The sequence below is a fragment of the Scytonema hofmannii PCC 7110 genome, assembly GCF_000346485.2.
Lineage (GTDB): Bacteria > Cyanobacteriota > Cyanobacteriia > Cyanobacteriales > Nostocaceae > Scytonema > Scytonema hofmannii.
Window position 1 is genome coordinate 2,121,116 of sequence record NZ_KQ976354.1, and the last position, 54,848, is coordinate 2,175,963.

Here is a 54,848-nt window from a genome sequence, read left to right on the forward strand (position 1 = left end):
ATAAAGAGATTTGAGCCTGACGAAGTGCTTCAGCTTTGCTAATTCCAGCTTTGTTTAACTCTGAGTAGAACTTGCTCATAAGTTCAGCAGTAGACTCATCTCGTACCGCCCAAAGCGTCGCCAACGTACTGCGTGCTCCCGATTGCACCGCTACCCCTGCTAGTCCCAAAACCGCTCGCTTGTCACCAGCTGCTGTTTGACAGGCGCTCAAAATTAACAACTCAAGGGGGCTTCGGTTTGGTTGAGAGCGTCCTTGCAGTAATTTATCTAACTCTTTAACGTTAATGCGATCGTCCCAGGTTAGCAAAAAGGTATTTTCCGCTTGGGAAGAAAACTGACCGTGGGTTGCCAAGTGAATGATGGGGAAAGGTACAGCGTTGATTTGAACTTGAAGACGATCGCGGGTAAATTCTTTGTTCAACAGGACTTGAGATGGAACCACCTCAGCTATCTCCTGGACTTCTCGCTCTACTCCTGGCAAAGCCGAAAACCCCTGACGCGCCTCAGCTAAACCTCCCGCCAAAGTTCTCAATTTATCTGGAGAAAGCGATCGCGAATACAAAAGCTGCAACCCAGGAGTCAGCGCAACGCTATACTTTTCAATCAGATACTCCCGCTTTTTGCTGTCATAAAGCGCCGCTACAGGCACTCCGCGCAGCACTCCATCTAGGACAAACACCAAAGTCTTGACCTTTTCCTTCTCCAGTTCCGCCTCCACCGGACGGATGAGCCAATCGTAAAGAATCTGTCGCGGACGAAAGGGATCGGCGCTAGAAATGAACGGGTTTAGGGTGGCAAACAGATCGTCGAAAACGCGCTCGACCGCCTCTCCTTCCCCTTGGTTTGTACTGGGAGGAAGTGGCGTGGCGTAATATCGTAGCTCCTGTTCGGGTCGGGACAAAATCACAGCGAGGCGATTTGGCAAAATTATCGAATAAAGGACAGCAGCATTGGGGTCAAACTTATCTATTTCTTCAGGTCGGGTCGTCAAACAAGCTTCTTGAAAAAAGTTGTTAAGTTCTGCCAGTTGGAGTGCTTCTATAACATCACGAGCTAGCTTGAGATTCTCCTGACTAATCTTTGCTTTTTCTTCCCCTTGATCGGGAAGGGGTTGCAAAAGCAAATCGGCTAACTCTCGATAAACGGGTTCTACAGTGTCGCGAAAGGTAAACTGAATTTCCGGATTAATAGCAACCAGGTCTTTGCGTAAGGACTGAAGGGTTTCATAAGCTAAGGTATAGGCTTTGAGTGCGCTCTTTTGGTCTTCCTGATTTTGGTAAAGCCGTCCTAACTGCCACTGCCAAAGATAAGCAGTGCTCGAAGCTTCAATTGTAGAAATCTGCTGCAAGGCTTGTTCTGTTAACTGTCGAGCCAGAGCCAATTTCCCCATTTGTTGGTATGCTCCTCCCAAATAACCGCGAGCATTGGCTTCTGCTTCCTTGTCTCCTAAAAGTTGAGCTTGCTTTACAGCCGCTTTCAAAATTTGACTAATGTTGTCCCATGAAGGAGCATCTTCGGAGTCAAGGGAAAGAGTGCTAGTGCTTTTAGCTGTGTTCTTAACAAAACTACATTGCTGTAAAACAGGGGATGAAAATTTTGATTGGTTTTGGTTCAGTCCCGAACGCAAGCACATTAAACTTTGAGCAAATTTAATTTGACCATAGACAGCCGAACGACTTGCTGTTAGGTTATTAAAGTTTGATTGGATTTGAGGCAGCAAAGTTGGCACTTCCAGCCATTGCTGAGTTTGTATCAATAAACTCAGTCGATTCAATTGTGCTTGTAGCTTTATACTAGGCAAAGCAGATGATTCAGCTTGTTCATAACAGCTAGCCGCCTGTTGATAAAATTCAACAGCTTTTGTTTTGCTGACTTCTTGGATGCAGTTTCCAGACTGTGTAAATGTTATCGAATGCTGACTTTGTGTCTCCAACTGCATTCTTCTATTACCCAAGGCTCGCGTTGTATTGCCCAAACTTAGGTAGATAGCAGCCATATTTTGGGAATCGCCCAATTGTTGCGCTAACTGCCAACTCGCTGACAAAACCATTTGGGATTGTTCGAGTTGACCAACTACTCGCAGGACGTTACCAAGGCTACGTAAGCCCAGGACTTGTAAAGATGCCGTGTTTTGCATCTTTACAGATTGTTGCTTGAGGGTTTGCAGATCCTTGAGTGCGATCGCGCAGTTTTGATTGTTCAGCTTTAAGGCATGCAATAAGGTCTTGCATGCCCTCGGATAAAGCCCCAAATCTTGCATAGCTTGGGCTTGGTTAATCTGGCTCCTAGTTTCATCGTCGCGATCGCCAATACTTCGATAAATGTCAGCCGCTTTTTGCCAGGTTGCTAGGGCTGCAGAGGATTCTCCCACTGCTAGTTGCAGCTGTCCTTGGATATCCAGGGTAGAGCCAAGGATTCGTAACTGAGTTGGTGTCTTTTCGTGTGTTTGCAAGAGATTGAAGCTAAGGGCGATCGCTTCTTTGGCTTGATCCCATTGTCCTAGTTGTTGAAACGTGAGGGAGGTATTACTCAACGCCATCGCCCGGTTTAAGCTATCCCCAAGAGCTGCAAAAGCCTTTTCTACCTGTTGCCAAACAGTAACCGCTTCCTCAAACGAACCAGCTTTATAAAGCGCTTTGCCTTTTTCTACCAGTTGTAAGGTATCGGCTTGGGTTTGAACAAGAGAGGTTGATGCAGAAACTTTCTCAGCAACCAGAGTTCCTCCCAGTGACAAAAAAAATAACAGAACTGCCAAAATGAGCGATCGCACTCCGCGTATGTGACTCCTTAAGAAGGGCTTCAACCGGCGCGCTACTCAAAACTTAGGCAAACTTAAGGATTTATGCCCTTAAGGCTTAAGAGAACCCATAGCGCGGTGGTTTTTACGGATATGAGGGGTCACTAAGACCTGTACAGTATCACGCCCACAACGAGCTTTTGTTTGCCGTAGCCTGCTGTACAAAACCCTGTTAGGGTTTGCCTTTTTGATACCAAGTGAATACCATCTGTGACGATTAAAACCGCCACAGATGTTAATCCGCTTAGCTACCTTCTTCCAAGCTCCCGACTTCAATTTGTCCTCTGGCGAATTGAAGTAAGAATCAAGGTGTCTGGGTAATCTTTCAGTCCGATTCTGAGCACGACGCGCAATTACCAAAGCCGCGGCGCAGCCAGAATTTAAACCATAAGCCGCCATATATTTCGTAACACCAATAACACTGGTATAGGCGGCATCAACTTTGATTAATTCCACCCCAGATTTAATGCAACGAGACTCAATCATCTGGGTGAATTGGGAATAAGCCATATTTGAAAGCATCCGCGCATACTTTGCGCCAATCTCAGTCATGGATGCTTTCTTTTGAGTAAAATCTAAATCCTCACTAGCTATAGGTACGTTGTACTTTAATGCAACACTGACGACTTCAGCTACAGCTTTACCTATGATGTCTTTTGTTTGGTGGGAACGTTTATCTTGGACGTTAATCTTGATGGTTCCGTGGCGTTTTAAGTTGCCGTGGCGGTCAATTAAAGTCCAATCAATACTACCAGGATTAAAGTCAATTCCTACCGCACCATTTTCTAGAGATGTCTGGACTGCTGGGTCTACAGTTTCAAGCGTTGCATTAACATAAAACTTGCCATCTCTGTTAACTATTTCGTAGGTAACTGGCTGTTTGCTGCCATTCCTGGACGTTTCTTTCTTCTCCCCATTATTACCTTTACGAGTAGAGGTGTGCCGGACTGGTTCTATAGCCGCCTCTAACCACTGCTGAGCATAAGAGAAACCAATATCAAAAAGGGTAACGGTATCACCATACTTCGCTCTTAAACTGGGAGTGCAAGTGATTGTCAAAGTATGCAGTAATAGATTGTACCTAACAAGCTGATTACCACTCTGATAGTTCTTTGACCCTATAAAGAATGAACGAGCAGAACGTTCTCTGCGCCAATCTTCCAGCCATTCCCACTTGCTTTGGTAGCCGTTCTCTTCTAGTCTGTACTGCTTTTCAAATAACTTGGACGAACCAAAGGTTACTTTAAACTGTCCTGTCGCTTTTGACTCAAATAGTCGTGAGATTTTAGCCTCAAGCTTGTTAATTTTCTGCCGCTTGAAATGAATCTTCTTTCTTAACTTTTTGGCAGTTGATTCTTGCCCAGACTTAACAGCTTTATCTAGCTTAAATTCTAGTTTCTTGATTGTTCTACGAACTGCTTTGATGCGGTCGTAGTTGTCATCAATATATAGGTCTACTAGCTCAGACTGAGAACTGTAGGTGGCAACGGCTTTGTTGTAAGCGTTCTTGGCTTCTGTATTGGATAAACCAAAACGCCTTTCTAACTCCTTGCAGATGAGCTTTTCTAGCTCGGATTCTAGGGAGTGTGTCTTGCCAATTCGATTACGCAAAGCAAAGGCAGTGCGAACAGCTTGTCCAAAAATAACTCCATATTCTTCTAGATAATCTAACGCTGTTTGGTTTTGAATATTTTTAGCTGCTGTTGTTTGAATGGTTACAATGGACAAGCTGACTCACCTCCTTCTCTTAATACTTTCTCTGCCTAATTATACACGCAGACTTCTGCAATTTCCGAAAGTTTCTCAAACTTTTTTGAAGATTGCAACTTCTGTCGAAATGTCCGGATTTCCTTAGGATTGCCTAAGTTTTACTGGTTCAGCACGCACCCGATCGCAATTTGTAAAGTTTTTTCAGAAAATTCTGACCTAGTCCAGGCTGTTCTTTAACCACTTTTTACCTCTAATGTCAAGATAAATCAGAAAACCTTCTCTTTTCATCGCGCAGGACAGCCACCATGATTTTTAGGCAAGCGTTGAGGTCCGGTGACAGTGGAGTTGTAGGCAGTGAGAACTATGTCACCTTTATCATTGAATACCCATCCTTGGGCAGGGACAACGGGACTTGAGATTTGAGATGTTGAGTTTTGGATTGAGGAAGCGCCTGAGAAAGCTTTCTGTTCTTGTCTTTGAGTACCCACGATTGGTGCCGATTCGACCAAACCCACCTGAGTTGCTTCTTGACTTTGGTCTTCGTTGGGGCTTGGGGGCAAACCACCACGTCCGGTGATAGTGAATTCGCTGCCAACACCTTGAATACAGGGATTTTGGGCAATTTGGTCATTAGGGTCTACAACATTGACTGGTAAATCAACCAAATTCTGGCTGGGGTTAAAGGGCTGATTGATTTCTACCACTCCTACTTCCCCAAAAGTTGAACTCACTGTGATATCGTTAAAAGGAGTCAGCCCTTCTCGAAATTCAATGCCGAAGATGCCAGTTGCGGTAAGATTGACACGACCACCGTCACCATAAGTAGCATTGGCAGTTATGTCACTACCTCCGAGTCTTGAGGGCAGCGCAACTAAAAATCGGGTGTCAATGTTGATATTCCCACCATCTCCAACCGCCCCCGCCTGACTTTCGGTACCTGCGTTGGTGGTGACTCGGCTGTCGCGACGCAATAACAATAAGTCTGATACTCTCAAGGTAATATTACCGCCTCTTTCCCTAGCGGTTTCAGCTGAAATCGTTCCCCGATCCAAAGTCAAAGAGTTAGCTTGCAAAGATATATCGCCCCCAGTTCCTGTTCCTCTGCTATTTACAGAGAGTTCTGCACCATCTCGAATCGTGACAGTTTGGGGGGAGCCAGTAATAAAAATGTTACCTCCTTTACCAGTAGAGCCAGCGTCCGTGCTAGCGAATATACCGATGTTCTCCCCAGCCAGAGTAAGACTGTTTTGAACTTGTAGAACGATATCACCCGCGGCTCCGTTGCCTCTAGTGGTAGAGAGCAACCGCCCACCTTCAATAATTTCAAATGTGTTGGCGGTAACAGTAATACTACCAGCATCATTTTGTCCCAAAGTACTAGTAGCCAAGAAAGCTCCATTTCTGAGAGTGAGGAAGGCTGTGCCGATCTTAATCTCACCTGCTTCTCCTGTGGCTCCTGATTCCACTATGCTAGATACACCACCGACACTGCGACCAAGATTTCCCTGGATAAATTCCCCTTCAAATACCACTGACTCGCTAGCATGAATCTTGACCCTACCAGCGTTTCCCTCTCCTAAAGTACTGGTAGTCAGGAAAGCTCCATTTCTGAGATTGAGGGAAGCTGTGTCGATCTCAATCTCGCCTGCATCCCCTGAAGCCCCTTTTGCCACTACACTTTCTACGCCACTCAAGAAACCACTGGGAGATTTTCCTTTTAACACCACTGACTCACTAGCATCAATAGTCACTTTTCCACCCCTACCGCCTCCAAAAGTGCTGGCAGCTAGTCTCGCCCCATCTTTTAAGGTAAGAGAGGCAGTCTGAATTTCAATCTTGCCCGCATCCTCCGAACCTTCTGTTACACTTAATACACTACTTAAGAAACCTGTGGGAGATTCTCCCTCAAGCACTACCGACTTACTGGCACGAATAGCTATCGTGCCTCCCTTGCCATCTCCCTGAGTACTGGCAGACAGCCTTGCCCCATCTTTCAGGCTGACAGAGGCAGTCTCAATTTTAATCCCACCTGCATTTCCTATGGCTCTAGGTTCCACAACGCTGAATACACCACTTTGGAAACCTGTGGGAGATTCTCCCTCAAGCACTACCGACTTACTGGCACGAATAGTTACCGTGCCTCCCTTACCATTTCCTTGAGCGCTGGCATACACTCTTGCCCCGTTTTTCAGGCTGACAGCAGTCGTCTCAATTTCAATCTCACCTGCATCTCCTGTGGCTCCAGGTTCCACAAAGCTGAATACACCACTTTGGAAACCTGTGGGAGATTCTCCCTCAAGCACTACTGACTCACTGGCACGAATAGTTACCGTGCCTCCCTTGCCATTTCCTTGAGTGCTAGCATACACTCTTGCTCCATCTTTCAGGCTGACAGAGGTCGTCTCAATTTTAATCCCACCTGCATCTCCTGTGGCTCCAGGTTCCACAACGCTGAATACACCACTTTGGAAACCTGTGGGAGATTCTCCCTCAAGCACTACCGACTCACTGGCACGAATAGTTACCGTGCCTCCCTTGCCATTTCCCTGAGTGCTGGCAGATAGTCTTGCTCCATCCTGACCTAACAATTGCCTAGTCTCTATCGTTACATTCCCTCCCTGCCCTAAGCCAAATACATTCGCTCTCACCAAGGAGTTTAAGAGCGTTAACTGCTCTGCTCGAATAAAGATGCCGCTTCCGTCTTGACTCCCCAGGGTATCGGCAAACATTCCAGATTCGTTGCTAAGCGTCACGTTTCTACCTTGCACCTGGATACTGCCGCCGCCATTGCCACTGGTACTAATAAAAGCTCCCTGCGAAAGTTGAATATCCTGGAAATCTTTGACACCCTCATAGCCCAAAACATAACCAGTTTTGGTTGACGTCAGCCTAACCAGACTGTTATCAGCAAAGCTTCCCATCTCAATCCGTCCATCGACTGCCGTTAAGTAACCAGCTTCGATGTTAACTACAGAACCGATCAGCCCTAATGTTTGACTATTTGGCACTTGAAGACCGACGATTTTACTAGTATTATCCCTGGCTCTGGATCGATTGATAATGCTCCCCAAGTTTTCTCTCATTCGCAAACCAACCGGAATATTCACTGTTAACAGTGGTGGCGCTTGCGGATTCGTAGCGCCAAACTCAAACCCATTATCAAACACTAGGCTCTCTGCCGTAGACGCCAAAAACGACCCCCCCACATCCAAACGGGCATTCGATCCAAAGACAATTCCATTAGGATTAATGAAAAATAGGTTTGCATTACCCAAAACACCCAATGTTCCTAGAATATTCGAGGCATTACTCCCAGTCACCCGACCCAAAATATTCCTAATTCCTCCAGGATTAGTAAAATAGGCTCCATTACTTTCACTAACATTGAATTGGCTGAAACTGTGGAACAGGTTTGCTCCCCGAATTGCTCCCCCATTAATCCGGTCAATAGGAATACCATTAAGATTATCTGGTACTATTATCGAACTTTCAGCGCCTAGAGTTCCATCTGGAACAATTTGCGCTTTCGCCGATTTGAGCGGAGCAAGAAAAGATAACAGAGCCAACACGAGATTCACCCCTAGGGCAAGGGGTAAGGTGTAACATAGGAGTAAGCGCTTGGGATATTGCATAATTAGGTACTTTTTTAGAAATCTTTTTAGAAAGGGTTAGCAATTACCGAGAAATAAAGACCATCTTCTTGCAACGTCCTGCCTCTATCTTCAATATCCGTCAATGGAATACCATAGTCAAGGCGAGCAGTCAGGCGATCGCCCATCTGCCACTGTAAACCCAATCCCAACCCCAGCAAGGTATTGGGGTCTGGATCGGAGTTACCAGAACTATTCCAACCGATACCAAAATCAACAAACGGCACCACCTGCAAAACCCCTTCCACGCTTTTTACCCGCAGTACTGGTAATTGCACTTCAGCAGAACCATAAAAGCCATTATCTGTCAAGAGTACATCCTGCCGATAACCTCGAACGCTACGCAAACCCCCCAACCCAAATTGCTCTAGAGGCACGAGAGCACGATTTGTCAGCTGGATATCAGAACGCACTACCAGCAAAGTTTGCGGTGCTAAAAGCCGCACATACTGTCCTTGTCCCCGCCAAGAGAAAAAACGAGTATCGGGAGGGTCATCGTTAACAGTAGCATTAAAGACATTTAAACCGAGACTAAATTGAGAACGAAAGACGAAAGCTTCTTGAGGGCTTCTCTGCCTGTATTCTTGAAAAAATCGCAAGGTTGATATACGAGTTTCTCCCTCTTCATTAGCACCAGCAGAGAGCGGAAAACCCACACCTAGCAGTTCAGATTTACTTTCCTGTCGTGATGCTGATAAACCCAAGGCAAATTCTCTGGTAGAAGATAGGATTAAAGGTTGGCGAAAGCCTAACTCGAAATAGCGTGAATTACCGATGATATCGATACGGTCAAAGGGCGGTTCAATAACTTCAGTATCCGTCAGTCCTGCCCCTAGGATAATTGTGCCATTGCGAGGATTCACAGGTATGGTGTAGCTGAAGTCAAAGGCGTTGCTACCATTAGTATTGACGTACTCTAAACCCAAGGCATCTCCAAAACCAAATAAGTTGGCTTGGTTAATGCGGACGCCGCGTCGTAAGCTACCAACACTAGGAGCACGACCATTATCTATAAAGAATTCTGTATTAAAGGAGTCTGCTTCTATGACCTTGACTGTCAGTAAACTCAATTCAGACCGCGACCCTGCAGACAATTCGGCAGATATATTTTGAATCAGGGGATCGAGTTGCAACAGTTGCAAGGCTTCCAACAGGCGTTTCTGATTTAAAGGTTTAGAGCTCAAGAGTGCCAATCGGCGACGCACGTAGTTCGAGTTCAGCCGTCGAGTACCTGTCACTTCAATTTTTTCTACCCCACCTTCAATAATCCGGATTTTAACGACAGATCCCTTTTTAGACAAAGTTTGACCTGCTGGAATAACTGCACCAGAATTAATATACCCCGCATCAGTATAGAGTTTAGTTACAGCCGTCTCAACTTCTAGCAGTTCGGCAAAGGTAAGCGATCGCTTGATGAATTTATCGGTAAATTTAGTTAACTCTTCATCACTAAATGCCGTATTCCCCTCAAACTCAAATTTAGTAACAGTAATATTTTTAGGAAGGTCAGAGCCTTCTGAAGACGAGGGCAATGTTCGAGATGGAAGCTCAAGGGAAGGTTTTGGTAATGGCTGCGGATTAGGATGATTCGTTGGCAAGTTAGTTCCTCGAACGGCAACGTTGTCAATTTTGTTAACAGGCTGTTCCTTGCTCTTGAAGTTAACAGTTAAGTGTAAACTGTCAGTGCTTTGGGAGCGATCGGGCGATATCTGAGCCAAGGCACTATCTTTGTGGAAGGTAATTAACACCCCCAAGATTCCCGAAATTTTTAGAGTTAGCATTAAACACCAGAAAGACCGACTCCAGACTTTCGCCATTTTTAATCATGTTAGGCAACCGCCCTAAATAATCAACAAAATAAATATTGTTTAGTTCTTATGAAAGTTGTTTGACAAACAACTTTACTAAGCAATTTTACTTATAACGTTTTTTTTAATTATCCTATAGCAATTTTTGGAAAATTATCGCTTTTTTCAGCCTAATTAGTCAAAAAATGCACTTCGTCAAGTGCAGAGTATACCATACTAAGGGGTTCTGTATACTGGATTTTCTATCATTGTCTACTGGACAGTATAGTGGAAAGTACCTAATAGTATGATGGACAACTTTACCAAGTTGCTGTGAAATCGATGTCCACCGGATGTACGCTCTGCAACAATTTTGCCCTCCTCTTCCCAACGTCTTAACGTATCTGCATGGATACCTAAAAGGTTACTTGCTTCCTATATAGAAATCTTAGGCATAGTTCATCTGTACTTAACTATGCCTAGAATAACCTAAGTTTTATTGATGCAGCGCACCTGATCGCGATTAACTGGTCACTGGTCACTGTTAAACAAAGCGCGTGCTTGACTGCTTGCGTCGAATGCCTATCACTCCCGGACGTGGGGGTCCTTCAAAAATTTGGGCTTGGTCTTCTGGCTCAATCCCAACTCCTGTATCGGCGACTGCGATCGCCCATCGATTATCTCTAAGGATTTCACACTTTATTTTGATAGTTCCGCGATCGGTATAGCGAATTGCATTACTTATAAGATTTATTAATATTTGTTGTAATCGTAACGGATCTGTAAAGACTTGTTCGGGTGCTTCATGAAGATCGACGAGCATTTGTAACTCTTTATTAGCTGCTAAAGACTCCAACATTTCACTAACGCGTTCGACCGATTCACGTGGATTAATTAATTCAGGGTGCAATTTCATCTCCCCTGCATCATAACGAGAAATTTCTAATGCGTCATTAATAATCCGGAGTAATTGTCTTCCACTGCGTAGAACTCTCTCTATGTGTTCTAAATTTGTAACAGTATCCTTTTCCTCTTTTTCATCAGAGTGCTTTCGTTGCTGACGCAAAAATAAATCCGAGTAACCAATGATTGAAGTTAAAGGGCTTTTAAGTTCGTGTGCTAAATAAGATAAATTATCTTGATTTGACCTGAGCAAGCGTGTGAGTTCTTGATTGTTAAAACTTAACTGATTTTGTAGCTGTTGTAGTTCTGTCAATCGCTGTTCTGTGTAGCTTTGAAAACAGGATGCGATCGCTTCATCTAAAACCATATTAATTAATCGTATAGCTCGGAGCACTTCCCGTACTGAAGCCTGTAAAAATTTTGGTTCAATTGTTTTAAATATAATATCTCTTAGGATACGGTATTCTCGTGCAATTTCTGCTGCATCATAACCTTGCTCAGCCCTAAGAGTCCCATGATGCAAACTTTCTTGAACGATCTGTTTCATTTCATCATCTTGTGGGCTTTTAGCAAGTACATCTGCTAGTGCTCTGAGGATATCAGCGAGATGATTTTTGATAGCTGAGCGTGAGAGATTTTTCGTGATGGAAATTTTTTTGTCCTTCCGAACAGCTTCCACCCACTCTTCTAAAATTGTTTGAATTTTACTCTGTAGTAATTGACTAAAATCTTTCATTTCTTGTAGTTGAGCAATATTTAACTATAGCAATTCTATTGGTGAAATATGTGGATGTAGGGCTAAAGCCCACCCTACGGGATTTAAAATTTTTCATAAATAGCCTAAAATTTATCTATATTATTAGTAGGAATCAAAATAGCTTTTAATATTATGATTCTCTAGAGCGGGCGATATGTAAATTATACTTATTACATAATTCTTCTCAAAGATTTACAACTTGAGATAGACAACGAGCTTAAAATAAAGAACGTATAGATTGTAAAATGAAAATCGTCTATCTTTCGATACCTTGACGGTATTGTTTACCAGTGTTACATTTATCCTAAAATTAATAGAGTAAGTCAGCCTAATCCTTCTAATTGCGAGCTTGCATTAGTTGGAGCGGAGGAACCATTCAAAGGGGCGTATTCTGAGAAAGGGTAAAGCTAAAGTATGAAGGATAAAAAAGGGGGCAGTAGTAACTTCATCCTTCACACTTCATAGCTCATCCTTCTCAGGGAGAGTATCTCTCAACTCTAGCCCGTCAGCTAACTTCGTAGGCACTGAGAGGAGACTGAAGAGACAATAATTTTTATTGAATCTCATCAGTATTCCTGGCTGGTACTGCTCGGTTTTTTGTACCCGCACTTAAATCTGGTGAGGTAAAGCAGAGTGTTGCAATTAAACATAGCTGCAATTATTGCAGTTGCTGGACAAGCAGCCTGGAAAAAAACAAAACCCTTGCTGGTGAAAGAAACCTTTATATTACCAGTACTGGGGTTTTTAGGAATTATTCTAATGTGGTGGGTTATTGCTCTTGCCAATCATGAATTGATGCCTACCCCGCCTGAAGCGTTGGTTGCCAACTTGGACTACATTCTGAACCCGTTTTATCAAAGAGGACCGGGGAATTTAGGAATTGGATGGTTGTTGCTCGCAAGCTTGCGACGGGTATTGCTGGGTTTTTTATTGGGTGCTGCGGTCGCAATTCCCCTGGGATTTTTGATTGGAATGTCTAGGACGGCAATGCTTTCTCTCAATCCAGTCATTCAAATTTTTAAACCTGTATCTCCTTTGGCTTGGCTGCCAATTGCCTTAGCTATCTTTAATTTGGCAGATCCATCAGCCATCTTTGTCATTTTCATCACCTCCTTGTGGCCCACAATCATCAACACTGCACTGGGCGTGTCAAGCGTTCCCAAAGATTATATAGATGTGGCACGAGTCTTAGAAATCCCACGTTGGCGGCGAATTACAAAAATTATTTGGCCGGCAAGTCTACCATATATCTTCACTGGCTTGCGGATCAGCTTGGGAATTGCTTGGCTAGTCATCGTTGCTGTAGAAATGCTAACGGGTGGTATTGGAATCGGCTTTTTTGTGTGGGATGAGTGGAGTCGTCTCAACTTGAGTTCAGTATTCTTAGCCGTATTGGTCATTGGCTTAACTGGGCTATTGCTTGATTTTGCAGTCGGCAAAATTCAAGAGTTAGTGACTCGTCGTCCGGGAGCAACAGCAAGTTAATTAAGGGTTAGTAGGGGCGCAATGCCTTGCGCCCAGTAGTTAGTAGAACCATTAACCACGGACAATTAACCCCTAACCATTAACAATTTTTTATGAACAAAGCCGATAACGAAAATCTTTTACATCGACGAGAGTTTTTGGTAGGAATAGGGGCAACAACAGCTGGAATGGCGTTATCGTCATGTGCTATTTCTGGAGACCGCAGCGCTAAAGGGCTAACAGAAGAAGCTGCTGCCGTTCAACCTGTTGTCGATTCCAAAACATTAGAAAAACCAAATCTCACTGTTGGTTATGTGCCTGTCAACGACTGCGCGCCCTTTGCTATTGCTTGGAAAAAAGGTTTTTTCCGCAAATACGGGCTGAACGTTAAACTCAATCGGGAGGCGAGCTGGGCAACATCTCGTGATGGAATTATCTTTGGTCGCCTTGATGCCTCACCAGTTGTCTCTGGTGCTGTAACCAATGCCAGAATTGGCGCTGAAGGTGCTCGTCATGCCCCATTGTGTGCAGCCATGACAATTCACCGTCATGGAAATGCCATGACAATGAACAAAGCCATGTGGGATTTTGGACTGCGCCCATGGTACGAGTACAAAGCACAATATGGCGATCGAGCTTTGGAAGAGTTTGGTCGGGACTTCAGAGCCTTTTTTGAAAAGCAACCGACAGAAGGTAAGGTTTGGGCAGTTGTTCTAAGTTCTGCCATCTACGAGTACTTTATCCGCTATGTATCAGCTGCTGCAGGAGTCGATCCGTTCAAAGAGTTTCGGGTCATTATTATTCCCCCACCACAGATGGTGACAAACGTCCGAATTGGTGCAATGCAAGCCTACATGGTGGCAGAACCTTGGAATACTCGTGCAATTACTGGTAATGAGGGTGTGGGTTTTACCTTTGCTCAAGGCAAAGAAGTATGGCTAGGACATCCAGACAGACTTTTGGGGGTGATGGAATCATTTATCGTCAATTATCCCAAAACTTATCGCTCTTTAGTGAAGGCGATGATTGAAGCTTGCCAGTATTGCAGTAAACCTGAAAACCGTCAAGAAGTTGCCGAACTGATAACAGATCGTTCATTTACTGGTGCCAAACCCAGAAAACCAGGTGCTCCAACAACTAAATTTACCGGTCCGGCAATTTTGGGGAACTACAACTATGGTGGGTTTGATGGCAAGGATCGCACCATAAAAGCTGCTGACACGACCATTTTCTACGATATTCCTGACAACATCCCCAAAAGCCCTGACGAACACGCTACATTTTTATGGAGATCCAGAAGTCTTTGGTTAATGACTCAAGCAGCACGTTGGGGTCAAATTAAGAAATTTCCCAAAAATGCCGAGAAACTTGCCGCACAAGGCTGGAGAGCAGATTTATATCGTGAAATTGCGGCGGAAATGGGTATTAAGTCTCCCAAGGAAGATTTCAAAGTAGAGTCGCCTGAAGTTTTCATAGACAACAAAGGTTTCGATCCTAGCGATCCTGTAGGGTACCTCAACAGTTTTGAGATTAGAGCAAACGCCCCTACTCGGTTTTATATGTCATAACTCCATGGGGATATTGCAGACAACTTTCTCTACAAATCTTTACTCTCTCTTAAAGCTACCATGACCAAATCAACTCCATTTACAACCGATAGCAAGTCGCGCACTATTGGCGCTACTCGATTTCTAGAAATTGACAATGTACTCAAGTCCTATCCAAACCCCGATGGGGGACAATTTGTCGTTCTGGATAATGTCAATTTGACCATAGGTGAAGATGAATATATTTCTGTAATCGGTCACTCTGGTTGTGGTAAGTCCACTCTTTTGAAGATTGTCGCGGGTTTAGAAAAAGCCACCTCTGGTTCCGTGAGACTTGATGGCAAAGAAATTCGCAAACCTGGTGCTGAACGCATGATGGTGTTTCAACACTATTCCCTGCTACCTTGGTTGACTGTACGAGAAAATATCCGACTAGCGGTGGATGAAGTGCTCAAAGATGCCTCAAGATCTGAAAAAATCAGCATTGTTAACGAACACTTGGCAATGGTAAACTTGAATGCGGCAGCTGACAAATACCCTGATGAAATTTCTGGTGGAATGAAGCAGCGTGTGGGGATCGCAAGAGCCTTAGCTATTCGTCCAAAAATGTTGTTAATGGACGAGCCTTTTGGAGCATTAGATGCATTGACTCGGGGGAAATTACAGCGGCAAGTATTGGATATTTGGGAAAACCATCGTCAGGCAGTGATGATGGTTACACACGACGTGGATGAGGCAATTTATATGTCAGACCGTATTGTTCTCATGACTAATGGACCTGCTGCTAAGATTGGAGAAATCTTAGAAGTTCCTTTTCCTCATCCACGCGATCGCACTGCGATGCGAAACTCTAAAGAGTATTTTGAACTTCGCAATCACGCCCTGAATTTCCTAGATAAGTACTTTACTCAAGACGAGTAATCACCTGAACAGTGACCAGTGACCAGTGATAACTGAATAACTGATAACTGTCAAAGTGGGTAGCCTAATTTAAATTTCAGAAATTTGAAGCGGAGGAACCAATTTTTGGGGCTCATCTTGTAAACAGGATAAAGGATAAATGAGAAACTGCTCTTTCTTACTTCATCCTTGACACGACAAAGCTGAATCCTTCAAGAGAGACACCTTCCAGTCTTAGCCCGTCAGCTAACTCCGTCGGCAATGGAAGGAACCCCCAAACCTTTGGCTGTAATAACAGTTGCGATTGGGGATTCCTGAATTGATTTTAGATTTTGGATTTTAGATTTTAGATTAAGGTGTTTTCTCTTCAATCCAAAATCACAAATCCAAAATCCAAAATTGATTGACCCGCTTCTCCTTAATAAGTAGTTTCGTGCTGAGAGAAGAAAACTGTGAATATTAAGCCATTGTTAGTGCGTCTACAGAACGCTATCGGAAGAGATGATTTGATCGATCAAATGGTGTTGCTTTCAACACAAAAAGCATCTGTCTGTGAAGAAATTCAAGCGTCAAAATCAATCAATTTAATTGTTGGCTATAACAGTTCTCCGAACAGTCATACTGCGCTAGATATTGCTTTGTTAACAGCCCACCAAACACGTTTGGCGACTAAAGCACAGGTGACAGTTCAAGTGGTGTATGTGATGGAAGATCGTTTAATGTGTGGAGGTGCAGAAGTTTTGCCAACAGAGGAGGTGGGAAGCAGTCGCAAATCCGAGCAACAAGTACTACAACATCTTTTAACGGACTCCGCAGAGGAAGAATTGAATACGGGGATTGTAACCCAAACAAGATGGCAAGATAACTCAACACACCTACCACAGGAAGAAAAATCTATAGATAGATTCGCGCAAGCAGAAGGTATTTTAAGACAAGCTAGCTGTCTAGCTGCTGAATGGAAAAGTTCTTTTAAAGCTCATCTTCGGTTTGGTTGCGTTGCAACAGAACTGAAAAGAGTTGTTGTTTCAGAATCAGCTGATATATTGTTCCTTGGCTGTAACTCAATACATCATCCCATCGTACAAAATCTAGGTTCCAAATTCCCTTGTTCAGTACTGGGGATTCCAAGTACAGTTCAGAATAAGTATCTCTAGAGGCGAGAATTTTGTAATTACCATAATTAAGAAAACCGACTTCTTATAGAAGTCGGTTTTCTTAATTAAGAGATGTTGGTTAGTGGTTAGTAGTTAGTAGCTCGTTGTGAGTAGTTATAGTGCAATACAGTTCAGTTAAGCAGTTATTTAGAAACCCGGTATGTATCTCCAAGATACGGAAATTAGAACTCCGGTATCTTTAAGATACCGGGGTTCTGGTATCTCAACTATCCTTAACCGACAAGTATTGATAGTGAACTTTGTTATATTAAAACAAATAAAAAAATTACTAACCTTCTGCTCTCTGCCTTTCAAAATTCCGATAATATGCTTATAATTCTATTATTCTACTACTAACAACTAACAACTAACAACTAACAACTAACCAATAATTAATAATGGAAAACTGGCAAGCATTCATCAGTATTCTCACATTTATAAGTGTTATAATCTTAGTCATGACAGAGTGGGTAAACTTGACAATTGCTGCCTTATTAGGAGCGTTGTTATTAGTTTTTACTAATGTCATGACTTTAGAAGACGCTGTTAGCTATATTGGCAACAGTCACGGAACATTAGGTTTGTTCTTTGGAGTCATGGTGCTAGTCAGAGCATTTGAACCTACGAAGATTTTTGAATACCTTGCAACTCAAATAGTCATCCTTGCAAAAGGTAAAGGCAATCGTCTGTTACTAGGAATTGTAGGAATTACCACTCCTATTTGTGCTGTTTTGCCAAATGCTACTACAGTTATGCTATTAGCACCTTTAATTCCACCAATTGCAGAGGAAGTTGGAGTTAATTTTGTACCGTTGCTTATCCTTATGGTGTTTGTAGCTAATAGTGCAGGGCTACTCACAATAGTTGGAGATCCGGCTACTTTTATTGTCGGTGACGCAATTAATATCAGCTTTACAGATTATCTCTGGCGCTTGAGTTTGGGAGGAGCGATCGCGATTATTATTATAGTAGCAATATTACCATTGCTCTTTCGTAAAATCTGGAAAACCAAGCTAGAAAACCTCGAACAGCTACCACATCCTCAAATAAACCATCCACGAGTTTTAACAATAGGTGGATTCATAGTTGCTTTCGTGTTAGTCTTTTTTGTTGCGGGAGAGTATTTGCCAGTTCCGGTATCACCTGCTGCTGTTGCTTTGTTAGGAGCTGCTCTAGCAATGCTTTTATCTCATCAAAGCAAAATTGACACAGTCAACAACATACTACGAGATGTAGATTGGAGTACTTTAATCTTCTTTATGAGTATTTTTGTACTGATTGGTGGCTTAGAAAAAACTGGCGTTATCAACAGTTTATCTGGATTATTAGCAGCTATTTTAGGGAAAAACATTTTTATTGGTTCTTTATCTCTCGTCTTTTTCATTGGTTTGCTATCTAGCGTTGTTCCCAATATTCCACTCGTTGTAGCAATGGTGCCATTACTCAAACAATACGTTGTTAATGTTGGATTGGCACCAACTGAAGTTTTAGCACAAAATTTTCAGGGGCAATTTCCTCCAGAGGTGCTGCCACTTTTTTACGCTATGATGTTTGGTGCGACTTTGGGAGGCAATGGGACTTTAGTCGGTGCATCAGCCAACATCGTTGCTGCAGGAATTGCCGAACAACACGGGCGTCGCATCTCATTTAAAACTTTTTTACATTACGGTTTGCCAGTGATGCTGTTACAACTTATAGGTTCTGCTTTATATATGCTATTTCGTTTTTTGCTTTAAAAATTTACAGAATGCACATAGTAGGGGAGCATCCCATTTTGGCACTCTTACCATTCTGCCCTCACCCCCAACCCCTCTCCCAGTTTGTTCGAGGGGAGTAAGCCATACTCTTATTCCCCTTCTCCCCACGGGAGAAGGGGTTAGGGGATGAGGGTAAGTAAGGTTTTTGCACATTTGGGATGCTCCCCATAGTAGAGCGGTTGTATCGCTTACTATGTTGTGCTTATGCAATAAATTTAAAAAAATTATTAAAAAATAATATATTTAAAAAACGGATCTAAAGCGGTAGCGGTTAACTTCCTTTACAAAATAATGATTACAAGAAGAGCACTACTTGAGTAAAAATGCTAACCTACGGAGTAGGCATAGATTGAAGTGTCAAGTAAGTACCAATTGCGGCATCAGTATGTTAAAACAGCTAAGAGTAAAGTTAGTTACAGATTAAAGGATGTCATCTATGAACCCCTCTGAATCAGAACAAAACAACTATCACAAAACAGAGTCAGATCGATCGGGTTTAAACAACAATATCAATAAGTCATTATTTGGTGGTGGAGATATTGCAGAAGGTAATAATCTAACTAAGGTTAGAGATATTCTTTTTGGCACTCAAATGCGGGAAGTAGAAAAAAGGTTTGCCCGCTTAGAAGAGCGTTTGGGGAAAGAATGCGCTGACCTTAGAGAAGAGACAAAAAACCGTTTAGATTCTCTAGAAACCTATATTAAAACTGAAGTAGAATCTCTATCTGAGCGAATTAAAAATGAACAGGGAGAACGCGGTGAATCTTTGAAGTCACTGGCTGAAGAAAATAGAAATTTAACCACATCGTTAGAAAAAAAACTCAATCAATTTGAGGAACAAACTAATAATAACCACCGGGAGATTCGCGAGCAGATTCTTAACCAATCCAAAAAACTACAGGATGATATTCGGGAAAAATATGAAGAGATTACGGCTTTGTTACAACGGGAAACTCAAGAACTTCAAATTGAGAAAATCGACCGTAACGCCTTAGCTGCTCTTTTCTCGGAACTAGCCATCCGCTTAAATTCAAATCAGTGACCAGTGACAAATGACAAATGACAAATGACAAATGACAAATGAATTAAATGAACTTCGTTCTTTGCTTTTTGGTCTTGAACCACAAGAATTAGAGAAAATATACGCGAGATTAGACAACCCAAAGATAACAGCAGAAGATCTCAGCCGATTGCTACCAGAAGCAGCACAGCGTGCAGAAGATAAGGAATTGAGCGATGCCATGGTTCCTACTGTTGAGCATGCCATTCACGCTTCTGTTCAAAAAGACCAAGATGTTCTTGCAACTGCGATTTTTCCTATTGTGGGACCTGCTACCCGTAAAGCAGCGATCGCAGTTGTCGAAGAGATGATTCAATCCTTGGATAACACTTTGGAATTTGGCTTATCCCCAAAGAGTTTAAAGTGGAGAATAGAAGCGATAGTGACTGGGAAAACATTTGCCCAGATTGTGCTGCTTCGGACTTTGGTATATCGAGTGGAACAGGTTTTCCTAATTCATAAAAAAAATGGCTTGCTGCTACAACATATAGTCGCACTACAGGTAGCAATTCAAGATCCAGATTTAGTTTCAGCAATGTTGACGGCTATTCAGGATTTCGCCAAAGACTCTTTCAACACAAACAAAGAAGATGCTCTCCATAGTTTGTACTTTGGAGAACTGACGATTTGGATTGAAGAGGGACCACACGCAGTCCTAGCAGGTATCATTAGGGGTAATGCTCCTCGTGAATTAAAATTAGTTTTTCAAGATGCAATAGAAAAAATTCATCAAAGACTAAATAGAGAATTGATTGCTTTTGATGGAGACACAGAACCATTTGCTGACAGCAAACCTTTTCTCCAATCTTGTTTGACATCTCAGTTTAAAGATCGGGGTAAAAAGAATTCCCCCTATGCGTTATCTCTCTTAGGTGCTATAGGTCTTAGTATTGCGATTTGGGGCTTTTTTGTTATTAGAAACCAAATGCGTTGGTACGCTTTTCTAGAAAACCTAGACTCCCAAGCTGGAATTGTTGTCATTAAAGCAGAAACTCGCTCTGGAAAGTATTTTATCTCCGGGATGCGAGACTCATTATCTGTAGAGCCTAATATGCTGATGAAACAATTCGATTTCACTTCTAAAGAGGTAATTAGTCGATGGGAAAGATACCTTTCATTTGAACCTCAAATTATTGAAAAAAGGGCAGCAAAATTTTTCAAAGCACCAACAACCGTGTCATTTCAAGTAGATGAAAATGGGACTCTGAACGCCAGTGGTTCTGCACCCCGCAATTGGATTTTAGATGCACGAAAAATCTGGCACTTTATTCCTGGTGTAACTCAATACCAAGATAAAAATCTGATTGAGTTTGAACTGAGTCAATTAGAAATGTACAAAAAACAGATTGAGGGAAAACGCTTGTTGTTTGTTGAAGGAACTACAGAGTTGTTAGCAGGGGAGGAGAAAAAGTTACAAGAACTGGTAGTAAAAATTCAAAACATTTCAGTAATTGCTCAATATCTTGGTAAAAAAATACGCATTCAAATCGTAGGACACACGGATAGCACTGGAAGCGAACAGAGAAACATCGTACTCAGCCAATCTCGTGCTAGTACAATTCTCAACTCTCTATCTGCTAGAGGAATCAATACTAGTTATTTTTATACCATAGGTGTTGGCGATCGCCAACCTCCAAATATAGAATCGAAAGAAAAAGATGCGAAATCTAAGCGCAGAGTTTCCTTTAAAGTATTCTTATCTGGTACTACAAGATAGGAAGTGCTCATATGCTTCAAAAGAAAATTTGTATGGTTGGTGCCTTTGCTACAGGTAAAACGAGTTTAGTCTCTAAATTTGTTTACAGTATTTTTTCAGAAAAATATCAAACAACTGTAGGCGTCAAAATTGATAAAAAAACAATTAACTTTCAAGGAAAAGAAGTAAACCTTATTCTTTGGGATCTTTATGGAGAAGACGAATTTCAGAAAGTGAGAATGTCTTATTTGAGAGGTTCGTCTGGATATTTATTAATTGCAGATGGCACCAGACATCATACCTTAGAAAAAGCTTTAAATCTCAGACAAAGAGTAGAAGAAACTATTGGAAAGGTGCCTTGCGTTTTGGTTTTAAATAAATGGGATTTAGTAGATGAATGGGAAATAGAAAATAATGAGATTGAGCAACTTGTCCAGCAAGGTTGGATAGTTATGAAAACAAGTGCTAAAACTGGTTTAAATGTAGAAGAAATTTTTCAAAGTCTTACTTCCAAAATCTTGGAGGAATAAATGTTTGATGTCCCCACTTCAGTGACGGCTTATATCATTTCTTTTTTAGCAGAGAAACGCTCTCTAGCCTATCTTTTAGTAACTAAAGATGGCTGTATAGCGACTTGGGGAGGTCAACTATCTGCCTATGGATTCCTGAATTTGCAACAAGGAGAAAAAGCAGAAAAAACCCTTTTTTTTCTAGAAGGACTTTTACCACTAGAAGATGTTCCCTTATTTTTCCCTTGCATGAAAATAGATTCTGGAATCTGTGCGGATGTCCATTTATTCCCTTCAGAAGAAGGAGATTGGGTGTTAGTGTTAGATGCTACCTGGGATGAGATGCATATAGCCATTATTCAACAACACATTAACCATTCCAAGCTACTACAGGAAAATTTTTAACTATATAAACGGGTAGCTATTATGAGTGAATCTATATCTATTACAGAAAAAATTTTTGCAATATTAAAGACTTTAATATTAGAGCGTTTAAATGCTAATGTATTTAAAATCATTAGTTGTGTACCGGATTGGTTAATGGGATTTTGTCATCAACAAATAAACCCAGAAACAGAAGTAGTACCGCGAGATATCTTTCCCTTTTTAGAAACGTTTTTAATTGATGCTGAAGAACTATGGCAAATTAATGGAGATAAAATACTAAAATCAGGTTTATGGTATCAAACAGATGCTTCTGGAAAAGAGTATCATTTTGAAGCTGTGGCTATATGTGCAGATAGCCGTCAATTTATTTTAATAGAATTAAAAGAAGATGTTTTTATAGAAAAACAATCTATTATACAAAAAGCCAGAGAAAATAAGTTAGAGTATCATTATCTTTTTAAAGAAACTCAAAAAAAAGAAGTTTTAATACATTGCGTAATCCACGATATCGCAGGACAATTAAGCGGTATCAATTGCTGTTTAGCTCTTTTAGAGTTTGAAAATCTAACACCCAAGGGAAAAGAACGGTTAGAAATTGGCAAGAAGCAATCACAAAAGCAGGAAATGCTTATTCGACAAATATTAGATGCCTTCTCTGCTGAAATTAAGTCTTTAGAATCTTTTACATCTGATGTTGCTAATGCACCAAATGCTTTAGCTTGTGTACGAGAAGTTATAGAACTTTTTACCCCATCTTTCGCACTCAACGAAATGCAATTAGAATTGGCTATCAACACCAACATAACAGTTGACTGGAGAGTCATTGGGGATAAATCACGTTTGGAAAGGATACTGACAAACTTAATAGAGAATGCTTTTCGACACAGCCCACCCGTATCTACTGTAACAGTAAGTTTGCAGCACGATGGAGAATATATTCTATTTACTGTTGATGATGAAGGATTTGGCGTTCCCTCAGAAAATGTCAATAGTTTATTCCAAAAGTTTTCTCAAGGAAACACTCATCGTGGGAGGATTGGAATTGGACTTTATTTTTGTCGTATTACAGTAGAACGTTGGGGAGGGACGATTGGTTATTTACCTCGTCCCAATGGTGGTTCGTGCTTTTGGTTCCGCTTACCAAAACCAACAGTTTAGGGTTTGTTGGTAGGGGCGCAAGGCCGCCGCGCCCCTACTAACTACTGACTAATAACCAATGATGTGCAATACGTCACGCAGAACACTAAAACCAGCCAAATCCCAAAGCAAGTAAGCTAAAAAACCAATCATAGCCAAGCGACCATTCCACAGTTCTGTTTGAGGGTTCCAACCAAACAGGAAGGCGTTACGGTCAACACCGTTGTATTCTGTAGCAACTGGTGGTAAATCGGTAGCAGAACGAGTTTCCATTTTTTGACTCCGTTTAATTTTCTTAACATTCCATGTGACTTTAATGTAGCTACTGAAAACTTTCCTGCTTTCTGCCAATGGGAACAAACTACGCCCATGTCTCACGGACGATTATATTGGCTGTATTTTTTGAGTTAAATCCACCTACAGAGAGTGCAAAAAAAATAAGTGTAAATAAATGTAACAAGGATGACATCACACGAAATGATTTTTCTCAATTCCCCCTTGTAAAGAGGATTTGAAAACATCCTCTTTACAAGGGTAAGTGCTCAGATCTCCGACTTCTCCAAGAAGTCGGAGATCTAATTTTTCATACATTTTTTTTGAAAAAACAAATTAATTCATTCTTCAAATTCCCATACTTAAAATTAGGTAATTAACTGGTCACTGGTCACTGGTCACTGGTTAGGTGAATAACTTCTACCTCTCGCCGTAGGGAATTTTCAAACTTTGGAGGGATGCTTGAAACACCTGAATTCCAGGATTCTAATCATTAATAGTTGGGTAGTACAACATAGTTTTAATTTTATTAATCCCTACTGAGCTTGAGCTATACAAGGAAGGAATTAGAATGTTTCATAGTACGCACGTAGTACTGGCACTATATAAGTCACTCTTTTGGGTGGCGCAAGAGCCAGTTATTAATCAGCCAGACATCACGTTTGGACCGCGCTTTTTTTTCGCATTAATCTCTGGTGTGATCCTGGCTTTTGCCCTGCAACTAGTTTTAACAAACCTTTCTGTTGCAGCTGGTATCTCCTACTTAGGTCGTTCCTCTGACTCAGATGGAGATAAAGACCACGGCGAGGTGGGAAGTGTAGGTGGCACTATTCGCAAAATCGGCACAGCGTTGGGTATGTGGACAGTTATTTCTGTCACTATTGCTCTCGCCCTTGCTTGTTTCTTGGCGGTGAAGCTAAGCCTTTTGGATTTAACTCCGGCATTGGGGGCAATTTTTGGGTTAGTCATTTGGGGAGCATACTTTTTACTGCTGGTATGGGTGAGTTCAACTACGGTTGGTTCCTTAGTTGGGTCTTTGGTTAACGCGGCGACTTCCGGCTTACAGTCAATTATGGGGACTGCAACTGCTGCGTTGGGAGCAAAAGCTGTCAATCAACAAGTGGTATCAACGGCTGAAGCAGCAGCTGCTGCTGTGCGTCGGGAGTTTGGTAGCGCTATTGACCCTGCCACTCTGCGCGATAGAGTGGAGGATTATTTAGATATGGTACGCCCGCCAGAACTAGATTTATCTAGGATTCGGGGAGAATTTGAAAATTTACTCAAAGACCCCCAACTACTTGCGATCGCAGGTGGTACAGCAGCAGGTGGCGCAGCACTCCGCAACATTGACCGCCAAAAATTTATTGAATTGGTTAGCAGTCGTACTGACCTTTCCAAACGCGATGTTAACCGCATTGCTGACACATTGTACGGTGTTTGGCAACAGGTAGTAGGTCAGCAACAACCCATGCAAGACCGCTTTAGTGAGTTGGCTGACTATCTTAAATCCCTTCCACCGGGACAAAGCAGAACTGATGAACTCAATGCCAAGCTGGATCGATTGATGGAAGAAATGCGTTCCACAAAAGATGCAAACCAAAGGGCAACTCAAGAAACTGCCCCCGGTCCGCTTCAGAGGACAATCCAGCAGGCAATAACAGCACTGACTGGTGTTGTCATGGGACGTGCAGATTTATCTGACTTAGATGTAGAAAAAATTCTAGGTGCTCTGACCACAGCTAAAGATAAAGTCTCAGAACAAGCCGATAAATTAGGCTTGCCTGCACCAAAACAGCCTTATAGCCCCATTCGTGCTGATATAGAAAATTACCTCCACAACACTTATACTTGGCAACTGAGTTCCGAAAGAGTCGCCCAAGAATTTCGCGATGTCATTTACGATGCCGCCGCCGATCCGGGAACGGTGCGGCGAGAGTTGGAGCAAATTCAAAGAAGCGATTTCGTTAACATTCTGCAACAGCGCGGTCTGCTGACTCAAGCAGAAATTCAGCGTATTAGCGATCGCTTAGAAGCCGTCCGTCAGGAAGTAATAATTGCCGTAACTGCTGAAGAAGAAAGAGAGATAGTACAAGACTTGCAACGTCGGGTAGAAAGTTATCTCCTTGTCACTCCCAAATCAGAGTTAACTGTAGAAGGTATCCAGAGAGATTTCAAACCCCTGTTAGAAGATCCTGACGCAGACCATGAAACCCTAACTCGACGACTCGCTCAATTTGACCGCCAGGAATTTCGGGAAACACTGTTAGAGCGGAATGATATTTACCCAGAGGAAGCAGACGCAATACTCGATCGCTTAGAAAAACAGAGAGAGCAAGTTTTAATCGAATCCCAAGGAGTTGCAGAACAAGCAAGATATCAAGCAGAAACGCTGTGGTTGAATTTAAAGTCTTACCTGCGGAATACTGGCAAAGAAGAACTCAATCCTGATGCCATCCGCGCCGACCTTAAGAGATTGCTAGACGATCCACAAGCAGGGGTTTCCGCAATTAGAGCACGCTTATCTCGTTTTGACCGCGATACCTTAGTCAAATTACTGGCGCAACGGCAAGACTTGAGCGAAGACCAAGCAAACCGTATCCTAAATACTGTTGAACACTCTTGGACTAGCGTTCGCCATGCACCAAAAACTGCAGTAGATAAAGCTAAGGCACAATACGACTCTGCCACAACTACAATTGCAGATTACCTGCGAAATACTGGCAAAGATGAGCTAAATCCTGAAGGAATTCAACGAGATTTAAATAGACTGTTGCAAAATCCTAGAGAAGGGGCTATTGCACTGCGCCGTCGTTTGTCTCAAGTAGATAGAGATACTTTGGTGAAGTTGTTAAGTCAGCGCCAAGACTTGAGTGAAGAACAAGTCAATCAAGTCATTGATTCCGTACAAACATCCATTAGCGATATAGTGCGTGCGCCCCGTCGTCTAGCTACCCGCACGCAGCAAAGAGTGCAAAATTTCCAAACTTATTTAGAAGAGTATTTGCGCCTCAGTGGTAAGGAAGAACTTAACCCCGAAGCTATCAAGCGCGATTTGCACCTACTGTTACACGATCCCCGTGTGGGGTTGGAAAGCTTTAGCGATCGCCTTTCCAGATTTGACCGTTCCACCATCATCACCCTGCTGAAACTACGGGAAGACTTGAGCGATGAGGAAGCAGCGCGGATTGCAGATAGTATAATTTCAGTACGCGAACAGTTTGTCGAACAAGTGAGGGGAATTCAACGGCGCATTCAAGATGTCATTGAGGGAATTTTTGTTCGCATTCGCAATTACCTCAACTCCTTAGATCGCCCAGAATTAAACTACGACAGCATGAAGCGCGATGTTCGCCAATTGTTTGACGATCCCCAAGCAGGATTTGAAGCTTTGCGCGATCGCCTGGGGTCGTTCAACCGCGATACAATAGTAGCAATACTGAGTTCCCGTGAAGATATTTCAGAAGAAGATGCCAACCGCATCGTAGACCAAATTGAACGGGCGAGAAACAGCGTCTTGCAAAGAGCAGAACGCATACAGCAAGAAGCACAGCACCGCTTAGAAGAAGTGAAGCGCCAAGCGCAACGCCAAGCAGAAGAAACCAGAAAAGCAGCAGCATCTGCAGCTTGGTGGTTGTTTACAACAGCGCTCATCTCAGCAGTATTTTCCGCAATTGCAGGAGCTGTTGCTGTTACTTAAGTAAAAAGTTTGTCTCCGCTTACTAAGGTGTCAGAACCCCGGTTTCTTCAAGAAACCGGGGTTCTAATTTCCGCTTAGGAGAGGCTTAGGAGCATCCCACGGGCGGCGCACCACCCGCGACGACTGAAAGAAACACTCTTTCCCCTACTCCCTACTCCCTATTCCCCACTCCCCTGTTTCTTGAGAGAGTAGTATTGAATGCTGTTCCCCACTCCCCACTCCCCACTCCCTTATAAATATCGCGACAGAGGGTAGTACTATAAAGTTCATTTGCGATCGATACTAAAATTGCTCACTTTGCAAAAACTTGCTATGGATCGATTGGAGGAACTATTACGCCGATTAGTTGAGGAAGCCTGCGGACACCCCCCCGGAAGCCAGCAACGTCAGAAACTGCTGACACAAGTTATTCGCTTGACTTCTGGTAAACTCTGGAGAGAAAACACTCCCTTCTACCAAGACGCACTGCAACAAACCTGGTTGTACTTTTGTCGAAATCTTTGTGAAAGTACAACTGGTCAAGCTTATGACTCCGATTTAGGTAGTATCGTCACTTGGCTAAACGTTTACTTAAGACGTAGATTGCAAGACTTTTACCGCAACCAGCAGCGACAACAAGCTAGAACAGTTTCTGTAAATTTCAGCCAATCCCGCTCCGGTGAAGACACTGGAATTCTCGACCCTGTAGATAATCTATCTGCTGAACCTGATGTTCCTCCGATTTTAGAAGAAATCAGGTCATGGGTCGAGACAGATTCTGATGGAGAATTGAGTCGCACTCACATTCAAGGTCGCCCTGATGTGACTTGTCAAGTGTTAATTTTGAAACGCTTACCACCAGAAGTTGGTTGGAAAGAACTCTCAATAGAATTTGGCTTGTCAGTTTCTACATTAAGTAGTTTTTATCAAAGGCAATGTCTTCCTCGTATGCGAAAATTTGCAGAAAAAGAGGGTTATTTGTGAGCCACTGCATTAGCAATGATGCCAATTAAATTGAGATTATTTAAAATTCCCGTAGCTTCAACCAGTTCAGTAGAAGTCACCTGACCGAGGCGTCCTACCATCACAACCCCTTTGCAGTAGGAAGCCATAAGTCTGGTATTGACTGTTCCAAGAATAGAAGGAGCATCTACTAGTACCATGTCATAGTTTTGTTCAAAAAACTCAAGCAGCTCTTTCATCCGTGTAGAACTTAATAATTTAACCGAGTCTTCTGGTATCGGTCCAACAGTCAAAACATCAATGGAGGGATGCACGGGTTGAACATATTGTTTGGCAGAAGTGTTTGTTTCTTCAACTAATAATAAGGATAATCCCCAATCATTAGAGAGATCCAACATTTTGTGCAGTGTAGGTTCGCGCAAATTAGCGTCAATGAGTAATACCCGTCGATGCATACGAGCGGCACTAACTGCGAGACCCAATGCTAAAGTTGATTTACCTTCTCTTGGTATTGCTGAAGTTAACATTAAAGACTTGCAGGGAGAAGAAAACCCCAACTGAATATTTTGGTACGCCATATCAAGCGTTTCATGGGATTGAGAAACAAGAAGGGAATGTTCGTCAAACATCGACTTTGTTGACGAACCAGTTAGTATTCTCTGCATAATAGAGGGCAGACTAAACTGTCTCTTATCCATACTCAATGATGGTAGCTTTGGAACTGTTCCCAGTAAACGAAGATTGGTCAGCTTTTGCAAATCTTGCGGAGAAGAGATGGCATCACTTAAAGTTTCAGATAGTACAGCAGTTCCAACACCTAATATTGGTCCGAGTAGCGCCCCTATAAGTACAATAAGAAACCTATTACTGCCTAAGTAAGCTCCGTGTTGGGGTTCTTCTAACACTTGCAATTCATACCCTCCTTGAGCAACCATCAATCCTAAAGATTGTTGTGTCGTCATAAGTTGCTCGAGTGTTTTGCGATGAGTTTCTACGAACGGTAACAGACGATTGTATTCTGCTATGAGACCGGGATATTTGTTAAGTTCTCGCCGAATTTGTGCTTCTGATTCAGTTAAGCTCTTTTCATTAGCACGCAGACCCAGTGCAGTTGTCTGCACTTCTACAAGCTCTTCCACCAGTTTTGAATTAATCCCTGCCATTTGCCCTTTCATTGCCAAAGGTGACTCTATAGCAGGGGATTCCAAAGCAAACAGCTGCTTTTGTTTGAGGAGTGTATCTGATAGTGCTTCAGTTTTCTCTCCTAGTGTTTGCTCAATCTCTTCCTGTAAAAGAGCAACTTGGTTTTCGCGCTGCTGAATTAATTTTTGTACTGCAGGAGAGTTTTCTGTATAGCGCAATCGTTCTTGAGTCAAAGCCAATTCTGTCTTTTGAATTTCATTGACGAGTGTTTGATAGCTCGGCGATTGACTCAAGCGAAAAGAGATGAGCGCGTTTTGGGAAGAAGAATCTAGTTCTTTTTTAAGATTATTGTATCGCGCCTGTGCATCTTGAAGTTGAGCGCGAGTGAATCTTAGCTGTTTGCTCACATCAGCAAGAGATTCTAAAAGAATTTTGCCTTGGATTTCAGGATCGAGTAAGTTATGTTTTCTCCGAAACTTTTCTAATTGTTCCTCAGCTTGAACCATCTCATTTCTGACTTTGGGTAACCGCTCGTTTAAAAAAGAAATCCCTCTAGAAAGACGCTCTTTTTGCTGTTCTATTTTGTAATTTTGATAGACTTTCTGTATGGCAAGCAGAACTTTTTGTGCTTTAACTGGATCGTTATCTTTATAAGAAAGCTCAAAAATTTGAGTGAGAAGTTTATTATCTTCTGTATTTTCTTCTACTTTTGTGACAGTTAAACGTCCCTGTTTACCTGTTTTTCCTCGGATATTTTCTACTGTGATATCTGGATAATCAGATCGCAGTAAGTCCACAACCTTTTGAATCAGTTTGGAACTCAGCATGAGATCTAACTGAGGATTGCGATCGATAACTTCAAAGGTAGGAGCGACAACTTTGTTTTCTACTCCTTCTGGAAGTGAATTCGAGCGCCCTACCTCATAAGAGCGAGAACTAACCATTATCTGCATAGAGCTTTGATACGTTGGTTTTGCCATAAAAGCTAAAAAGCTTGTCAAAGACATGACTGTGCAGTAAATACTTAGAATTTGCCAACGCCGACGAACCAGAATTTTAGAGAGTTTTTTGACCTCAACCGTACTTTTTCGGGGTACCACAACTATCTTCCCACGTTCCAAACCAATATCAGTCACTATCAAGTTCCTCTAATATCAAATAATTTTTACAATCTAGAGCGTCCGTACAGTATTCAAAAAGGAGGCAAAAAACCCGGTTTCTCCCTGTCGGAAAGCTTTATATCTTGTATGCTCAACGATGAAGAAACCGGGTTTTTGTGATTTCTGTATCGGCGCTCTAGTGAGAAAAATACTTGCCATTTTTTTCCTGAAATGTAATTCTTTACTGAAGAAATGAGGCGTAAATGAGTTGACTCCTCAATAAAGAATCATTGTTGATATAGCTTACAACACTTGCAATACTCAACCTCTAACATTTTTCTTTTTCATTTCAACCTAAGTTAAAACATCAAAATCGTCAACCCTTTCTCTTCATCTTTATCATATTGTTAATAATCTTTCTGGCATTGCTTTGCCGTTGCTGAGTAATCTATTTATACACTTAACAATAAGATTAGGGAAAGTCATAAATTTTGCTGTATTGAAAAGAACCTTGTTGATTTTTAGTAAATACTTAGGGAGCATCCCAATTTTGGAAAAAAATATTCGGCGATGTTCAGAATCGCTGCTATACAAACAAAGTCCGCGTAGGCGGACTCATTAGCCTTAAGAAACAGAGAACATCTTTTTTTAAGTAATAAAAACTAGATACACGTGTAGTTTAGTACTTTAAATAAAATGACAATCAAAAAAATACTCAATTTATTATTTTTTGAAATTAAAGTTTTTGTAAAAAGCTTCAAAGAATTGCGGATAATCAGTTCCTTTCCGGATGTTTGGAAAGTATTAGGCAAATATAATTCGCTATTACACAAACGCTCGTCCCCTGCGGCTTGGACTAATGGAAAATAAAGATTTTGAAACCCACGTAGGTGGGTTTTGCTTGTATAGCCGCGATTACGAACATCGCTAGAGCGTCAGTACAGTATTTAAAAAGGAGGCAAAAAACCCGGTTTCTCTCTCCTGCAAAGCTTGATATCTCATAGGCTCAACGATGAAGTTACCGGGTTTTTGTAATTTCTGTACCGATGCTCTAGAGCGTCTTTTTTATATCATATACAGTTAATCCAAAAATAAAGATTTTGTAAAATATATAAATAGTTTTTAAAAACTTCCGGAAAAGCAAATTAACTAACTATAAAAATTTAATTTTTATGGTTTGCAAGAATAAGATTTGTGTACAATATGTCGATATCTAAATAAAAAATTACCGGAAAGCTTGCGCTAAACATCTATTTGAAGCGCGGCGTTTAATTATTGGGATGCACTGACCTCAAAAGAGCTTCTGCCGTTAATTCTTGTGAATGCGATCGCTGAAATCGATGCTGAAACAATCCAATGAAATGCCTATCTCTTTGCAGCATGAAACATCCCGGCTTAAAATACTGCACCAGTATGGAATTCTTGATACTCCTGATGAAGCAGACTTTGATGAGTTGACCAAATTGGCGGCACAAATTTGTCAGACTCCAGTGGCGCTAATTACTTTTGTAGATGACAAGCGCCAGTGGTTTAAGTCAAAAGTTGGTGCGTCTGTTACGGAAGCACCCATGGATTCTGGTTTCTGTCCGTTTGTCGTTCAAAATAGTGATGAGTTAATTATCCCAGATACGTTAACGGATAAAAAGTTTGCTAAAAATCCAGTTGTTGTTTTGCCACCGCACGTTCGGTTTTACGCGGGGATACCGTTGATTGCAAAAGAAGGCTACACGCTAGGAACCATTTGTGTGCTTGACTTTGTCCCCCGCAAACTCACTCAGCTGCAAATACAGACGCTACAAACTTTAAGTCGTCAAATTATTAGGTTACTAGAACGCAAGCGCAATGAGTCGGTTCTTTTAGCACTGACACAAAGAGAACAAAAGAAAGCTCTACAGCTAGAGCAAGCGATGAAAGAACTGACTCGCACTCAAATTCAATTGATACAAAACGAAAAAATGAGCGCTTTGGGTCAGTTGGTGGCTGGGGTTGCTCATGAAATCAATAACCCGCTTAACTTTATCTACGCCAATCTCGTCCACGCTAATCAGTACGCGCAGGATTTACTGAACTTAGTTGAAGTTTATCAGAATTATTATCCCCATCCAGTGAAGGAAATTGAAACAACTTTGAAGGCGATTGATTTTGATTTCCTTCAAGAAGATCTACCTAAACTGATGTCATCTATGACGATTGGAGCCGATCGCATCCGACAAATTGTCTTACTATTAAGGAACTTCTCCCATTTAGAGCAAGCCGAGATGGCAGATGCAGATATTCACGAGGGGTTGGATAACACGTTATTACTTTTGAAGCACCGATTGAAAGGTTCAGGGCGAAACCCTGGAATCAAAGTTATTAAAGAATACGGTGATTTACCTGTTGTGCAATGCTACGCCGGACAGTTAAATCAAGTGTTTATGAATATTTTGACTAATGCAATTGATGCTTTAAAAGACGTAAAAGGGCATGGGGCTATGGACATAGAAATAACTCCCAATGCCCAATGCCCAACAATTCACATTCGTACTGAAGCGATCGCCAACGAAGCGATCATTCGCATTGCTGACAATGGACCGGGTATTTCACTAGAGGTACAGTCTAAGCTCTTCGATCCGTTCTTTACAACAAAACCTGTAGGTTCCGGTACGGGTTTGGGGCTGTCGATTAGCTACCAGATTATTGAAAAGCATGGTGGACAATTGATTTGTACGTCAGCACCCGGACAAGGTGCTGAGTTTGTGATTAAAATACCCAAGAATTATGAATTATGAATTATATTTTCAGCGTTCAGGATTTTCTCTCGCCGTCTGGGTACTTCATAAGTCATAAAGTCATAAGCCATGTCTGTTTTGGCAAAAATAGCACGGGCTTCCTCAAGTAAATCCTTCAACTCTATGGAATTTCCAGGAGCATAACGAGGACTGAAATGTGTCATAATGAGCCGATGTGCCTTAGCCCCTAAGGCTGTCTGCGCTGCCATTGTTGTTGTGGAGTGCAAGCGCTGAAAAGCTAACTCTGAGTCTTGATGGGCAAAAGTAGCTTCATGAATTAACACGTCAGCGTCCCGTGCTAACTCCACTGCATTCTCACAGTAAATTGTATCTGTACAGTAGGCAATTTTGCGTCCAATTTCTGTCGGTCCGCACAATTCTTTGCCATCTATAACTCGTCCATCTGCAAGAGTGACTGTTTCACCACGTTTGAGTTGTCCGTAAATGCGTCCCGGTGGAATTTGCAACTCTTTAGCTTTTTCAACATCAAAACGTCCGGAACGGTCTTTTTCTACGACTCGGTAACCAAAGGTGGTGATGCGATGATGTAAGGGGTTGCAAGTCACAGTGAATTCCTCATCTTCGTAGACAACTCCGGGACGGACAGCATGAACTTTGATGGGGAAGGAAAAATGGGTGTGGGAGTGTCGCGAGGCTAGTTGTAGGTAGTCATTTAATCCGGGCGGACCGTAGATGTCAACACGTTCCACACTACCAGCTAAACCACAACTTGCAAGCAAACCCATTAAACCAAAAATATGGTCGCCGTGCATATGGGTGATAAAAATTCGGGACAGTTGGCTGACTTTTAGGTCACTCCGCAAAATTTGATGTTGGGTTCCTTCGCCACAATCGAATAACCACAACTGAGCTCGTTGTGGTAGTCTCAAAGCAACACTGGAAACATTACGCGATCGCGTGGGTATACCGGAACTCGTCCCTAGAAATGTTATCTGCACAGCCTTATTTTGCCTTCCTCTTGCTGAATTTCGCACCAATATCTATCTATATATTGACACTCGTGACAGTCAACTGACGGCAATTCTCTGGGAAGTTTGTTAAAACGAGGGTAGAAGGCAGAGGAGACAAGGAACTAAGGTATAAGTCAATACAATGGTAGCTTGGTCAGAAAATCTTGTACCTGATGAGTCTGTATTAGTTCCTGGTGGTTTTTGATTGCCAGGTGGTCGGTATTCGGCTTGTACCACCTGAGTTAACACAAGTACAATTGTCAAAATACAAGTTGTTAACGACCCAGTATTTAACATTTTGTGAAAAAAACATTTACTGTCAGTCATATTCACATCCTCCTCGGTATTCTACTGAGGAAAAGTAACTTTTTAAAAACTTTGTTTGTTATATATACTCGATTTTAATACCGATATTAGCTCACTTACTTAGATTTTTCACGCTTTTTTTTATCTATATTTACTACCAGCTGCAAAACCTTGTTACAGGCCAAGATAACTCGCAGAGAGTGCCTTTTGGAAACCGGGGAGAACGCGTATATTTCCCTTTCAATTGTTTAGCCAAGTTTCTAAACTGCTGTGTTCCCCGACCCTCTTTAGATGAGTTAATTCCCAAGCCATTATCTACAATGCTTAAAGTACACCAACCCTCGTAGCTAGTGCAAATGACCTCAAGACGGGTGACACCTCTAGCGTGTTTGCCAACATTGCACAAAGCTTCTTCTAAGAAGCGACAAAGCCCTAGTTTTTGCTCTACACTTAAGCCGCGATCGCTTATAGGGTCAAAAGTCCGAATTTTCACTCTGAGTGTTTTAAAGCAGGGAAAATCTCGCTCTAAAGTAGAGTTATAAACTTGATACAAAACTTCGTGAATAGGAGCTTTTAAATTAAGTAATAGCCCTTTTCTTAAATAAAGACAACTATCTTGAGTTAGAGGTTCTTGTTGTAAAAATTCATAAATTCCTCTTAGCTCGTAATTTAACTTTTCGAGTTCTGTTTCTAGTTGCGGAACTAATTCGTTTGGCGGTAAATCCCTGTCTCTGATACACTTTAAAGTTTTTGCTAAAGTTTGTAATGGTCCATTATGAATTGTTTCAAATGTCCGTTCTATCAAATCTCGATGAGCATTCATTCTAGAACGTAGAGCTTGGTCATACTGGTATAAAGCTGTCATACCAACACCATTCAAAGCCAAGACAAGTATTGCTGGTATTGTCGGAACCCATAGACCCCACACTATGAGGAGTATATAACTAGCAAAAACAAGATTAAGACTTGCTAAGACAACAGCTAAAAGATTGATGAAAGGCGATTTTGTCAATCTAGCAAAAGTAATTCCTAACACACCCCAACACAGAATCCACAAATATTCCCACCCTTCAGACCATGTTTGTAAAAGCACTCTTCTGTCAAGCACTGAACTGATAATTTGAGAAGTCGTATGCGCCAGAACTTCCACTCCATAAACTCGTCCTGGTGCAGGTTTAGTAGATGGAATAGTGGAAGTTGTTATCCAATCTTTCACGCTAGAAGCAACAACACCAATAATGACAACGCGATCGCGTATCCATTCGGGCTTAAAATTTCCTGTTTTAATATCGTGAAGAGATAAAGTTCTAAATCGTTCTTCACCACTCCGAAAATTTAATAAGACTTGCACTCCACCATCATCAGCTTGAACGTAGCTTCCGGAGTGAGATAAAAACCTAGGGAGTTCAGTCTGACCAAATCTCACTGTATTTTCATCATGAATACCGTTTTCTAAATTGAAGCCTACGTGCTTTAAATAAGCTGTTGCCAAATTCAAAGACAACGAGAACTTGTAGTCTTTAGTCGTAGGTGTCGCTAGCAAACTACGTCTCAACTTACCATCAGTATCAATAATTTGATCTGCAAAACCAACTTGTTCTTTAGGTAATCCTGGTGGTGGAGGGACTTGTTCTGGTAAAACTTTTTCTATAGCAATGACATTTTTAAGATCTTGAAATGCTGCAACTAGTTCGCGATGACCCGGTTCAACAGGGAGATTTCTAAAGATATCAAGACCAATTGAGCGAGGACTAAGAGAATGCAACTTTCTTAATAAAATGGCAATTTCTCGATCTGGTATGGGATAAGTGCCTATACGACTGATATCTTCTTCGTTGATGCCTATAATAATAATGCGTTCATCAATAGGTTCTTGAGGGCGCAGACGAAGAAAAGTATCAAAAACTAACAATTCTAAAGATTGCATATAACCCGTGAGACGGGTAGCCATTACCAGCCCAATTACTATAATGCCTGGTAATGCACCTACACGCCAAATGGTAATTTCTTCTTTGATTCTTTTCCAAAATTCTGGCGGCATAAAACCACTTCACTAATCGATTAACCCTTCGTCTCTAGCTCTCATTTCCGTTTGAATCCGAATATTTTTTCCCTCTTCAGGATAAACATTTAAAGCATCTTGTAGCTTATTCCAGTAATGTCGCACCATACGTTCGGATACACACATTTGTTCGGCGATCGCTTTATCTTGTAATCCTTGCTCAAAAGCCAAAGTTAGCACCTTCAGCCACTCAGGTTTAATCTCCAATCCAGCATGAATTCCTTTAAGATCTTTTGTATGAGTTAGTCCCTGTAAAGCCCAATCAACTCTAATCAACATTTCTTTGCTAGAAAGACTTTTATCTGCCACAGTAAACCCCCCTTTATGAGTATCAATGTTAGGTCTGATTCTCACTAGTGTTCTAGCATGAGCGCTTTGGACAACAAGATTTAAATTGGGAAATTCTTTCATTAAAGTTTTTAGCAGTTGAACACCTGTCTCAGGGCGTGGTAACATCCCAGGGCTATCTGGAATAGATAAATCCATAACGACAACATCTGGATTTAATCTTGTCACTTGATCGAGAGCATTTTTAGAAGTTAGAGCAGTACTAAATTTAGCCTCTGGATATTGTTTTTGTAATATATCTATAGTTCCGCTTAAAACTGATTCGTGGTCATCAATAACCAAAATATTCAACAAAGCCTTATCTGATATAACTTGTTTCATATTTTACCTCCGTTAAAACTCCGTGGAGAACGGGGTATAGGGTTAATAACTTATGTAAAACCTAACAGCCTACAAGCAAGATACGTAAGTACCCTACTATTCGTATCGATCGCACACAATCAGGAGACTAGTATATAATTCTTAATTTTATTGCCGTTGGTGGAACAACTTACCAATAGAAATGCCAAGTTATATTTAAATTTTTATAAAAATAAAAACATTTTCCTGATGTTAAAAATCTAAAACTTTCACTAAGAAATTCAAATTCTAAGTGACTATAATACAAGGTTAAGATAGATACATCAGGATATGTTATTTGAAATATTAATTTTGATTTACTTTTTTGTTTTTCTAAATTGATATAAATTGAGATGGGAGTTAACACATCTGGCACAGTAATTTTTAATACCTCTTCCAAAGACCAAGAAACTATCAAGCTGTGTTCGATAGTTTCAGATTGCCAAGTTGTTGGTAAACTGACATTAAAGGATATATGTGGGTGAGATATAGCCCAAGATTCTAGTACACCTTGAATTGCTGAAGGTAAGCTACCTTGAAAGTATGTTGGGAATAAACGTTCGCTCAATTGAGCAAGAGATTGATGTAAATTCTCAACTTTTGTTAAACATTCTTGAGTTCTATACGCTGATAGCTCCCAATCATCTCCTGATAACAGTTCTAAACTGCGGCGGATTGTAAAAGATTCCTGTAACAAGGTATCTCGAATTGTTTCAGCTTCCAAGAAAAGTTTCATAGATTGCCTGTAAGACCACCAATGTAATGCTTCTTGGGTCTTCTGGTAAGATGCAATAAACTTAATGAGGGTAACACAGTAGATGATTGAAAATATTATGAGCGTACACAATTTCCGCCTCACTACTTAGAACAAATGTTTTATAAATCTGTGATTAATCTTGCTTTTCTCAACATAAATTCTAGTGCAGTCTCTTCTTTAGAAATAATGTCAGCTTTTGCATCCATTCCCGCTTGTATCAAGCAATGACGATTGTTATTTCCAAAGGAGAGACTTTTTGGTTTGATTGTAGCTTCAAAATAACTGGCTACAGGAGTTGTAGAGCCGGGTGAGAGAGTAGATGAGTTGTTATTTTGAGGGACTATAGCGTCTGGTGAAACAGCCGTGACAACCCCTTTGAGAGTACCGTAATCGGGATAGGGACAAGCATCAACTCGCAGTTGCACATTTTGACCAACTGCGACATTTTTAATGTCAGGAGCAGGAACTATTGCTTTTATGACTAGAGGCGTATTATGGGGTACAATTTCAGCAACAGATTCTGATGGACGTACAAATTGACCGGGATTTCGCAGATTCAACTTAAGGATAATACCGTCACTAGTAGCGCGAATTAGGGTACTCTGAAGTTGAAGATGGTTTTTTTCAAGTTCTTTCTTGGCTTGTTTTATTTGGTTTTTCATTTCAATTTTTTTTTGAATTAAGGCATTCTTTTCACGAAGAAAAGCCGCAATAGTCGATTTACCTCTAGCTGTTTCTTGGGCAATTTTTTGTTTAGCTATGGCTAGCATTACTTTAGTAGGATTAATAGCTGCTTGAGCAGGCTGTAAGTTAGCTGTAGCAATATCAATCGCTCTTTGTTCGGAATCAACAACTGCTTTTGCTTGTTCAACAGCTAATTCTCTCTGCTCAAATTCACGCCGACTAACTGCGCCAATTTCTGCAAGCTGCTCATAGCGATCGCGATCTAATCGAGCAAAACTTAAATCCGCTTTAGCTTTTTGTAAATTTGCTTCTGATTTTTGCAAGTTTGCTTGTGCTGCTTGTAATTCACTTTGAGTTTTAATTTGCTGTTCGTTATATTCCCGTTGATGGCGTGTTAACTCAGATTTAGCAGAAGCGATCGTCCATTCTATGACTTTCTTCTCAGCATCAATTTGATTATCTAAAGCGTTCACTTGAGCATCAATTTGAGTCAATTGTAAGTTTCCCTCTTGTAGATTGCCTTGCAATTGAGTATTTTTGATGTGTAATTCCAGGTCATCAAGTCGAGCAATGACATCACCCTGTTTAACAACTTGATTTTCTTTAACAAAAATACCTTTAATAGTACCTTCTATGAACGGTTGCACTAAACGGATATCACCTGTAGGACGCACGGTAGCTCCAGTCTTCACAGTGACGTTGTATTTAGTATAAGATGAGAGAGCAACTACCGCACCCACAGTTCCCATAAGAGATATTCCAGCTAAAGATGTCCAACGACTGACAGGAGGTAGAAACTCGTCGCAGTAAGTAGAGGGAAGAAATTTTTGAGTGTGGGTATAGAGCATAATTTGCACCTAATTATTACTAGCTAATTGGGTTTTTAGTAAAATTATTTATGAGCTATTAGTCGTTAGCTAAGGAATTAAAAAGTCTAAATGCTCGCCTTGCGTAGAGCGTAATTCCTCTAAAGAACCCTGAATTTTCAACTGTCCACGCTCTAACAAAACAATCCAATCCGCTCTGTTAATCACTTTAGGTCGATGGGTAATCAAAATTGTGGTTTTTCCACGACGGTGTTGTAGCAATCTATTCAAGACCTTTGATTCACTGACCGGATCGAGTCCAGAAGTAGATTCATCCAAAATAAGGACTGCTGGCTCGGTAACTATCGCTCTTGCTAAGGCAAGTCTTTGGCGTTGACCACCAGAAATATTGGCTCCAAATTCTCCTAAAACAGTTTGATACTTATCAGGAAGTTTGCTAATAAAATCATCGGCATCAGAGATTTGACAAGCTTTCACTATTTTCTCAAAAGTCGCATAGGGTGCTCCCATACGAAAGTTTTCAACAATAGAACGGCTCCAAAAGTGAGCGTCTTGTGGTACAAGAACTACCTGTTGGCGCAGACAATCAAGAGCAAGGTCATTGAGGTTATAAATTCCAATACGAATATTCCCAGATTGGATCGGATATAACCCCGCAATTAATTTTGCTAAAGTGCTTTTACCACATCCAGATTGACCTATGAGGGCAGTTACCTTACCTCCAGGAATAGTTAAGGAAAAGTCTTCTAATAGCTCAATTCGACCAGCATAGTGAAAATTAACATTTGTACAAACAATGTCAGCATCGCTAAGAATTTTGGCAAAAGGCTTTTTGCCATCGCCTTCATTTTCTGGTGTAGCATCGATAACTTCTGTTAAGCGTTGGGTTGCAGTCTTGGCACGAGTAAATTCGTCTACAAAGGTGATAACAGTACCAATCAATCCTAGAAAATTGTGGTTCATTGCGTTAAAGGCAAGTAGTTGCCCTATACTCAGGTTTTCAATAGGATTAATTACAAAATTGCCACCAAACCAAAGCAAAACAACGCTACCAGTTGCAGAAACAAAGCTAGAAAAGGTACTGTTGATAATGCCGATTTGAATTGTACGTAATGTCAGGTTAGAAAGACGACCAAATCGACTTTGAAATTCATCCCAAAACTGAGGTGCGGCTGTCGTCGTTTTTAAGGTGAGCGAGCCTTTAAAAGTTTCTACTAAAACGCCTTGGTTTTCTGCTTCTGTGATTAAAACATCACGGGTTTTTTGCTGTAAATTTGGTTGGAAGATAACTGTAGATAGTGTCATTACAACAGCAATGAAGAAAGCTACAACAGTTAGTTTCCAACTATAAAAAACCATGAAGCCTAAAGAAACCAAGGCAATAAAAAATTGGCTGGGTAAACTAACGACGACTTGAGCAACTAGCTGATTAATTTGGTCAATATCTCGCAAGCGGCTGACAATTTCTCCACTGCGGCGGGCTTCGTAGTAAGAAAGGGGTAAATGCAAAATTTGACGTCCAAATTCCATGACTAGTCCTAATTGCAGGCGTTGGGCAAAATGAGCAATTAGGTTAGATTGTACCCAGGTAAGACTGCTGCCAATAACGTTCATGACAACTACTGCGATCGCCACCGTAGTCAGTAACTTTGTATCACCCCTAACCAAGACATCATCAGTTAAGATTTGCAGTAGAAATGGCGATGCTAAAGACAATATCCCCAAAATCAGATTTAAGGGTAGAGCTTGCGCCAGAATAGTCCGATATATCCAAATACGTTTTAAGAAACGCCAAAAACCTGAAACATTATCATTTTGTTTGTCAAAAAAACGTATTGGATCTGGCTCTAGTAAGAGCATTAACCAATCTGCCCAACCTTCTGCTAAATCCTGTGTGGAAAGATAACGGATACCTACAGCGGGATCGGCAACAACACATTTTTTACCTTTCTTGCCGTGTAAAATAACCCAGTGATTTCCCTTCCAATGAATAATAGCTGGTAAAGGTGCCTCATGCAGTCGATTTAAAAGTTCTGGCGAAGTTTTGACTGGGCGAGCATCAAAACCCAGTGTTTCCGCTCCCCGTTTAAGCCCTAGTAAAGTTGTTCCGAGTTGTCCGGTTCCCACTGCTTCACGAACGTGATTCAGGGTAAAAGTACGTCCATAATGTTTGGCGATCGCAGCAAGACAAGCCGCACCGCAATCTTCTTCACTATGCTGTAAAACGTGAGTGTATTTCATAACATACCCAGTATGCTTGTCTTGATGTCCTTGTGAATGACCAAAAGTTGCATCTATGCAAAAAAATTTCCTTTGAGATAAGCCCAGGGTTACCAATTTACCTCAACTCTAAGACCCATGAAATCGGAAAAGGGTAATCCGTTATCATAGAAGTCAGACCCATAGAAGTAATGACCACTATTAAAATTGAACTCATCTTTTCTATCTTCCACAGTAAAAGAGTTATTCTTGAAGTCTACGGTTATAACTTTTAATCCACCACTTGCAGTAGCGGATTCTTCAGTTGTAATCTCTGCAAAAAGATGTCTTTTCTTTATTGTCTTCATAATTCCTCCTTAAGTTCATTTTCTGAAATGCTAACTCCTTAAGTAACTTTATTAATCTAAATCCTGGGACATGAGAGAATACCCTGTATTTAACAATTGGAACAACCGAATCTATTTGTCATAATTTCAAATTTTTTCAGGCAAATTCATAGAAACAGCTTGCTAGCTATGCAACTCCACAACTGATGTTCAAGCAACAAACTATAACTTGGCAGGGTGCTGTGCTGCAAGTTTATGACTCGCTTTGACAATAACACCTAGAGCATCGGTACAGTAATGCAAAAAACCCGGTTTCTTCGAGTTGAGCATACGAGATACTAAGCTTTCCAACAGAGAGAAACCGGATTTTTTGCCCCCTTTTTGATTTCTGTATCGGCGCTCTAGACAAGCAGCACCACATCACCACCATAAGAATTTTCTTTTTCTTTTGCGGGAAGAACTAGCAACACCGTTGACAGGAAGAGCCGCGTTTATTAAAATATTCCATCCATGCTGTATTTCGCCGGAAGTGATGGTAGTGCCTCCTGGAGAAGCAGGGGTTTGAGCTAATAGCATATAGATGAGATAGTTAAGAGGCCCACCACCGCTAACAGTAGAAGCTTCTTCATCAGCGATCTCTGTAAAAATGGTTTTTTTTTGAATTGCCTTCATTGTCTATAGGACTCCTATTTGATTTTTGAAATATACGTAGAGTGGGCATTGCCCATCATATGCGGTTTTTGGTGGGCAATGCCCTACCTACAGTACTTAAAATTTTTCATAAATCATTTATGATTCCTATAGAACGTAGACTATCAAGATAGGTTTAATAAACGCGCCCACATGCAGCCGGAGTTATACCTCAAAATGGATACTTGTGAGTGAATAAAGTGCAACCTCACATAGAATTGGTATCAACAGTGAGTATCAGGTTCTGACTTCTTTAGACTGAGGGCGCGTTCTTCAACTTAGCGTGTGTAAACAAGCTGACTAGACTAGTTATGGACTAATCAAACCGTTAACAGGAATACCAGCATTAACTAGGATGTTCCACCCATCTTGTATTTCTCCAACTGTGAATGCAACACCTCCTGGAGAAGCTGGGGTTTGTGCCAATAGCGAGTAGAAAAGATAACTAATAGGTCCACCGCCGCTAACGGTCACACAGTCTTCAGCTGTAACTTCAGTAAACATTTCATTTTTTTCAACTGATAGCATGGTTTTTTCTCCTCAATTAACTTTCAATTGATGAACTATAAGCTTAGAGTTGGTTGTTTTTTTAGGCTCTCAACTTTTTGCTTACATTTATACAATATCAAGCAGTAAATAAGTAATCATTTACATTTTAAGTAAACTTACTTACCAAGTTAAGAAGAAAAATTTGTAGAATTGCGAAGCTAGTTATTTCCTAAAAATACATACAATAAGAGGAAGTCTGAGAAAATGTTTGGAAAGTACTGAGCGACTATAGCGGTTCTCAGATGAATACAAGACAAATGTAGGGACGCAAGATATTGCGTCCCTACGATTGAGTGTATTTGATTCCATTGGAAATTGAGCTATATTTGCCTATTATTATCTGTTAAATTTCAATTAAACACGCTACTTTCCTGTTGAGGATATACCACTTAAAAGCCGATCGCGAATTGCTCTTAATTCTTCTTGGCTATCAACTGGGCATCGAGGCTGCGGTAGTTCAGTATTAGGCCAGCCAGTTAAATCAAAGCAAGGACACAGCAGAGGGGGCATACCCATGTTTCTGGCAGGTATTGGCATATCACAACGAGCGCAAGGAGCCACTTCCCAAGCAGGTGACAGCAACTCTGCTATTGTTTCGTGAGTACCTTCCAGATAACAGTCTCCTGAGTCTGGCGAAGTAACCCTCCGCCAACACTCTTCAAATTCATCACTGTATTGATTGCCTTTAACAACTTCTCTTGGCTGCAAGATTGCAGCGCCGTTGTCTATAACAACCTTCTTACCTAGCTGAAACCAGTAGGCCAGATACCGTTTAACGTCTTTTGTTAATGCCATACGACAATTTTACAGTTTCTATTTGGGCTTTTTAGTTGCGAATCTTGAATAAACAATTAAGAATAGTTTCTAATTAATTAAAAATAATTCATAACGATCGCTCATCTATCATTGGTCAGTGGTATGAATCTCAGGTAACACCCACTAACTGACGCACCAAAGAACCCAAGCGATCGCGCGTTACCAAAAAAAACTGCGCCAACTCCTGGGACGCAAGCAATATCTCAAACAAAGACTCGGCAATGAACCTCAAGATTGAACGAACATCGCTCCCGTTGAGCTTGATGGCATGAGTTTCAATCCAACGACTCAAAACGCTTCAATAAATCCTCGCGTGACAAGCTGGAAAACTGCAATAGCAAACTCGCATACTCCATCGCTGGTAAATTCGACATTGGCTGAACAATTGCTGCTAAGTTTGAATCCAACTCCCCAAACCGCGCTTGAAGTAATTTTTCTAAAATTTCACGCCGATCCTGCTCCTTACCAATCTCCTTGCCAATCTCCTTGCCAATCTCCTTGCCAATCTCCACTCCCCTGAGCTCGGTCTGTTGTTCCCATTCTAAGTAGGCTTGTGATAAGTTCATAATTAGTTCCCTTTGTTCGGCATCTATCTCACCACTTACTTCTATACTAACTTTCCATCTTGCCAGCAGCTTGACAATAGCAGCGCGTCTGTTGTCTTGTTTGGGTAGCGCCATGAGCTCGGCGATCGCTTGTTGCTGAATCAGCCCTTTACCTAATATTCTCAACCACAAAGTTTCTCTTTTCCGTGGTAACTTATCGATAGCAATTATCCCTGTTAACAACACTTTTGATGTAAAGTAAATCCCCGGTAGCCAAGTTTCATCCTCCCTCACTATCAATTTATCAAGCAACTCATCCGAACACGTCGTTGCAATAATCCACAATCTTGGCAGTTCATCCTCAGGAATCGTTTCTTCATTGCGCTTCGCTTGACGCTGCAACTCGGCTTCGAGGTGAACTAATTTTCCCAGACAACTGCGAATTTCTCTTTCCGTTGGTTGTTTGCGAAACGGTTCTAGTAAACACGGTGTTGCGGCTATTCGTCCTAAGATTCCTAATTCTCGTGTAGATGTTATCAACGGAGTTGATGGCGTAAACCAAATATCCACAAACCTTGGTTCTCCGGGAATTTCATAATTTATCCTCACCTCACCTAAGGGAGATAAAAATTCTTCAAAGTACTGCTTTGAAAATTGGTCAAAAGGGTTTTTTGTCATGAAATTTACGTACTGCCCATCAACTAAGTATATATCTGTACACCTCCACTCATCCAGTCAGTTGAGATTCATCAACTTCCACAGAACACATATTGCCGAGAATTCATCATACTGAGCCAATTCTTTATGAAGTAAAGTGGCTTGATAAATATCGGTTTGAATATCTTCATCAACACGACTTTGATGCAAATGAACAGATCTGACCAGCTTTTGTAACGATTACTTCATCTCCTGCTACTTATTTTCCTCATCCCACTCCATCCTATAGCGGAGAACCCAGCACACTGAGATTAAGAGCATAGCCCCCAGTCACCAAATAAACAGTATCCGAAATTCCACCTAACTGACGCACCAAAGAACCCAAGCGATCGCGAAACGTTCTCCCCGCCGCATAGGCAGGCACCACACCCCAGCCTGTTTCCTCTGCAACAAAAATCATGTCAGCAGCAACAAGCTGCACGGTATCTAACAACTCTTGAACGGTATTTTGCCAGTTCCAATCATCTTGTTCTAAAAGATTAGCAACCCAAGTTCCCAACGCATCTATCAAAAGGCAGGTATTTGGTTTAGCTTCCGCAAGTGCAGCTGACAATTCATATGGCACCTCCAACGTCACCCAATTTTGGGGACGGCGTTGTTGGTGTTGTTGAACGCGTTGCATCCACTCTTCATCATCTGAATCCAGAGTTGCCGTTGCTATGTAGACAACTGCTTTGTGTGACTGTACTGCCAAAGTTTCTGCCCATTCACTTTTACCAGAACGTGTCGGTCCTGTTACTAAGATGATTTTACTCAAAGCTATTTACCAAATTTTTTTATTTCAAGACTGGCATTTTGTAACCCAATCACTTTAAATAGAATGACTGGCACGAGCTATCCTTCATCCTTTATAGAGATACTCATATGAGAACAGGAGTAAAACGCATAGAAGCCACTTTACACGATCTGGGGACTCGCAACACTACTTCCACCGAACCAGATACTTCGAGCAAGAAAGCTCTATCGTTTCGGATTAGCATTGGCACATCAGAGGCATCTTCTAGTACTGAAATACCATCTGAAAGTGAGTTACCTACGCAACCAGACCAGGCGTTACCCCCTCACGATAATTCCGTGCAGACTTTTCCAGCGCAAGAAAGCAGTTGCAAAGTACCCAGTCTTCCAAAGTTGAAAACTCCCAACTTTTCCAGCCATCGCAATGCAGCTAATCCAGGATTGGCAATGAATATATTGCTAGAAATCCAAGAAACTGTTGCTTCTTGGCAAACAGAATTACAAGGAATTGTTAAGCAAATTCAAGATATTTATTTAGAAGGACCTATTGTCAATGGTTGGTTAGAGTCTCGCGATCGCGAATCGCAACAAGGAGGAACCGCAACACTCCGCCATGGAGAAGTCGATCGCCTTATGGATTATGTAGAAGAAATTTGCACATCAGACAGTAATGTTGCCAGTCAATCACCTCGTACTGGGTATCGTTTATGTGGTTTGGATACCTCAGGTCGAGTTTGGTCACGTCCGTGTCCGCAAGAACAAGTTGCTAGCGTAAGTGTAGCGATCGCACGTTACCAGAAACTGCGCCAACTTCTAGGACGCAAGCAATATTTGGAAACCCGTCTTGCACAACTCGCAGAAACTCTTGTGATTTTGCACGGTCACATTCAAGCACAGTAAACCAATAATTCTTGAATTTGCACAACCTTAGTAACTCTTGTGGGGCGGGCGTCCCCGCCCGCCTTCCAATGGTCGGGTACAAGAGTACAAATGTTCGCTTCTGAAAATATTTTCAAACCCCCTTTTCAAAGAAAATACAAGAAAAATAAAGGATTATTTCGTTTTCTCCGAAAAAACTCGGTTGGTGAGATGTAAATCTTTGGTATAGATTAGCTCCAGAGCAGGCTAAAACAGTAATCAGTGACGAGTTATTAGTCATGGCTCATAACCGCTCACCAATCGCTGATAACTGATAACTGATGACTCATATGCCACAAATACCAATTTCTGCCATTATTTGTACTCACAACCGAGAAAAATACTTAGGGGCTGCCATAGATAGTCTTTTGGCACAAGATTTTGCCGGAGACTTTGAAGTGGTAGTCGTGGATAATGGGTCGAGCGATCGCACCCGTGAAATTACTGAACAAAGAAACCACGATCCTCGCCTCAAGTATGTTTTTGAACCAGTTCTGGGACTTTCCGTAGCCCGCAACACAGGAGCTCAAGTGGCTAGTGGGGAAATTTTAGCGTACTTGGATGACGATGCAGAAGCTAGCTCGCGCTGGCTGCAAGTTTTGTACTCTGCGTATCAAGATAACCCCAAGTTAGCAATTGCAGGCGGCAAAGTTACCCTACTGTGGTCTGAAGGAACACAACCCCCAAGTTGGCTATCTACGGGATTAGAAGCTAACTTAGGAGCATACGATCTAGGCAATAGCGTCGTCTACATCAAAAACTCAGGATCGACTCCTAGAGGCTTGAATTACTCTATCCGCCGTAGTTTCCTTGAAGAAATAGGAGGTTTTGATACTAATCTTGGTCGAGTTGGTAAAAATTTATTATCTCATGAAGAACTGCACATGACCGAACTTGCTCTTGAGCGAGGGATGCAAGTTGCTTACCTTCCTGACGCACTTGTGGCTCATAACGTTGCGCCCGAACGCCTTCAACGCTCTTGGTTCCTGAATCGAGGCTGGTGGCAAGGTATCAGCGATTGCTACCGGGAAGAACTGATTGGCAAAGCGGGTATAGGTCAATTGCTGCGTGGCAGCGAGCGGTTCTTGCGTGGGTTGTACAAATCATTGCAACATTTTTCAGACCCTGCAGAACGCTTTGATAAACTTGTCTATGCTTATGGTCAAATTGGTTATTTAAACGCTGCTATTAAGGGTCTTCTACTTACATCCAAAAAAGATAACAAATAAAGCTTATTTATTATGTCTTCCAAAATACCAGTTTCTGTACTGATTCCAGCTAAAAACGAACAAGCCAATTTACCTGCTTGTTTGACAAGTGTTCAAAGAGCAGATGAAGTTTTTGTTGTTGATTCCCAAAGTAGCGATAAAAGCGTTGAGATCTCTCAAGATTATGGTGCAAATGTTGTACAATTTCACTTCAATGGACGTTGGCCAAAAAAGAAAAATTGGTCTTTAGAAAACATCCCTTTTCGTAACGAATGGGTACTCATTGTTGATTGTGACGAACGCATTCCAGACGAATTGTGGGGTGAAATTGCCCAAGCCATTCAAAATCCTGAATTCAATGGTTATTACCTTAACCGTAAAGTTTATTTCTTGGGGACATGGATTCGTCATGGAGGCAAATATCCCGATTGGAATTTGCGTTTGTTTAAGCACAAAAACGGTCGTTACGAAAACCTCAACACTGAAGATATTCCCAATACAGGCGATAACGAAGTTCACGAACACGTTATTTTAGATGGAAAAATTGGATACCTCAAACATGATATGATACATGAGGATTTCCGTGACTTATTCCATTGGATAGAGCGCCACAACCGTTATTCTAACTGGGAAGCCCGTGTTTATCACAATTTGCTCACAGGCAAAGATGATAACGGCACTATCGGTGCAAGTCTCTTTGGAGATGCCGTGCAACGCAAGCGCTTCTTGAAAAAAGTTTGGGTACGATTGCCATTTAAACCATTGTTACGGTTTGTTTTATTCTATATTATTCAACGTGGGTTTTTAGATGGCAGAGCAGGATACATCTACGGGCGGCTCTTAAGTCAATATGAATATCAAATTGGCGTTAAACTTTACGAATTACGCCAACACAATGGGCGCTTAAATACCTCATCCCAACCCATTGTACAGTCCCCCTCTTTACCTAAAGAAATAGGGCAAACAGTAACACAGTGAAACGGTTAGTGGTTAGTAGGGGCGCAAGGCATTGCGCCCGTACAGTAGTTAGGAGTCATTTTTAACTACTAACCACTAACCACTAACCACTAACATTTTTTTCATATGACAAATGACAAAACTTTTGTAGATTTGCGCAAATACGATCAATCTTGGTTTGACCGAGGGCGACCCGGTTGGTATATTTTGTTGTGGTGGTTTGTACAAGCGATCGCTTTTCCTCTCACACCTCACCCTCTAAATGGTTTGCGCTGTGCTTTGCTGCGTTTGTTCGGTGCTCGTATAGGTCAAGGAGTCCTCATTCGACCAACTGCTCGTTTTACCTATCCGTGGAAAGTTACTATTGGTGACTACAGTTGGATTGGAGATGACGTAGTTTTCTACAGTCTTGACTGTATCCATATAGGAGAACACTGCGTCATTTCCCAAAAAAGCTACCTGTGTACTGGAAACCACGATCTTCGCGATCCAGCTTTTGGATTGAAAACAGCAAGTATTACCATTGGCAATGGAGCATGGATAGCTGCAGATTGCTTTGTGGGACCGGGAGTTAAAATTGGCTCTAATGCTGTGATTGGTGCTCGTAGCAGTGTTTTTAGCGACATCCCCTCCGCACAAGTTTGTTGGGGAACTCCCTGCGTACCTCGTTATGAGAGAAAACCTGAGCTAACCTCGTAAAAATAACTGCGTAATGTAGTAAGTACTGCCAATTTTCCAAACACCGACACCAGTCTCTTTAAAAATGGGACGCAAAATATTCTCTCGGTGTCCAGGGCTTTTCATCCAGCCATCCACTGCAACTGGTACGGGTCGCCGAATGTTTGTACTTTTGAATAAATTTTCACCTACCACCCAGTAAATAATTCCTCCCGATTGTGCTCTTTGGGATAGAGTACTGCCATTAGCTCCCGTATGGCTAAAAAAGTTTTTCTCAGCCATTTCCCGACTATACCTTCGGGCAATTTGTACTAGTTTTTCATTGTTTTGCAAAGGTTTTAGCCCATATTTAACACGAACTTTATTAATATCTTGCCTAATTGTTGCCTCAATATTGGCTGTTGTAGAAGTTTGGGCGAGAACAGCAGGTTTTCGAGGTTTACCAGATGGCACTTCAATTTTAGGTAAGGGAGGCAAATACTCTACAGCCTCCTCACAACCTGTGGTTAAAAATGCGATTGTTACTCCTACAACCGAAATTATTTGGATTATCAAGCTTTTGCGCTTGTATTTTATTCTCAACAAAAAACTTCCAAAGTAGAAACTGTAAAATGCAAAAAAAACAAAACCCCCTTCCTAACTGTATGGAAGAGGGCTGTTGTTGGATATATAAACCTGGCACCGAGCTATTTTTGCGGGCAGCAACCCGCCAACTATCGTCGCCGCATCAATGTTTCACAACTGAGTTCGGGATGGGGTCAGAGTGGGTCCCCCGAGCCATAGGCACCAGGTAAGACAGTGAGCAGTGACCAGTGAGCAGTGACCAGTAAAGAAAGTTTACTCAGATCGCTGTGAAGATTTCGCATCACTGATCGCTCAATCAAAACCCTGAAGACTGCACAGAAACGCGAATTGAAGCCATGACAGCGAACATTAACCATAACTCAGTTCTTCACTGGTCACTGGTCACTGGTCACTGGTCACTGAACAGAGGTCAAGACCTCGGTCTGTTAGGACAGCTTGGCTAAATACATTACTGTATGTACACCGACTGCCTATGAACAGGTGTTCTACCTGTGACCTTAACTACTTATAGTAGTGAGAGCACTCATCTTGAGGTGGGCTTCCCACTTAGATGCTTTCAGCGGTTATCCGCTCCGCACATGGCTACCCAGCGTCTACCATGGGCATGATAACTGGTACACCAGCGGTGCGTTCCTCCCGGTCCTCTCGTACTAAGGAGGACTCCTCTCAATGCTCTAACGCCTGCACCGGATATGGACCGAACTGTCTCACGACGTTCTGAACCCAGCTCACGTACCGCTTTAATGGGCGAACAGCCCAACCCTTGGGACGTACTTCCGCCCCAGGTTGCGATGAGCCGACATCGAGGTGCCAAACCTCCCCGTCGATGTGGACTCTTGGGGGAGATCAGCCTGTTATCCCTAGAGTAACTTTTATCCGTTGAGCGACGGCCATTCCATTCTGCGCCGTCGGATCACTAAGACCGTGTTTCCACCCTGTTCGAGTTGTAACTCTTACAGTCAAGCTCCCTTATTGCCTTTACACTCAACGCACGGTTTCCAAGCGTGCTGAGGGAACCTTTGTGCGCCTCCGTTACCTTTTAGGAGGCGACCGCCCCAGTCAAACTGCCCATCTGAAACTGTCTCCCGATTGGATTCACAATCGTGGGTTAGAATCCTAGCTTCGCTAGAGTGGTATCTCACCGTTGGCTCCATACTCCCCACAAGGAATACTTCTACGCCTCCCACCTATGCTGCGCAAGCCAAGCCCGGACCCAATTCCAGACTACAGTAAAGCTTCATAGGGTCTTTCTGTCCTGGTGCAGGTAGTCCGTATCTTCACAGACATTCCTATTTCGCCGAGTCTCTCTCTGAGACACCATCCAGATCGTTACGCCTTTCGTGCGGGTCGGAACTTACCCGACAAGGAATTTCGCTACCTTAGGACCGTTATAGTTACGGCCGCCGTTCACCGGGGCTTCAGTCGTCAGCTTCAAAGTTTCCTCCTGACCAACTTCCTTAACCTTCCGGCACTGGGCAGGCGTCAGCCCCCATACTTCCAATTGCTTGTTTGCGGAGACCTGTGTTTTTGGTAAACAGTCGCCTGGATCTCTTCACTGCGGCCAGCTCTCGCTGGCACCCCTTCTTCCGAAGTTACGGGGCCATTTTGCCGAGTTCCTTAGAGAGAGTTATCTCGCGCCCCTGAGTTTTCTCAACTTCCCCACCTGTGTCGGTTTCGAGTACGGGTTTGATGCTTTCATCATCGACAGAGCTTTTCTTGGCACTATCCTTCACAACTCGGCATCCTTAGACACCTCCCAATCCATTCAGGGCGTTGCTTTCTTTCATGCGTCTTCTGCCGACTCCCACTTCAAAGTGAGGGATTGTTCACCCTCTGTCCATCGACTACGCTTTTCAGCCTCGCCTTAGGTCCCGACTAACCCAGAGTGGACGAACCTGCCTCTGGAACCCTTGGGGTTTCGGGGCTAGGGATTCTTACCCTAGTTTGCGCTACTCAAGCCGACATTCTCACTTCCGTCTCGTCCACAGCTGCTTGCCGCTACTGCTTCTACCGAAGACGGAACGCTCCCCTACCAGTTCAGTTCAACAGTGACCAGTGAGCAGTGACCATTTTTTTCTTTCTGGTCACTGTTCACTGGTTACTGGTCACTGAAATCCACAGCTTCGGTACATCTCTTAGTCCCATTCATTTTCGGCGCAGGAGCGCTTGACCAGTGAGCTATTACGCACTCTTTCAAGGATGGCTGCTTCTAGGCAAACCTCCTGGTTGTCTATGCACTCCCACCTCCTTTACCACTTAGAGATGATTTTGGGACCTTAGCTGGTGGTCTGGGCTGTTTCCCTCTTGACGATGAAGCTTATCCCCCACCGTCTCACTGGTAACTTTACCACTGAGTATTCAGAGTTTATCTCGATTTGGTACCGGTCTCCCAGCCCGCACCGAAATAGTGCTTTACCCCTCAGTTTTTTTTGTTACCGCTGCGCCTCAACACATTTCGGGGAGAACCAGCTAGCTCCGAGTTCGATTGGCATTTCACCCCTAACCACACCTCATCCGCCGATTTTTCAACATCGGTCGGTTCGGACCTCCACTTGGTTTTACCCAAGCTTCATCCTGGACATGGTTAGATCACCCGGGTTCGGGTCTATAAATACTGATATCTCGCCCTGTTCAGACTCGCTTTCGCTTTGGCTACGTCATACAACTTAACCTACCAGTACCTATAACTCGCCGGCTCATTCTTCAACAGGCACGCGGTCATCCGTTGAATCGGACTCCCACTGCTTGTAGGCTAACGGTTTCATGTTCTATTTCACTCCCCTCGACGGGGTTCTTTTCACCTTTCCCTCGCGGTACTTGTTCACTATCGGTCACACAGTAGTATTTAGCCTTACGAGATGGTCCTCGCTGATTCACATGGGATTCCTCGTGCCCCATGCTACTCGGGATGAAGCTACTATCCTTGAGTTTTTGACTACAGGACTTTCACCTTCTCTGGTGCAGTATTTCGCTGCTTCGTCTAACCGCTAGATTCGACATTGCTTTCCCACGACCCCAAATTGCATGCAATTTGGTTTAGGCTCTTCCCCTTTCGCTCACCACTACTCAGGGAATCTCTGTTGATTTCTTTTCCTCCAGCTACTAAGATGTTTCAATTCACTGGGTTCGCTACAATAGTTTATTGGGTTGCCCCATTCGGACATCTCCGGCTCAATGCTTGCTTCCAGCTCCCCGGAGCTTTTCGTTGGTAACCACGTCCTTCTTCGCCTCTGTGTGCCTAGGTATCCACCATTAGCCCTGATTCTCTTGACCACTTTAAAGCTTTCTCTAGTTCACTGACCAATTCTCAGTTCTCAGTTTGACAACAATTTCTCACTGGTCACTGGTCACTGGTCACTAACTTATCGCGTCTCTATGCAGTTTTCAAGGTTCTGGCTGGTTTTTTCCCCAGCAGTCTGATATCTGTGATATCACGGTGCTGGAATTTCCCTCATTTTTGCTCTGAATCATTTTCCGCTTCTTCGCCATTTCAATAGTCCCACGCGTTGAAACAACGCAAGCGCTGGCTTTGAATCTTTCTGGCTGAAAAATGCGGTAGGTGGAGGTAAGGAGACTCGAACTCCTGACATCCTGCTTGCAAAGCAGGCGCTCTACCAACTGAGCTATACCCCCCTGTCTTCAGTGACCAGTGACCAGTGACCAGTGACCAGTAAATTTAACTTTGGTCACTGCTCACTGGTTACTGTTTACTGATGTCAGGTGGGCCATCCTGGACTCGAACCAGGGACCTCACCCTTATCAGGGGTGCGCTCTAACCACCTGAGCTAATAGCCCAAATCGAACCTCAATTCTAGTTTGGAAGCTGCTTTCACCTGACGCACGACCTGGGATGTCCCTTCAGTTTCACTCTTGACTCGCTCCCAACAACCTTTTTCTGCTGGTCACTGGTCACTGGTCACTGTTGAACTGAAAAGTTGGTCTCCCTAAAAGGAGGTGATCCAGCCACACCTTCCGGTACGGCTACCTTGTTACGACTTCACCCCAGTCACCAGTCCTGCCTTCGGCATCCTCCTCCACGAATGGTTAGAGTAACGACTTCGGGCACTACCAGCTTCCATGGTGTGACGGGCGGTGTGTACAAGGCCCGGGAACGAATTCACTGCAGTATGCTGACCTGCAATTACTAGCGATTCCACCTTCACGCAGGCGAGTTGCAGCCTGCGATCTGAACTGAGCCATGGTTTGTGAGATTTGCTTGCATTCACATGCTTGCTGCCCTCTGTCCATAGCATTGTAGTACGTGTGTAGCCCAGGACGTAAGGGGCATGCTGACTTGACGTCATCCCCACCTTCCTCCGGTTTGTCACCGGCAGTCTCCTTAGAGTTCCCAACTTAATGATGGCAACTAAGTACGAGGGTTGCGCTCGTTGCGGGACTTAACCCAACATCTCACGACACGAGCTGACGACAGCCATGCACCACCTGTGTTCGCGCTCCCTAAGGCACTC

General features: G+C 42.3%; 40 protein-coding genes, 2 tRNA genes, 3 rRNA genes, 1 pseudogene and 2 riboswitches (2 of these 48 running past the window's edge). Of the genes and pseudogenes, 17 read left to right on the forward strand and 29 right to left on the reverse strand.

From position 1 onward, the window contains the following. The 6 genes and pseudogenes from WA1_RS09190 to WA1_RS09210 form a co-directional block, all read right to left on the reverse strand. A protein-coding gene (locus WA1_RS09190; protein ID WP_033335786.1) for a CHAT domain-containing protein crosses the window boundary here: on the reverse strand, positions 1-2,803 show its 5' portion. The gene continues 68 nt to the left of window position 1, outside the view; 2,803 of the gene's 2,871 nt are visible here — the first part of the coding sequence; it begins with the start codon at positions 2,801-2,803; its stop codon lies beyond the left edge, outside the window. Between the two features lie 45 nt (positions 2,804-2,848). Then, positions 2,849-4,525, reverse strand: coding sequence for an IS200/IS605 family accessory protein TnpB-related protein (locus WA1_RS09195; protein WP_017745352.1), 1,677 nt, complete (start codon positions 4,523-4,525; stop codon positions 2,849-2,851). A 266-nt stretch (positions 4,526-4,791) separates the two neighbouring features. Further along, on the reverse strand, positions 4,792-8,139 hold the full coding sequence (locus WA1_RS09200) for a two-partner secretion domain-containing protein (RefSeq protein WP_017745351.1): 3,348 nt from the start codon (positions 8,137-8,139) through the stop codon (positions 4,792-4,794). 26 nt (positions 8,140-8,165) lie between these two features. After that, complete coding sequence (locus tag WA1_RS09205) at positions 8,166-9,974, reverse strand: ShlB/FhaC/HecB family hemolysin secretion/activation protein (protein WP_148662660.1); 1,809 nt, start codon at positions 9,972-9,974, stop codon at positions 8,166-8,168. A 243-nt stretch (positions 9,975-10,217) separates the two neighbouring features. Next, positions 10,218-10,367: pseudogene (locus tag WA1_RS61615) on the reverse strand (MerR family DNA-binding transcriptional regulator); the annotation flags it as partial. A gap of 121 nt (positions 10,368-10,488) precedes the next feature. Further along, positions 10,489-11,583, reverse strand: coding sequence for a sensor histidine kinase (locus tag WA1_RS09210; protein WP_017745349.1), 1,095 nt, complete (start codon positions 11,581-11,583; stop codon positions 10,489-10,491). Positions 11,584-11,919: 336 nt separating this feature from the next. After that, positions 11,920-12,143: riboswitch (cyclic di-AMP (ydaO/yuaA leader) on the forward strand. Positions 12,144-12,237: 94 nt separating this feature from the next. On the opposite strand from WA1_RS09210, the gene ntrB reads away from it, so the two are divergent. The 10 genes from ntrB (at position 12,238) to WA1_RS09260 (ending at position 23,236) form a co-directional block, all read left to right on the forward strand. Beyond that, a complete protein-coding gene (gene ntrB / locus WA1_RS09215) occupies positions 12,238-13,089 on the forward strand; it encodes a nitrate ABC transporter permease (protein WP_017745348.1) in 852 nt (283 codons plus the stop codon). A gap of 92 nt (positions 13,090-13,181) precedes the next feature. Then, positions 13,182-14,636 (forward strand): ABC transporter substrate-binding protein, encoded by a 1,455-nt coding sequence (locus tag WA1_RS09220; RefSeq protein WP_017745347.1) that lies wholly within the window; start codon positions 13,182-13,184, stop codon positions 14,634-14,636. A gap of 60 nt (positions 14,637-14,696) precedes the next feature. Then, positions 14,697-15,536 (forward strand): ABC transporter ATP-binding protein, encoded by an 840-nt coding sequence (locus WA1_RS09225; RefSeq protein ID WP_017745346.1) that lies wholly within the window; start codon positions 14,697-14,699, stop codon positions 15,534-15,536. Between the two features lie 51 nt (positions 15,537-15,587). Further along, a riboswitch (cyclic di-AMP (ydaO/yuaA leader) is annotated at positions 15,588-15,791 on the forward strand. 176 nt (positions 15,792-15,967) lie between these two features. Then, positions 15,968-16,669, forward strand: a complete 702-nt coding sequence (locus WA1_RS09230; protein ID WP_017745345.1) for a hypothetical protein — start codon at positions 15,968-15,970, stop codon at positions 16,667-16,669. Between the two features lie 398 nt (positions 16,670-17,067). Continuing rightward, entirely contained in the window at positions 17,068-18,405 is a 1,338-nt protein-coding gene (locus WA1_RS09235) for an ArsB/NhaD family transporter (RefSeq protein ID WP_017745344.1), read from the forward strand. A 457-nt stretch (positions 18,406-18,862) separates the two neighbouring features. Beyond that, positions 18,863-19,468 (forward strand): hypothetical protein, encoded by a 606-nt coding sequence (locus tag WA1_RS09240; protein WP_017745343.1) that lies wholly within the window; start codon positions 18,863-18,865, stop codon positions 19,466-19,468. 31 nt (positions 19,469-19,499) lie between these two features. Beyond that, the gene (locus WA1_RS09245) at positions 19,500-21,203 is read left to right on the forward strand and encodes an OmpA family protein (RefSeq protein WP_017745342.1); all 1,704 of its coding nucleotides are present in this window, start codon (positions 19,500-19,502) and stop codon (positions 21,201-21,203) included. A gap of 11 nt (positions 21,204-21,214) precedes the next feature. After that, a complete protein-coding gene (locus WA1_RS09250; protein ID WP_017745341.1) occupies positions 21,215-21,712 on the forward strand; it encodes a Rab family GTPase in 498 nt (165 codons plus the stop codon). Next, a complete protein-coding gene (locus WA1_RS09255) occupies positions 21,713-22,096 on the forward strand; it encodes a hypothetical protein (RefSeq protein WP_017745340.1) in 384 nt (127 codons plus the stop codon). Between the two features lie 21 nt (positions 22,097-22,117). Continuing rightward, complete coding sequence (locus WA1_RS09260) at positions 22,118-23,236, forward strand: sensor histidine kinase (RefSeq protein WP_017745339.1); 1,119 nt, start codon at positions 22,118-22,120, stop codon at positions 23,234-23,236. 48 nt (positions 23,237-23,284) lie between these two features. Here the strand turns inward: WA1_RS09260 and WA1_RS09265 are convergent, their stop codons facing one another. After that, positions 23,285-23,488, reverse strand: coding sequence for a chlorophyll a-b binding domain-containing protein (locus WA1_RS09265; RefSeq protein ID WP_017745338.1), 204 nt, complete (start codon positions 23,486-23,488; stop codon positions 23,285-23,287). Between the two features lie 571 nt (positions 23,489-24,059). Here WA1_RS09265 and WA1_RS09270 point away from each other — a divergent pair. After that, entirely contained in the window at positions 24,060-27,185 is a 3,126-nt protein-coding gene (locus tag WA1_RS09270; protein ID WP_017745337.1) for a coiled-coil domain-containing protein, read from the forward strand. A 312-nt stretch (positions 27,186-27,497) separates the two neighbouring features. Beyond that, entirely contained in the window at positions 27,498-28,148 is a 651-nt protein-coding gene (locus tag WA1_RS09275) for a hypothetical protein (RefSeq protein WP_017745336.1), read from the forward strand. Here the strand turns inward: WA1_RS09275 and WA1_RS09280 are convergent. Further along, positions 28,139-30,406: a GumC family protein gene (locus WA1_RS09280; protein WP_017745335.1), complete on the reverse strand. Its 2,268-nt coding sequence runs from the start codon at positions 30,404-30,406 to the stop codon at positions 28,139-28,141. The genes WA1_RS09275 and WA1_RS09280 overlap by 10 nt on opposite strands. 1,304 nt (positions 30,407-31,710) lie before the next feature. Here WA1_RS09280 and WA1_RS09285 point away from each other — a divergent pair. After that, complete coding sequence (locus WA1_RS09285) at positions 31,711-33,141, forward strand: sensor histidine kinase (protein WP_017745334.1); 1,431 nt, start codon at positions 31,711-31,713, stop codon at positions 33,139-33,141. On the opposite strand, the gene WA1_RS09290 is transcribed toward WA1_RS09285, so the two are convergent. The 15 genes from WA1_RS09290 to cobU form a co-directional block, all read right to left on the reverse strand. Then, positions 33,129-34,100: a ribonuclease Z gene (locus WA1_RS09290; protein WP_017745333.1), complete on the reverse strand. Its 972-nt coding sequence runs from the start codon at positions 34,098-34,100 to the stop codon at positions 33,129-33,131. The genes WA1_RS09285 and WA1_RS09290 overlap by 13 nt on opposite strands. A gap of 99 nt (positions 34,101-34,199) precedes the next feature. Then, positions 34,200-34,439 (reverse strand): hypothetical protein, encoded by a 240-nt coding sequence (locus WA1_RS56790; RefSeq protein WP_017745332.1) that lies wholly within the window; start codon positions 34,437-34,439, stop codon positions 34,200-34,202. Positions 34,440-34,572: 133 nt separating this feature from the next. Then, the gene (locus WA1_RS09300) at positions 34,573-36,459 is read right to left on the reverse strand and encodes a sensor histidine kinase (protein ID WP_017745331.1); all 1,887 of its coding nucleotides are present in this window, start codon (positions 36,457-36,459) and stop codon (positions 34,573-34,575) included. A 12-nt stretch (positions 36,460-36,471) separates the two neighbouring features. Next, positions 36,472-37,149, reverse strand: a complete 678-nt coding sequence (locus WA1_RS09305; RefSeq protein WP_017745330.1) for a response regulator transcription factor — start codon at positions 37,147-37,149, stop codon at positions 36,472-36,474. Positions 37,150-37,318: 169 nt separating this feature from the next. Further along, positions 37,319-37,891: a hypothetical protein gene (locus tag WA1_RS09310; RefSeq protein WP_272819105.1), complete on the reverse strand. Its 573-nt coding sequence runs from the start codon at positions 37,889-37,891 to the stop codon at positions 37,319-37,321. A 152-nt stretch (positions 37,892-38,043) separates the two neighbouring features. Then, positions 38,044-39,456 carry an HlyD family secretion protein gene (locus WA1_RS09315; protein ID WP_017745328.1) on the reverse strand — a complete coding sequence of 471 codons (1,413 nt, stop codon included), beginning with the start codon at positions 39,454-39,456 and terminating at the stop codon, positions 38,044-38,046. Positions 39,457-39,525: 69 nt separating this feature from the next. Continuing rightward, positions 39,526-41,676, reverse strand: coding sequence for a peptidase domain-containing ABC transporter (locus tag WA1_RS09320; protein WP_026134867.1), 2,151 nt, complete (start codon positions 41,674-41,676; stop codon positions 39,526-39,528). Positions 41,677-41,765: 89 nt separating this feature from the next. Next, positions 41,766-42,002, reverse strand: a complete 237-nt coding sequence (locus tag WA1_RS09325; RefSeq protein ID WP_017745326.1) for a hypothetical protein — start codon at positions 42,000-42,002, stop codon at positions 41,766-41,768. 399 nt (positions 42,003-42,401) lie between these two features. Continuing rightward, positions 42,402-42,653 carry a hypothetical protein gene (locus WA1_RS09330; protein WP_017745325.1) on the reverse strand — a complete coding sequence of 84 codons (252 nt, stop codon included), beginning with the start codon at positions 42,651-42,653 and terminating at the stop codon, positions 42,402-42,404. A 327-nt stretch (positions 42,654-42,980) separates the two neighbouring features. Next, positions 42,981-43,199, reverse strand: a complete 219-nt coding sequence (locus tag WA1_RS09335; protein WP_017745324.1) for a hypothetical protein — start codon at positions 43,197-43,199, stop codon at positions 42,981-42,983. Between the two features lie 384 nt (positions 43,200-43,583). After that, positions 43,584-44,015 (reverse strand): hypothetical protein, encoded by a 432-nt coding sequence (locus WA1_RS09340; RefSeq protein ID WP_017745323.1) that lies wholly within the window; start codon positions 44,013-44,015, stop codon positions 43,584-43,586. A 130-nt stretch (positions 44,016-44,145) separates the two neighbouring features. After that, positions 44,146-44,328: a hypothetical protein gene (locus tag WA1_RS09345; RefSeq protein WP_017745322.1), complete on the reverse strand. Its 183-nt coding sequence runs from the start codon at positions 44,326-44,328 to the stop codon at positions 44,146-44,148. Beyond that, entirely contained in the window at positions 44,312-45,259 is a 948-nt protein-coding gene (locus tag WA1_RS09350) for an RpnC/YadD family protein (protein WP_017745321.1), read from the reverse strand. Before WA1_RS09350 ends, WA1_RS09345 begins: the two co-directional genes overlap by 17 nt. Before the next feature lie 57 nt (positions 45,260-45,316). Further along, the gene (locus tag WA1_RS59565; protein WP_272819106.1) at positions 45,317-45,448 is read right to left on the reverse strand and encodes a hypothetical protein; all 132 of its coding nucleotides are present in this window, start codon (positions 45,446-45,448) and stop codon (positions 45,317-45,319) included. Positions 45,449-45,521: 73 nt separating this feature from the next. After that, complete coding sequence (gene cobU / locus WA1_RS09355; RefSeq protein ID WP_017745320.1) at positions 45,522-46,055, reverse strand: bifunctional adenosylcobinamide kinase/adenosylcobinamide-phosphate guanylyltransferase; 534 nt, start codon at positions 46,053-46,055, stop codon at positions 45,522-45,524. A gap of 107 nt (positions 46,056-46,162) precedes the next feature. Here cobU and WA1_RS09360 point away from each other — a divergent pair, with 107 nt between their 5' ends. The 4 genes from WA1_RS09360 (at position 46,163) to hpsU (ending at position 49,815) form a co-directional block, all read left to right on the forward strand. Further along, positions 46,163-46,933: a hypothetical protein gene (locus WA1_RS09360; protein ID WP_017745319.1), complete on the forward strand. Its 771-nt coding sequence runs from the start codon at positions 46,163-46,165 to the stop codon at positions 46,931-46,933. 308 nt (positions 46,934-47,241) lie between these two features. Further along, on the forward strand, positions 47,242-48,180 hold the full coding sequence (locus tag WA1_RS09365; protein WP_017745318.1) for a glycosyltransferase family 2 protein: 939 nt from the start codon (positions 47,242-47,244) through the stop codon (positions 48,178-48,180). Positions 48,181-48,192: 12 nt separating this feature from the next. Further along, entirely contained in the window at positions 48,193-49,137 is a 945-nt protein-coding gene (locus WA1_RS09370; protein WP_017745317.1) for a glycosyltransferase family 2 protein, read from the forward strand. Positions 49,138-49,242: 105 nt separating this feature from the next. Next, positions 49,243-49,815 carry a hormogonium polysaccharide biosynthesis acetyltransferase HpsU gene (gene hpsU / locus WA1_RS09375; RefSeq protein ID WP_017745316.1) on the forward strand — a complete coding sequence of 191 codons (573 nt, stop codon included), beginning with the start codon at positions 49,243-49,245 and terminating at the stop codon, positions 49,813-49,815. Here the strand turns inward: hpsU and WA1_RS09380 are convergent. From WA1_RS09380 to WA1_RS09405, 6 genes are all read right to left on the reverse strand, one after another. Beyond that, positions 49,804-50,349, reverse strand: coding sequence for a CAP domain-containing protein (locus WA1_RS09380; protein ID WP_272819107.1), 546 nt, complete (start codon positions 50,347-50,349; stop codon positions 49,804-49,806). The two genes, hpsU and WA1_RS09380, sit on opposite strands and share 12 nt — an antisense overlap. 118 nt (positions 50,350-50,467) lie before the next feature. Next, a 5S ribosomal RNA gene (gene rrf, locus WA1_RS09385) occupies positions 50,468-50,585 on the reverse strand. 199 nt (positions 50,586-50,784) lie between these two features. After that, positions 50,785-53,652, reverse strand: a 23S ribosomal RNA gene (locus WA1_RS09390). A 287-nt stretch (positions 53,653-53,939) separates the two neighbouring features. Next, positions 53,940-54,012 (reverse strand) — tRNA-Ala (locus tag WA1_RS09395). Between the two features lie 88 nt (positions 54,013-54,100). Further along, positions 54,101-54,174: transfer RNA gene (locus tag WA1_RS09400), tRNA-Ile, on the reverse strand. Positions 54,175-54,326: 152 nt separating this feature from the next. Then, positions 54,327-54,848: ribosomal RNA gene (locus WA1_RS09405) — 16S ribosomal RNA — on the reverse strand (it continues 765 nt past the right edge of the window). The 16S, 23S and 5S rRNA genes sit together here with 2 tRNA genes alongside, the layout of an rRNA operon.

Excerpts from the sequence above, each read along its gene's own strand:
- WA1_RS09200 (WP_017745351.1), bottom strand. The coding sequence starts at position 8,139 with ATGCAATATCCCAAGCGCTTACTCCTATGTTACACCTTACCCCTTGCC.
- WA1_RS09205 (WP_148662660.1), bottom strand. The coding sequence starts at position 9,974 with ATGGCGAAAGTCTGGAGTCGGTCTTTCTGGTGTTTAATGCTAACTCTA.
- WA1_RS09210 (WP_017745349.1), bottom strand. The coding sequence starts at position 11,583 with ATGAAAGATTTTAGTCAATTACTACAGAGTAAAATTCAAACAATTTTA.
- WA1_RS09220 (WP_017745347.1), top strand. The coding sequence starts at position 13,182 with ATGAACAAAGCCGATAACGAAAATCTTTTACATCGACGAGAGTTTTTG.
- WA1_RS09225 (WP_017745346.1), top strand. The coding sequence starts at position 14,697 with ATGACCAAATCAACTCCATTTACAACCGATAGCAAGTCGCGCACTATT.
- WA1_RS09235 (WP_017745344.1), top strand. The coding sequence starts at position 17,068 with ATGGAAAACTGGCAAGCATTCATCAGTATTCTCACATTTATAAGTGTT.
- WA1_RS09240 (WP_017745343.1), top strand. The coding sequence starts at position 18,863 with ATGAACCCCTCTGAATCAGAACAAAACAACTATCACAAAACAGAGTCA.
- WA1_RS09245 (WP_017745342.1), top strand. The coding sequence starts at position 19,500 with ATGACAAATGAATTAAATGAACTTCGTTCTTTGCTTTTTGGTCTTGAA.
- WA1_RS09250 (WP_017745341.1), top strand. The coding sequence starts at position 21,215 with ATGCTTCAAAAGAAAATTTGTATGGTTGGTGCCTTTGCTACAGGTAAA.
- WA1_RS09255 (WP_017745340.1), top strand. The coding sequence starts at position 21,713 with ATGTTTGATGTCCCCACTTCAGTGACGGCTTATATCATTTCTTTTTTA.
- WA1_RS09260 (WP_017745339.1), top strand. The coding sequence starts at position 22,118 with ATGAGTGAATCTATATCTATTACAGAAAAAATTTTTGCAATATTAAAG.
- WA1_RS09265 (WP_017745338.1), bottom strand. The coding sequence starts at position 23,488 with ATGGAAACTCGTTCTGCTACCGATTTACCACCAGTTGCTACAGAATAC.
- WA1_RS09270 (WP_017745337.1), top strand. The coding sequence starts at position 24,060 with ATGTTTCATAGTACGCACGTAGTACTGGCACTATATAAGTCACTCTTT.
- WA1_RS09275 (WP_017745336.1), top strand. The coding sequence starts at position 27,498 with ATGGATCGATTGGAGGAACTATTACGCCGATTAGTTGAGGAAGCCTGC.
- WA1_RS09285 (WP_017745334.1), top strand. The coding sequence starts at position 31,711 with ATGCTGAAACAATCCAATGAAATGCCTATCTCTTTGCAGCATGAAACA.
- WA1_RS56790 (WP_017745332.1), bottom strand. The coding sequence starts at position 34,439 with ATGACTGACAGTAAATGTTTTTTTCACAAAATGTTAAATACTGGGTCG.
- WA1_RS09300 (WP_017745331.1), bottom strand. The coding sequence starts at position 36,459 with ATGCCGCCAGAATTTTGGAAAAGAATCAAAGAAGAAATTACCATTTGG.
- WA1_RS09305 (WP_017745330.1), bottom strand. The coding sequence starts at position 37,149 with ATGAAACAAGTTATATCAGATAAGGCTTTGTTGAATATTTTGGTTATT.
- WA1_RS09315 (WP_017745328.1), bottom strand. The coding sequence starts at position 39,456 with ATGCTCTATACCCACACTCAAAAATTTCTTCCCTCTACTTACTGCGAC.
- WA1_RS09320 (WP_026134867.1), bottom strand. The coding sequence starts at position 41,676 with ATGAAATACACTCACGTTTTACAGCATAGTGAAGAAGATTGCGGTGCG.
- WA1_RS09325 (WP_017745326.1), bottom strand. The coding sequence starts at position 42,002 with ATGAAGACAATAAAGAAAAGACATCTTTTTGCAGAGATTACAACTGAA.
- WA1_RS09330 (WP_017745325.1), bottom strand. The coding sequence starts at position 42,653 with ATGAAGGCAATTCAAAAAAAAACCATTTTTACAGAGATCGCTGATGAA.
- WA1_RS09335 (WP_017745324.1), bottom strand. The coding sequence starts at position 43,199 with ATGCTATCAGTTGAAAAAAATGAAATGTTTACTGAAGTTACAGCTGAA.
- WA1_RS09340 (WP_017745323.1), bottom strand. The coding sequence starts at position 44,015 with ATGGCATTAACAAAAGACGTTAAACGGTATCTGGCCTACTGGTTTCAG.
- WA1_RS09350 (WP_017745321.1), bottom strand. The coding sequence starts at position 45,259 with ATGACAAAAAACCCTTTTGACCAATTTTCAAAGCAGTACTTTGAAGAA.
- WA1_RS09360 (WP_017745319.1), top strand. The coding sequence starts at position 46,163 with ATGAGAACAGGAGTAAAACGCATAGAAGCCACTTTACACGATCTGGGG.
- WA1_RS09365 (WP_017745318.1), top strand. The coding sequence starts at position 47,242 with ATGCCACAAATACCAATTTCTGCCATTATTTGTACTCACAACCGAGAA.
- WA1_RS09370 (WP_017745317.1), top strand. The coding sequence starts at position 48,193 with ATGTCTTCCAAAATACCAGTTTCTGTACTGATTCCAGCTAAAAACGAA.
- hpsU (WP_017745316.1), top strand. The coding sequence starts at position 49,243 with ATGACAAATGACAAAACTTTTGTAGATTTGCGCAAATACGATCAATCT.